Source organism: Streptomyces tamarix (assembly GCF_032423885.1).
GTDB classification, from domain to species: domain Bacteria; phylum Actinomycetota; class Actinomycetes; order Streptomycetales; family Streptomycetaceae; genus Streptomyces; species Streptomyces tamarix.
In genome coordinates, this window is sequence record NZ_JAWCTQ010000041.1 from 1 (window position 1) to 57671 (window position 57671).

The following is a 57671-nucleotide window of genomic DNA, read 5'->3' on the forward strand; positions in this document are numbered from 1 at the left end:
CGCAACCTCATCTGGGCGGTCGATGGCGGGTGGAAGGGCGGGCGGCTGCGCACCCCCATCGCACCATGGCAAACGCGGCGGGTGAGCGCGCGTCATGACGTCGCGGATTGGGCCTTTCGGGGAAGAAACACGTCTCATGGGACTTTGTGAGCGCCCGACAAGCCGCCGCCTGCCGTAGGGCCCCGGCGGGGTGTCGGGGAACTCCGCGCCGGCGGCCCGTACCAGAGGCCGGGGCGCGGCGCGGCGCGGGGGAACGGGCGGAGCCGGGCGCGGGGTGCCGGGGCCGGCGGGAGGATGCCCTTCCCGCCGACCGGCGGGAACCGGGCCGTGGGACCTGCGGCACGGCTCGTCCGCGCGTCGCCCGCCGGTACCGCCGAGGTGCCGCGCGGCTGAGGACGGACCCGCCGGCGGCGGAGCGTCAGCGACCGCGCCGTGACCGGTCGACCGCACGCCACCTCGACACGGCCGCCGCGGCGAGCGTCGCGACCGTCCGGCCGAGGACCGCCCGGGCGCCGGCCGGGAGCGCGTCCCTCACCCGGTCCAGCGCGCTCAGTGGGACACCGGCCAGGGCGTTGCCCGGAGGCCGGCGGGGCACCGCCGGGTGCGGATGGGTCGGGGCGGTGCGGCGGACGGCCTCCCACGCCGTGCCCAGAGCGCGCAGGTGCTTCGGGTCGTGGCGCAGGGCTTCCTGCAACCGCGGCAGGAGCAGGTCCTCCTCGTCCCGGATGTCCTGCCGTATCAGCGCGAAGGCGCGCTCCACGAGCACGTCGCGGCGGGGGTCGGCGGGCCCGGTGCGCTCGATCTCGGCGACCAGGTCGTTGATCTCCTGGTGTTCCTCCTCGACCCGGGCGGTCAGGGCCTCGCCGTCGGGTGCCAGGCGGCGGAGCGCCGGCCACAGCACGGTCTCCTCGGCGAAGGCGTGGCTGAAGGTGAGCTGCACGATGTCCTTCAGCGTCCGCCGGCGCTCCTCCTCCGTTCGGCCGTCGGCCCGGTAGAGGTTCATGAGGCGGTCCAGTTCGGCGTGGTCGCGACGCTGCCGGACCAGGACGCTGCTCCTGCCGCCGAGTTCTTCCACGCTCTGCTGCGTGAGGGAGAGGGGCACCGTTTCTCCTAGTGGTCGATGGGGCGGTCGCCACCGCGGGCCGGCGGTGCGCCGGGAGCGGTCATCCCCGCCCCGGGGCGGGGCGCGGCCGGTCGCCGGCGGTGTTCGGGGGTGCGGAGCCGGCACTGCCGTGGCCGTCGGTCAGGTCGTGGAGCCACGGCACCGGACGGGCGACGCCCGTTCCGAGCAGGGATACTCCGTCGGCCGGGAGCGGGGCCTGCCGCACGGGGCCATGGGCGTGGGTCATGAGCCGACCTCTTTCTCGTGCGGCGGCGGAGCGCCGTCCGGCTCTCACGAGGCCGACTACCCCGCACCGGCCCTCCTAGACGAACAGGACCGAGGTCTTCGGGTGCGTGCAGCGGGGCCTCGACGGTTCGTGTGCGACGACGGACCCCGAAGCCCTCGCGACCGCGCCGTACGTGGGGATCGACGCCTCCCCGGCGGGGACGCGGCGGTGGGGAGGTCCGTCGGGGCCGACCGGTGCCGGGCCGTCGACGCCGTTGGTGGCGCGGGTCCTGCCCGGGTTCGTCTCCGGGATCCGTCGGCCGCGGTTTTCCCGCACCCCCGGACTTCCCCCGCTGCCCGGGCGGCCCGGCCGCGACGAGCGCCTGCGTGCCACGACCACCCCGACCGACGGCCGCCGGCCGCCCCCGCCGGGCGGGGCGGGGCCGACTGGGAACCGATCGGTTCGACCGCGTACCCAGGGAGCGACGGATCCGGGGAAGGCGGGCACTCGGGCGTGTACGGCCCCTCAGGGGTGTGCGGACGCGCGGGTGTGGCGGCGGACGGCGGTCGCGGTGAAGACGCCGGCGAGGGCCGAGGTGATGGCCAGGAGCAGGTAGCCCCAGGTGTAGTCACCGGCGGCCCCGTAGACCGCGCCCATGACGAGCGGGGGGAAGAACCCGCCCAGTCCTCCGGCGGCGCCGACGATGCCGGTGACCGAGCCGATCCGGTCGGCGGCCACGAGGCGGGCGACGAGGGCGAAGACGGCGCCCGACCCCGCGCCGAGGGCGGCGGCCATCCCGAGGAAGGCGAGGGTCCCGAACGGCATCAGGGGGAGGTCGAACGCCGCGAGGAAGGCCAGCGCGGTGATGGCGCCGTACAGCCAGACGAGTACCGGCACCGGATGGACCCGGTCGCAGAGCCATCCGCCGATCGGCCGCGCGGCGACGGCGAGCACGACGAAGCCCGCGGTGCGCAGGGCGGCGTCGGAACGTCCGAGGCCGTAGGCGGTGGTGAGGTACGTGGGCAGGTAGACGCTGAAGGCGACGAAGCCGCCGAAGGTGACGGCGTAGAGGAAGGAGAGCTGCCAGGTGACCGCCATCCGCATGCCGGCCGCCGTGCGCGAGAGGAGCGAGCCGCCCGGGGCGGCTCGCTCCGACCGGTCGCGCAGGAGGAAGTGCGCGGCGACGGCGTAGACGGCCAGGAGGACCGCGACGAGGTCGAAGGGGAAGCTGCGCCCGACGGCGTCGGAGAGCTGCACGGTGGTGAACGCCGAGATGGCGGTGCCGCCGGTGCCGATGCCGAAGACGCCCAGGGCCAGACCGCGCCGCTCGGGCGGGTACCAGGCGTTGACGAACGGCACGCCGATGGCGAAGGTGGTGCCGCCCAGCCCGAGGAAGAAGCCCCCGACGAGGTACCCGGCCAGGGAGTCGGCCAGATGGCCCAGGTAGAGGACCGGGAGGATGGTCAGGGCGACGACGAGGGGGAACATCCGGTGGGCCCCGAGGCGGTCGGTCAGCGCGCCGACCGGGATCCGGCCGAGGGAGCCGACGATCACGGGCACGGCCACGATCAGGGACTGCTGGAACGCGCTGAGGCCGAGGTCCTCGCGCAACGTCGGTCCGAGCGGGCTGAGGAGGGCCCACGCCCAGAAGCCGACCGTGAAGCCGACGGTGGCCAGGGCCAGCATCCGCGACTGCCGCGCGGGAGCGGGGGCGTGGCCTGATTGCGGTACGCCGAGGCGCCTCAAGGCGTTCTCCTTTCCGAGGAGCGGTCGCGCCCCCGCCGTCGTGACCGGGGGTCCGGTCCTTCCCGTGTGCCGGAGGCCGGCGGTGGCGGCGCGCTCGCCGTGGTGGGGGTGGGGCGGACGTGCCCCGGGACCGGACGGCCCCGGGGCGGGGCCGCCCGGTCCCGTCCCTGCCGTACGGGAGGAGCCCGGACCGGCTTGGGGGACACTCCACCGCCATTAGGTCATGAAACCGTAAGAAATCGTCACATACGGGTAGCTTGGGCGGTCGAGTGTCTCTCAAGCCCCTGCCCAGGCGAGGTGACGGAACGTGACAGACGGCAAGGTTCCCCCGGGGGCCGACCGGCCCGGTGGCGGCGTGTCCGACGGCCCGGCCGCCGACGCGCTGTTGCGTGTCGGGCGCTTCTTCACCCGGCGCGACGTCTCCCCCGACGGGCGGACGGTCTTCCTGGAGGGCGGCCGGCAGGGTGACGTGTTCTACCGGGACCGGTGGAGCCACGACAAGGTCGTCCGCTCCACCCACGGAGTGAACTGCACCGGCTCGTGCTCGTGGAAGGTCTACGTCAAGGACGGCATCATCACCTGGGAGAGCCAGCAGACCGACTACCCCTCGGTGGGCCCCGACTCCCCCGAGTACGAGCCGCGGGGCTGCCCCCGGGGCGCCGCGTTCTCCTGGTACACCTACTCGCCCACCCGGGTGCGCTTCCCCTACGCCCGGGGCGTCCTGGTCGAGATGTACCGCGAGGCCAGGGCCCGCCTGGGCGACCCGGTGCTGGCCTGGGCCGACGTGGTGGACGACCCGGAGCGCCGCCGCCGCTACCAGCGGGCCCGCGGCAAGGGCGGCCACGTGCGGGTGACGTGGGACGAGGCGGTCGAGATGGTCGCCGCCGCGCACGTGCACACCATCAGGCGGTGGGGCCCGGACCGCGTCGCGGGCTTCTCCCCGATCCCGGCGATGTCGATGGTGTCGCACGCGATCGGATCGAGGTTCATCGAGCTGATCGGCGGCTGCATGACCTCCTTCTACGACTGGTACGCCGACCTTCCGGTGGCGTCCCCGCAGGTCTTCGGGGACCAGACCGACGTGCCGGAGTCCGGCGACTGGTGGAACGCCGCCTACCTGGTCATGTGGGGCTCCAACGTCCCGGTCACCCGGACGCCCGACGCGCACTGGATGACCGAGGCCCGCTACCGGGGCCAGAAGGTGGTCGTGGTGTCGCCGGACTACGCGGACAACACCAAGTTCGCGGACCTGTGGCTGCACGCCCAGCCGGGCACCGACGGGGCCCTGGCCATGGCCATGGGCCACGTGATCCTCACCGAGTGCTTCGTCGAACGCCAGGTGCCGATGTTCGCCGACTACGTGCGCAGCTACACCGACCTGCCGTTCCTGGTGACGCTGGAGAGCCGTGGCGACGGCTTCGTACCGGGCAAGTTCCTGCGGGCCTCCGACCTCGGCGAGACGACCGAAGGGGCGCAGTGGAAGACGGTGCTCGTCGACGACCGCACGGGGGAGCCCGTCGTCCCGGGCGGCACGCTGGGGGAGCGGTGGACGGAGTCCGGCACGGGGCGCTGGAACCTCGACCTCGGCGGGACGGTCCCGCGGCTGACGCTCATCGGGGAGGGGGCGGACCCCGTCGAGGTCCTCCTCCCGCGGTTCGACACGGCGGACGCGAACGGCGCCGTGCTGCGCCGGGGCGTCCCCGCCCGGCGCGTCGGGGGGCGGCTCGTGACGACGGTCTTCGACCTGATGCTCGCCCAGTACGGGGTGCGGCGCGACGGCCTTCCCGGCGACTGGCCGACCGGCTACGACGACGCGAGCCGGCCCTGCACCCCGGCCTGGCAGGAGCAGCACACCTCGGTTCCGGCCCGGACCGCGATCCGGGTGGCGCGCGAGATGGCCCGCAGCTCCGAGCGGTCCGGCGGCCGCACCATGATCATCATGGGGGCGGGGATCTGCCAGTGGTTCCACGGGGACACGACGTACCGGGCGATCCTCGCGCTGCTCATGCTGACCGGGTCCATGGGACGCAACGGCGGCGGCTGGGCCCACTACGTCGGCCAGGAGAAGTGCCGCCCCCTCACCGGCTGGACCGCGCTGGCCATGGCGACCGACTGGCAGCGCCCGCCCCGGCAGATGATCGGCACGGCGTACTGGTACACCCACACCGACCAGTGGCGGTACGACGGGTACCGCGCCGACGCGCTCACCTCACCGCTGGCCCGCGGCGACCTCGCCGGAATGCACACCGCCGACACCCTCGCGCTGTCGGCCCGGCTCGGCTGGATGCCGTCCTACCCGCAGTTCGACCGGAACCCGCTCGACCTGGCCGACGAGGCCGACGCGGCGGGCGAGGACCCCTCCGCGTACGTCGGCCGCAAACTGGTCTCGGGCGAGCTGGGCTGGGCCTGCGAGGACCCGGACGCCGAGGAGAACTGGCCCCGCTGCCTCACCCTGTGGCGGGCCAACCTGCTCGGCTCCTCGGGCAAGGGGAACGAGTACTTCCTCAAGCACCTCCTCGGCACGCACTCCTCGGTGCGCGCCCAGCAGGCACCGCCGGAGAGCCGCCCCCGCGACGTCGTCTGGCGCGAGGACGCGCCGGAGGGAAAGCTGGACCTGCTGCTGGCCCTGGACTTCCGGATGACCAGCTCCACCCTCCTCGCGGACGTCGTCCTGCCCGCCGCGACCTGGTACGAGAAGCACGACCTGTCCTCGACCGACATGCACCCCTACGTGCACGCGTTCACGCCGGCGATCGACCCGCCCTGGGAGACCCGCTCCGACTTCGCCGCGTTCACGGCCATCGCCCGGCGCTTCAGCGAACTGGCGCGCGTCCACCTCGGCGTGCGCCGCGACGTCGTCGCCACCGCGCTGCAGCACGACACCCCGGGGGAGACCGCCCAGGCGCTGGGCGTCGTCCGCGACTGGCGGGACGGCGCGGCCGATCCGGTCCCCGGGCGGACGATGCCGGCGCTGACCGTGGTGACGCGGGACTACACGGCGGTCGCGGACAAGCTCGTCGCGCTCGGCCCGCTCACCGAGCAGGCGGGCCTGGCGGCCAAAGGACTGGTGCTCCACCCCGACGACGAGGTGGAGCACCTCGGGCGCGTGAACGGGGTGATGCTCGGCGGGGCGGGCGACGGACGGCCCGCCCTGGACACCGACGCCAAGATGGCCGAGGCCGTCCTCGCCCTCTCCGGGACCACCAACGGCCGACTCGCCGTCCAGGGGTTCCGCTCCGTCCAGGAGCGCGTCGGGCGCCCGCTCGCCCACCTCGCCGAGGGCAGCGAGGAGCGGCGGATCACCTTCGCCGACACCCAGGCCCGGCCCGTGCCCGTCCTGACCAGCCCGGAGTGGTCCGGCAGCGAGACCGGCGGCCGGCGCTACGCCGCGTTCACGGTCAACGTCGAGGAGCTCAAGCCCTGGCACACGCTCACCGGGCGCATGCACTTCCTCCTCGACCACGACTGGATCCACGAGTTCGGCGAGACGCTCCCCGTCTACCGGCCGCCGCTGGACATGCACCGGCTGTTCGGGGAACCCAGGATCGGCCCGGACGGCGGCAGGCAGGTCACCGTCCGCTACCTGACCCCGCACTCGAAGTGGTCCATCCACTCCGAGTACCAGGACAACCTGTTCATGCTCTCCCTGTCCCGCGGCGGCCCCACCGTGTGGATGAGCCCGGCCGACGCCGAGGCGATCGGGGTGAGCGACAACGAATGGGTCGAAGCGGTCAACCGCAACGGCGTCATGGTGCTGCGCGCCATCGTCTCGCACCGCATGCCCACCGGCACGGTCTTCGTCTACCACGTGCAGGAACGCGTCGTGAACGTCCCCGTCGCCGAGACCGGCGGGCGGCGCGGCGGCATCCACAACTCCCTGACCCGCATCCTCGTCAAACCCACCCACCTCATCGGCGGGTACGCGCAGTTGTCGTTCGCCTTCAACTACCTCGGCCCCACGGGCAACCAGCGCGACGAGGTCACCGTGATCCGCCGCCGCTCCCAGGAGGTGACGTACTGATGCCGGACGACAAGCCGATCGGACGCTGCATGGCGCAACTGGCCATGGTGATGAACCTCGACAAGTGCATCGGCTGCCACACCTGCTCGGTCACCTGCAAACAGGCGTGGACCAACCGCAGCGGCGTCGAGTACGTCTGGTTCAACAACGTCGAGACCCGGCCCGGACAGGGCTACCCGCGGCGCTACCAGGACCAGGAGCGGTGGCGGGGCGGCTGGGTCCGCACCCGCGGCGGCCGTCTCCGGCTCAAGGCCGGCGGACGGGTGCGCAAGCTGTTCACCCTCTTCGCCAACCCGGTGCTCCCGCACATCCGCGACTACTACGAGCCCTGGACCTACGACTACGAGAACCTCACCACCGCACCGCTCTCCGACGACTTCCCGGTCGCGCAGCCGAAGTCGCTGATCTCCGGCGAGCCGATGCGCGTGGAGTGGAGCGCCAACTGGGACGACAACCTCGGCGGCGGCGCCGAGGTGTGCGACGGCGACCCGATCATCGAACGCATCCGGCGCGAGGCCGAGGAGAAGGTGCGCTTCCAGTACGAGCAGGCGTACATGTTCTACCTGCCGCGCATCTGCGAGCACTGCCTGAACCCCTCGTGCGTCGCCTCCTGCCCCTCGGGGGCGCTGTACAAGCGGTCCGAGGACGGCATCGTCCTCGTCGACCAGGACCGCTGCCGGGGCTGGCGGATGTGCGTGACCGGCTGCCCGTACAAGAAGGTCTACTTCAACCACCGCACCGGCAAGGCCGAGAAGTGCACGTTCTGCTACCCCCGCGTCGAGGTCGGCCTGCCCACCGTGTGCTCCGAGACCTGCGTGGGGCGCCTGCGCTACATCGGGCTGGTCCTCTACGACGCCGACCGGGTCGGCGCCGCCGCCTCCGTCGCCGACGAGAAGGACCTCTACCAGGCGCAGTTGGACGTGCTCCTGGACCCGTCCGACCCGCGGGTGATCGCGGCGGCCCGCCGGGACGGCATCCCCGACGACTGGCTGGACGCCGCGCGCCGCTCCCCGGTCCACGCCCTGATCAAGGACTACCGGGTGGCGCTCCCGCTCCATCCGGAGTTCCGCACGATGCCGATGGTCTGGTACGTGCCGCCCCTCTCCCCGATCGTCGACGCGCTGACCGACACCGGCCACGACGGCGAGGACGTCGACAACCTGTTCGGCGCCGTCGACACGCTGCGGATCCCGATCGAGTACCTCGCCGAACTGTTCACCGCCGGCGACCCCGACCCCGTCCGCCTGGTGCTGCGGCGGCTGTCCGCCATGCGCTCCTACATGCGGGCCGTCAACCTCGGCGACCCGCCCGACGAGCGGGTCGCCGAGGCGGTCGGGATGACCGGGCACGAGCTCACCTCGCTCTACCGGCTGCTCGCCGTCGCCAAGTACCACGACCGCTACGTCATCCCCACCGCCTACGAGGAGCAGGGCCGGCAACTGGAGGAGACCGGTTGCAGCCTCGACTTCGAAGGCGGCCCGGGGATGTACGGCAGCGGCCCCTTCGGGGAGGCGTCGGGTCGGCCCGTGCCCGTGTCCGTCGAGACGTTCCACGCGCTCAAGGAACGCCAGACCACCAGCGGCCTGGCGGACCCGCAGGAGCCGGGCGCCCGCGTCAACCTGCTGAACTGGGACGGCAAGGGCCGCCCCGAGGGCCTCTTCCCGCCCGAGCCCCCGCACCCCGAGGAGAAGCCGTGATCGCCGAGCGCCACGCCGCGGTGGTCTGCCAGGCCGCCGCCGTCCTGCTGCAGTATCCCGACGAAACCGTCCGGGACCGCGTCCCCCTGGTCGCCGACGCCGTGCCGGCGCTGCCTCCCGGAGCGGCACGCTCGGCGCTGACCCGCTTCCTCGACCACTTCGCGGCCGCGCCGCCGCGCGACCTCGCCGAGCACTACGTCGCCACCTTCGACCGGCGCCGCCGCTGCTGCCTCCACCTGACCTGGTGGACCGACGGCGAGACCCGCCGCCGCGGCGGGTCGCTGGCCGCCCTGAAGGACCGCTACCGCCGCCACGGCCTCGAACTCGGCGACGGCGAGCTGCCCGACTACCTGCCGGTCGTCCTCGAGTACGCGGCCACCGGCGACCTGGCCGACGGACTCGCCCTCCTCCAGGAGCACCGCGCCGGTGTCGAGCTGCTCCGGCTGGCCCTGCGGGACGCCGGCTCCCCCTACACCGCGGTGGTCGAGGCCGTGTGCGCCCTGCTGCCCGGCCCTTCCCCGCAGGACCGGGCCGCCGCCCGGCGCCTGGCCCGCACCGGGCCGCCCCAGGAGACCGTCGGCGTGGAGCCCTTCGGCCTGGAACCCTTCGGCTCGGCCCCCGCGGGAGGTGTCCGGCGATGAGCGCCCTCGACACCTTCCTGTGGGGCGTCCTGCCCTACGTCACCCTCGTCGTCCTCGTCGGCGGCACCGTCTGGCGGTACCGGTACGACCAGTTCGGCTGGACCACCCGCTCCTCCGAACTGTACGAGTCCCGGCTGCTGCGCATCGGCAGCCCCCTCTTCCACTTCGGCATCCTCGTCGTCGTCGTCGGCCACGTGATCGGCCTCGTCATCCCCGAGGGCTGGACCACGAACGCGGGCCTCTCCGAGCACGCGTACCACGTGCAGGCCCTCGTCCTCGGCGGCGTCGCCGGCTTCGCCACCCTGGCCGGCGCGGGGATCCTCGTCTACCGCCGACGCGCCACCGGACCCGTGTTCATGGCCACCACGCGCAACGACAAGGCCATGTACGTCGTCCTCGTCGCGGCCTTGGTCGCCGGACTCGCCACCACCCTGCTGGGCACGGGGACGGTCGGCGGGGAGCACAACTACCGCGAGACCGTCTCCCCCTGGTTCCGCTCCGTCTTCCTCCTGCGGCCGAACATCGACTCGATGGCGGCCGCGCCGTTCGCCTTCGAGCTCCACACGCTCATCGGCATGCTGCTCTTCGCCATCTGGCCGTTCACCCGGCTCGTCCACGCCTTCACCGCCCCCCTCGGCTACCTGTTCCGCCCGTACGTCGTCTACCGGTCCCGCTCCACCCCCCTCCCGGCGCGGGGTCCCCGCCGCGCCTGGCAGCGCCCGAACCCGTGACGGGAGCCGGCGGCGGACGACCGGCGTGCGCCCCGGCATGCCGTCCCCGGCCCGGGGGAGGCGGCGCCGGCCACCGCGCCCTGTGACCGCGGCGACGGCGGTCCACCGCACGCGGTCGTGGCCACGGCCCCGGAAGGCACCCGCCACGCGGACCGGCCGGCGGCGTGCCCGGGCGTCCGGGACGGGGCCGGCCGCCGCCCTCGTGGCAGGGCCGGCCGGCCCGGACAGGTACGAGGGCGCGTACGGCAGGTGCCGCACACGTGGATCATCTGTTGTGCGGCGGTGATCCGGCTCTCCGGAAGGATCCGGGTGACGGCGTGCGGCGGGGCGCGGCTCACGGGCGCGAGGGGCCGGGGCGGAGCCCGGCCCCCGACCACGACCGCGGCGAAGTAGGCTGAGGCCCACACGCCGGACCACCGTGCGGTCCGGCGTGCTTCCATGGACGGGAAGACCGGAGTGGACGGGATGAGGGGAGGCACCATGGTGATGGTGCCGGAGACGGCCGCACCGCCCGGGCGGGCGCCGGCGGTGGGACGCCACTCCAGTGTGGTCTTCTCCGACGACCGGCAGTGGGCGGAGCACCTCTGCGCGTTCGTCCGCGGCGGCTTGGACCGGGGCGAGCAGGTGCGGTACTTCGCGGACACGACCGATCCCGAGCGGGTCCTGCGCGCGCTCACCGACGCGGGGATCGACGCGAGGACCGCCGTGACCCGCGGGCAGCTGTGCGTGTCGCTGGCCGCGCAGACGTACCTCGCCGGCACCGGTTTCGACCCGGACGGGATGATCGGCCTGTGGCACGACGCGGTCGAGGAGGCTTCCGCCCGCGGGCATCGGGGGCTGCGGGCGATCGGTGAGATGTCCTGGGCCGCGCGGAACGTGGCCGGTGCCGACCGGCTCCTGGAGTACGAGCTGCGGGTCCACCACGAGGTCTTCGAGCGGTTGCCGCTGACGGCCTGGTGCTTCTACGACCGCCGCCTGCTGCCCGACGCGCACGTGGACGTCCTGGCGGGCGCCCACCTGACGCACCGGGGGGACCCCGTCGCCGAGCCGGCGCTGCACGTGGCCCCGCTGACCGACCGCCCCGGTTTCCTGATGTCCGGATCCGCCGGATACGACACGCGGAGCGTCGTGGCCGCCGCGGCCGCCGCGGTCAGGGGTGCTTCGGCCCCGCGGGTGGAACTGGACTTCACGGCCCTGCGCCACCTGGACGCCGCGTCACTGGCCACCCTGGCCGACGCCGCGGCGGGGCGGCCCGGGGACGCGCCGCTGCGCGTCCGGCAGCCGCCCCCCTCGCTACGACGGCTGCTGGAGCTGTTCCCCGCGCTCGGTTCCGAAATGGAGGTGGTGGGCCGATGACGACCTCCATGCGATCGGCCGGCGAAGAGGGCCGGCAGGACCTCTTCTTCCACCCGGCGCTGTTCTACGGGACCGAGGAGGAGTACCTCGACGGCCTCGGGGCCTTCGTACGGGGCGCGTTGGACGACGGGCAGCCCGTGCTGGTCGCCGTCCCCGGTTGGCGCCTCCCGCTGCTGCGGGACGCGCTCGACGGCGCCCGCGAGCACGTCACGTGGGTGGACATGACCGACGCGGGGCGCAACCCGGGGCGGATCCTGTCGATGCTCCAGGAGTTCGCCGACCGCCAGGACGCGTCCGCTCCGGTGTCGATCGTGGGGGAGCCGATCTGGGTCGGGCGCACGCCGGCGGAGACGTGGGAGGCGACCCGCCACGAGGCGCTGATCAACCTCGCCTTCGAGGGGCGCCGGGCCAGCATCCTGTGCCCCTACGACATCGCGTTGCCCGAGGACGTGCTGGCACAGGCGTACCGGACCCACCCGGTCGTCGGTGCCCCGGGGGCCTACCGCGCCAGCTCCCGTTACGCCGATCCGCACGACGTCTGCCGCGACTGCGACACCCCGCTGCCCGAGCCGGCGGACGCCGTCGTCGTCCCGTTCGGCGAGCAGGACCTGGCGCCCACGCGCGACGAGGCCGACCGCTGGGCGGCGGCCACCGGCCTGTCGCCGGCGCGTCGCACGGACTGGCTCCTCGCCGTCAGCGAGGCGATCAGTAACTCGGTGCGCCACGGCGGTGGCAGCGGGTCCCTGCGCATGTGGAGGGACGCCGGTGAACTCGTCGCGGAGATCAGCGACGGGGGCCGCCTCGCCGATCCCCTCACGGGCCGCCGCCGCCCCGATCCCTACGCGCCGACCGGCGGCCGAGGCGTGTGGATCATGCATCAGCTGTGTGATCTGGTGGAGATCCGCGCGTCGGTACGGGGCCTCGTCCTGCGCCTGCACATGCGGATGGAGTGAGACACGAGGCAGGGGGAGCGGCCCCGCGGTCCCGCACGGGAGAACCGGCCGCGAAGCCGTGACCCCCGCGCCCGTGCGGGACGGAGCCCGGCGCCGTCCGGGCGCGGGGAAGCGCCCCCGGACGGCCGGGGAGGGAAGGCCCCCGGCGCGGCCCGACCCGGGAGCGGCGGTGCCACGCGGCACCGCCGGCTCCGACACCGGCGGGTCTCCGCGGCCCCGCCGGTTGCGGGCGCGTCGTTCCGCGCCCACCCCCTTCCGGCCGGGCGGTGCAGGCGTACGGCGACCGCCCGGGTCGTCTCGCGGGCGAAGGGCGAGAACCCATGCCCGTGGGACGTCCTCCGGGCGCCGGTGGCGAGTCCGCTCGACCGCAATCGGCGCGGCGGCCGGGCAGAGCCCCTCCGGACGGGGAAACCGCCCCGGCCCCGCCGACGTCTCCGCAGGCCCCGGGGCGCCCCTCCGACGGCAGACCGGGGCGCCGCCCCCGGTCCGGACCGGTTCGGTTCCCGGCTACCCCTCCGGGGCGGTTCCGGCCGACTCGGGGAAGTAGCGCGTGAACGCGTCGGGGCTCACCCCCATCGTCTCCCCGAAGGGGGTGGCCAGGTAGTGGATGAGGAGCCCGAGGAACACGGTCAGCAGGACCATGCCCATCACCATCACCAGGTTGCTGATCCCGCGTCCGATTCCGTAGAAGAACAGGATCCAGAACGAGAGGATGGCCCCGACCGCCATCCCGGCCCACAGCAACGGTGACAGCGTCTCCTGCGAGACCGCTTCCCGGCCCCGGCGGGCGTCGTCGAGCACGGCGAGCTGGCCGAGCAGTTCCGCGGCCGTCGCCTGCTGGGGAGGGGGAGCGTCGGCCGGGGCCGCGGCCGCCGCGCGCAGTTGCCGCACCAGCGACCAGCCGGGCTCGCCCGGCTGCTCGTGCTGCTGCATCCGCGGCCATTCGTACTGGACCACATGGGCGGCGTAACGCTCGGCCAGGGCGTCGATCCGCGCGGCCCGGGAAGCCGGCATGCCTTCGGAGAGGACCGTCATCTGGTGCAGGGCGCCCGCCTCGGTGGAGGTGTGGCCCTCGGCCGCGCTCCTCATCTCCCAGACGTTGACCAGGGACAGGCCGAGGAGCAGCGCGTACAGCAGGGCGATCATCATCGACATGTACTCGGCGGCGTCCCCGCCCTCCTCGTCCCCGTCGGCGGCGCGGTGGAAGCGGCGCCAGACGAGGATCGCCGCCGCGGCGAGCAGCGCGACCAGCAGACCGAGGGCCAGTGCCTCGAAGGCGTGGCTCATGACGACTCCTCGCACGGGTGGCGGAACGGCCGCGTGGTCACAGCCGGCGTCCCGCCAGCACGATCAGCACCACCGCGGGCAGAAGCAGGAGCAGCAGGGACATGAGGGGGCTGAGCGTTCTGTCCCGCCGGGGCGCCTCGTCCGCCCGCGGGGGCAGGTACGCGCTCGTGGGACTCTCGGAGGGGCGGGGTTCGACGCGCTTTCCGGGGGGCGGGGTGGTACCGGCGGCCGAGGGGGTGCGCGGGTCCCGACGCTCCAGCTCCCCGGGAGGGACGAGCCCGGCGGGGGGCGGAAGCGCCAGGGCGGCGTCGTCCGACGAACCCGGCGCGGGAGCCGCGCCGGCGGCGCCCGGTGCGGGTGCCGGTGTCGGGCCCGGCGCGGCCTCGGGAGCGGTCTCGGAGGTGGCCTCCGGGGCGGCTTCGGCAGTGGCCTCGGGGGTGGCCTCCGGGACGGCTTCGGGAGTGGCCTCGGGGAGGGTCTCAGGGGTGGTGCCGGGGACGGCTTCGGGGGCGGCCTCGACGGCGGCGCCGGGAGGGATCCCGGGGACGGCCGCGGCGGTACCGGGAGCGGTCGCGGGGGCCTCGGGGGCGGCTGCGGTGCCGGGGGCGGCTGTGGCGGCGGCCCCGGGTGCGGCCTCGGCGGCGGTGCCGGGCACGGCCCCGGGTGCGGCCTCGGTGGCGGTGCCGGGCACGGCCCCGGGTGCGGCCTCGGTGGCGGTGCCGGGCACGGCCCCGGGTGCGGCCTCGGTGGCGGTGCCGGGCATGGCCCCGGGAACAGCCGCCGCCGCCCCCGGCACCGCAGGCACCGCGGGCGCGGGCGGCGCGGCGCTCGGGCCGGCGGGTGCCGTGAGAAGCGGTGCCGCGCCGGCCACCAGGGGCGGAGCCGCGACGAGCCCGCCGGTCGAGCCGAGAGTGGACAGGAAGTCGCTGCCCCGCACTTCGGGCGTGCTGGGGTAGACACCCGGCTGGAGACCGGCCACGGTCGCGGTGCAGACGACGGCGGCACCCGGGGCCAGGGCCTGCGGTGGGGCCGGCTGGCCGTCGCAGACGACCGGGGACTGCCCCAGGGCCTGGTCGGTGAGCTGTACGTCGTAGACCGTGCTGTTGCCCTGGTTGGTGATCGTGTACTGGACCACCGGGAGGGGCTCCGCGGCGGTGTTGACGGCGACGTCGAGCGCCAGGGCGCCGGCCACGCCCTGGTATCCCGCGTCCGCGGAGGCGAGGGTCTCCATGCCGAGCGAGGGGATCTCCCCCCGCGCGACCACCGTGGCCGTCTGCACCCCGGGCGCGGCGCTCACCCGCGACACGCAGGTGACGGTGGTCAGCCCCCGCATGGCGAAGCCCTGGCCCTCCGGGCAGTGCAGGGCGGCCTCCGGGACGGCGGGGTCGGTGACCGTGACCCGGTGCAGGTCGGCACCCGAACGGTTGGTCAGCCGGTACTCCTTGACGACCACGTCCCCGACCCGGACCCCGGTGCGCTCCGCCTCCCGCCCCGGCCGCGTGTTGACGGTCACGGAGAGGTCGAGCGCCCGGGGCCCCACTCCGTCGGCGACGGCCCGCGAGGTCCAGGAGGCCGGCGACCAACCGCCCACCGGGGCCACCAGGAGCAGCGCTCCGACGGTGAGCAGCAGGGTTCTCGTGCGGGTGGAGGCACTGACCGCCATCCGAGGTCTCCTTTCCGGCCCCGGGCGCCCCGGTGGCGATCAGCGTCAGCCGCCGGCCGGGAACGGGAAAGCCGGGCGCCCGGCGATTGGGCCGATCGGGCGGCGAGTGCACGAGGACGGCCGATCCCGGCCCGCCGGACCCGCCCGGCGGGAGGAATCCGACACGGACGGCCCACCGCAGCCGACACGCGGTTGAGGCAGCCGGCCTAAGCCAGAACCGCCGCGCGGCCCGGAATCGCCAGGCGCCGCGCGACCCGCGGGTGAAGCGGCCCGGAGGATCGGCGGCCGTCTCCGCCCGGGCGCCGACACTGTGCACAGGACCGGTGGCCATCAGCCCAGGAGCACACCGGCATCACGGGAGGCGGTCGTCATGGCAAGCGGCACTGTTCTGCTGGCACTGCGGGAGATCCCCTCGGGCGGAGGCGTCGGCACCGAGCAACTGCGCCGCATCGGCAAAGAGCTGGAGGAGCAGGGGCTGGAGCCCCGGTGGGCCGCCAGCACCGAGGACGTCCGGGCCACCTTGCACACGGAGGCGGGGCTCGCCGCGGCCGTGGTCGCCTGGGACCTACCGGGCGCCGCCGGTGACGGCCAGGGCGGCGCCGAGGTCCTGCGCCAGCTCCAGCGGCGCTACAAGCGGCTGCCGGTCTTCCTGCTCATGGAGGACGGGTCCGAGCGCGACCTCGAACACCTGCCGCTGTGGGTCTCCGAGGCGGTCGTCGGCTACATCTGGCCGCTGGAGGACACCGCCCCGTTCATCGCCGGCCGTGTCGTGGCGGCCGCCCACACCTACCACCAGAACCTCCTGCCGCCGTTCTTCAAGGCGCTGCGCCGCTTCGACGACGCGCACGAGTACTCCTGGCACACCCCCGCGCACTCCGGTGGCGTCGCCTTCCTCAAGTCCGCGCCGGGCCGGGCCTTCTTCGAATACTTCGGCGAGCGCCTCTTCCGCAGCGACCTGTCCATCTCGGTGGGCGCGCTGGGGTCCCTCTTCGAACACAACGGCCCGATCGGCGACGCCGAGCGCAACGCCGCCCGCGTGTTCGGCTCCGACCGCACGTACTTCGTCCTGCACGGCGACTCCACCGCCGACCGCATGGTGGGGCACTACAGCGTCACCTCCGACGAGATCGCGCTGGTCGACCGCAACTGCCACAAGTCCGTACTGCACGGGCTGGTCCTCTCCGGCGCCCGCCCCGTCTACCTGGTGCCGACCCGCAACGGCTACGGACTGGCCGGTCCCCTGCCGCCGAACGAGATCGCCGCGGACGCCGTGGCCGCCCGGGTCGCGGCGAACCCGCTGGCGGCCGGAGCGGCCTCCCGGCAGGCCCAGTACGCGGTGCTGACCAACTCGACGTACGACGGACTGTGCTACGACACCATCGCGACGGCACACGCCCTCGCCCCGAGCACGCCGCGGCTGCACTTCGACGAGGCGTGGTTCGCCTACGCCCGGTTCCACCCCCTGTACGCCGGGCGCTTCGGGATGGCCGTGGGTCCGGACACCTTCGCCGGCGCCGACCGGCCCACCGTCTTCTCCACGCAGTCCACGCACAAGCTGCTCGCCGCGCTGTCGCAGACGGCGATGGTCCACGTCAAGTCCTCGCCCCGCGCCCCCGTCGAGCACGAGCGCTTCAACGAGGCGTTCATGATGCACGGCACCACCTCGCCCCTCTACCCGGCGATCGCCTCCCTCGACGTGGCGACCGCCATGATGGACGGACCGCAGGGGCAGTGGCTGATCGACGAGGCGGTGACCGAGGCCGTCCGCTTCCGCCAGGCCGTCGTGCGGACCGGCCGGCGGATCGCCGACGCGGGGGACCGTCCCGGATGGTTCTTCGGGGTCTGGCAGCCCGACGCCGTCACCGACCCGGCCACCGGCGAGCGCGTCCCCTTCGCCGACGCCCCCACCGAACTGCTGCGCGGCGAGCCCGCCTGCTGGCTGCTGGAGCCCGGCGCGGACTGGCACGGCTTCCGCGACCTCAGCGAGGGCTACTGCATGCTGGACCCCATCAAGGTCACCCTGACCTGCCCGGGGGTGACGGCCACCGGCGAGACGTCGCCCTGGGGCATCCCGGCGCGGGTCCTGACGTCGTACCTGGCCGACCGGGGCATCGTCGTGGAGAAGACCGACAGCTACACGACGCTGGTCCTCTTCTCCATGGGGATCACCAAGGGCAAGTGGGGCACCCTGATGGACGCCCTGATGGACTTCAAGGCCCTGTACGACACGGACGCGCCCCTGGAGGAGGTGCTGCCCGCCCTCGTCGAGCAGTTCCCGCTGCGGTACGGCGGGACCACCCTGCGCGGCCTGTGCCAGGAGATGCACGAGCACCTCACCCACGCCGAGCTGATCGGCGCCCTCGACACGGCGTTCCAGCGGCTGCCCGAGCCCGTGGAACCGCCCCAGCGCTGCTACCAGCGGCTCATCCGGGGCGGTACCGAACGCCTCCGGCTCGGGGAGGCCGCCGGGCGCGTCGCCGCCGCCATGGTCACGGTGACCCCGCCGGGCATCCCGGTGCTGATGCCCGGCGAGTCCGTCGGGGCCCCGGACGGCCCGCTCCTGCGGTACCTGCGCGCCCTGGAGGCGTTCGACCGGGCGTTCCCCGGGTTCCACAGCGAGGCCCACGGCGTCACCATGGACCCGGAGAACGGGGACTACCTGATCGAGTGCGTCAGGCTCCCACAGGGCTGACGAGCGGCCGGCCGCCTCGTGCCGGGAGGCGCCCCGCCGGCCCCCGGCCGTGCGGGGCGCCCGGTGCGCGCGCCTCCGCCCCGGTCGTCACACCGCCCGGCCGCCCCGCACGTCCCCCGCGTCCCTCGCGTGCTTCGTGCCCAGGGAGACCAGGTAGCGCCCGTCGTCCTCCGGCAGGTTGCGGTGGACGACGTCGGACAGGGAGCGGGTCCGCCGCAGGATCTCCATCCCCTCGGGGGAGAAGGTGGCCGGGGTGAAGAGCCTCGGTGACAGCAGGGGGTTGGTGAGGGCTTCGGAGAACGAGTCGATGCCGATGATCCGCCCCAGCAGATTGCCGAAGAGGCTGCCGTGCCTCCTGTCCTCGGCGAAGATGCCGACGTACAGGTCCAGTTCGTCCACATCGGTGTACAGGTCGTACAGCGCCTCGCGCACGACCGGGTCGCCGGAGACCTGGCGCAGGTCCGTGACGCGCGGGAAACCGAAGTGCTCCCGGTAGTCGTTGTAGGACGCCACCTGCAGCTCACGGCTGACCTCCAGGCTGCGGGTCTCGGTGGGCAGCAGCAGGGGGTCGGTGTTGAACAGCCCCATCCGCCCGGCCGGCTGGCGGGAGAGGTCGTCGAAGAGGGGCCCCATGCCCCGGTCCTCCAGGAGGCGGCCGTTGGCCAGGGTGTGGAGGAGGGGGACGTCCTCGCCGTCGATCCGGTAGCTGGAGGGAATGAGGCTGTGCCACCGGTAGACCAGGCTGAACTCGATGGTCGACCAGTTCTCCCGGTGCCAGCTCGCCCTGACGGTGCGCGTCGGGTCGAGGATGAACCGGAAGTGGTAGGGGGTCAGGTGGTTGATGTACTCCTCCAGCACCAGCCGGATCGTCATCACCACCAGGATGTTGCGGGTGGTCTGGAAGACCCGCTCGTCGTCCCACGTCGGGTGCGCCCGGGTCAGCAGCCCGGCGATCCGGTTGTGCTCGCGCAGGAACAGCACGTTCACCAGCATCGGGCCGATGTGGGCGTGCGCGCGGTCGCCGCCCGTCGCGAACACGGTGTCGCGCAGCGGCTCGGGCACGTCCTCCCAGCGCACCGGCTTCAGGGCGTCGAACTGGGCCTTGATCTGCCCGTTCTCGCACAGGAGCGGCGGGAACTCGCCGCCGTTGACGACGCGGCTCTTCAGCCGTCCGCCGTCGAACTCCCGCAGGCACGAGGTCACCTCCTCGTCCGCCCCGTACAACTGCACCAGGTCGATGGTGTGCGGGGAGTCCGTGCGCCGCGGGTCGCCGCCCCGGCCGTGGCCGCGCAGGAACCCGTCGGTGAACCACTGGGCGAAGGCGGGCAGGAGCGCGGTCGAGCGGTGGCAGGTCTCCCCGGCGCCTTCGCGGCGGAAGAGCTCGGCCGCCCGCTCCGGCGCGGGGCGCCCCGGATGCGGGGCGGTGTCCGGAGGGAGGTGCCGGCCCACGTAGGACCGGTCCGTGAGCGAGGGCCACGAGGTGTAGGGCGCCATCGTGCTCAGCGGGTTGGGGCGGGGAGGCGCCTTGAGGATGGCCAGGTCGGTCAGGACCGCGTTCGTCCTGCGGTGCAGCCACCGGTTGCGCTGGACCGCCCGCCACAACGGCTCGTAGTGGGTGAGCACGTGCGCCTCGACGCGGTTGCGCAGCCCGTCCCGGGACGGGTCCCGACCGTCGCCGGTCGGCGCGTCCGCCTTGCGGGAGGTGGTGGTCATCTGGGCCCTGCTCTCTGGTCGGCACCCCGTGCGAGGTCGTGCGCTTCGGACGTCTCACCCCCCGGTGGGGAAGGGGCGGGAAGGGTCAGGAAGGGGCCGCGCCCCCCGTGGCCACGGTGTAGTGCTGGGGGTACGGGGTGCCCGCGTAGTCCATCGCGCCGTCGGCCCCGGGCAGGGGCCTGACGCCGGGGCGCAGCAGTACCCGGTGCACCATCTCCGGGACGATCGCCCGGGCCGGGTACCTGCCCACGCAGTCGTGCGCCCCGTGCCCGAGCACCATGTTGTGCACCGGTGTGCGGTCCGGACGGAAGGCGTACGGCTCCTCGACCACCGTCTCGTCGAACATCGCCGACGCCATGCACGCGTGGACGACCGTGCCCGCCGCCAGGCGCGTCTCCCGCGGCGTGCCCGCGGCCAGGACGTGGCCGCGCACGCACAGCCTCGGTGTCGACGGCACGAAGGGGTGGAAGCGCAGCGCCTCCCAGACGTGGGCGTCGAAGGACGCGGGGTCGGGCCCGGACGCCAGCCGCTCCGCCTCGGCCAGCGCGTCGGGGCGCGCCGCCAGCTCCTTCAGCGCCGTCGCCGCGCACTGGGTGGCGTTCTGCTGGTAGCCGATGAGGTAGCCGACGAGCTGGTGGTTGATCCGCTCGTCGTCCATCTCCGCCCCCGGGGGGAGGACGGTCCGCAGCATCCGGTCGAGGACGTCCTTCGGCGGCCCGCCGTCCGCCCCGGTCCCGGGCGCGGCGGCACGGCGCCGTTCGATGACGGCGGCGACGAGGTCGTGCAGCTCCTTGCCCGCCGCCACCCCCGACGCGTGCACCTCGGGGTCCCTGTCGGGGTTGACGAAGACGGCCCACTGCACCCGGCGGGAGAGCCGGTGGAGGGTCCTCTCGTCCACACCGGTGAAGCCGAGGTACTCGACGGCGACGCGAGCGGCGACCGGGGCCGCGTACTCCTGGATGTAGTCGAACGTCGTACGGCCCTGGCCGTGCGCCTCCGCCACCGCCCGGTCGAGCGCGTCGTCGGCGAGTCGGGCGGTGAGCCGGCGGACCGGGCCGAAGTCCTCCGCCGGCAGCATCAACTGTGCGTGGCCCCGGTCGTGCCAGTGGACGTCGGCGCCGTCACGGGCCAGCATGAACGGCCCGTGCAGGGCCTCCTCCAGCGTCGGCCCGTACACGCCCACGGTGAACACGTCCGGGGTGGACAGCACCTCGACCACGTCCGGCATGCGGGTGACGAAGACGCCGACCGGGGTGGCGAACACCGGGCGGGCGGCGCGCAACTCCCGGAAGAGGGCCGGCCCGTCGCCCTTCATGCGCTGCCGGAGCAGCGCGACACGCCGTGCCGCGTCGCTCTCCGGAATGGCGTCGTACGCCGCGAGGAAGTCCATGGGCCCACCCAGACGTGGCAGGGCGGCACGGAAGGCCGCCGACGGGATCCCTCCCATTACGGCACACCGGTCCTCCTCGCGCACCCCGGTCACGCTGGCCGCGTGAACGGCCTGCTCCTTCCAGAGACACGGCCGCGCGCCGCCGCCCTCCCGCGCGGCCGACCGCCCAGCATGGGGGCCGGGGACCGGCCCCGGCAGCGACAGGAAGGCCAGACAGCATGTTCCGACAAGGCGAACCGCCCCCCGTCCTCCCGGCGCGCGGGGCCCCCACGCCGGAGGAGCGGGCCGGGGCGCGGGCTTCGGACCGGGGCGGACGCGCCGGGGGAGCACGGTGACGGCCACGGCCGGCGGAGGGACGGGCGCCTTGCCCGCCGGACCCCCGGCCGTCACCGTCCCGGTCACCGGCGCGGAGTACACCGGCTACCTGGTGGGGATCGTCGTCCTGCCCTTCGTCGTCCTCGCCGCCGCCCTCCCCGCCGCGTGGGAATGGGGGGCGGGCCCCCTCGACATCGCGCTCGGACTGGGCATGTACGCGATCTCGATCGCGGGCATCTCGACCGGCTACCACCGTCACTTCACCCACCTGTCCTTCAAGGCGAAACAGCCCTTGCGCGTCGCCCTGGCGCTGGCCGGCGGCATGGCCATGGAAGGCCCGGTCTCCCTGTGGGTCGCGGAGCACCGCCGCCACCACCAGTTCTCCGACCGGGAGGGCGACCCGCACTCGCCGTGGGCCTTCGGTACCGGGCGCCGGGCCCTCCTCAGGGGGCTCTGGCACGCGCAGGTCGGCTGGTTCGCACGACGGCGGCGCGCGAACATCGCCCGCTACGCCCCGGACATCCTCAACGACCCCGTCATCAGCCGCCTGGACCGCTGGTACGGGCTCACCCTGACCGTCTCGCTCGCCCTGCCGCCCCTCGTCGGAGGGCTGTGGACCATGTCCTGGCACGGGGCCGCCACCGCGTTCTTCTGGGGGAGCCTCGTCCGCTACGCCGTCGTCCACCACGTCACCTGGTCGGTCAACTCCGTCGCCCACGCCTTCGGCCCGCAGCACTACGCGAGCCGGGACCAGTCGCGTGACGTGCGCTGGGTGGCCCTGCTCACCTTCGGCGAGGGCTGGCACAACCTGCACCACGCGGACCCGACCAGCGCCCGGCACGGTGCTCTGCGGGGCCAGTTCGATGCCACCGCGGCACTCATCCGGCTCTTCGAACGCCTCGGGTGGGCCCATGACGTCCGCTGGCCGGACCGGAGCCGGCTCGCCGCACGACGCCGCGTACCGGCCGACCCGGACGGCGGCTGCCGCGCCGCCGGCGGTGCCCGGTCCCGCGGTGGTCGCACGACGGAGTGAATGACGTGGCCGGCCGGTGTGTCGCGGTGATCCGGTGGCACCGCGACAGGCGGGCGGGGTGATAAGCAAGGACCGTCCGATCACCCGCCTGCACGAGCGCCGGCCGTCCCCGCGCGCCGACGCCCCGAGGACCCCGTGCAGACCAGCGGTGGCCACCGACCCCGTCTTCCCGCCCGCCGGAGGTGTCCCGTTGGACCCGAGCAACCGCGACGCCGCCGTCACCGGCATCGGACTCCTGTCCCCGGCGGGGGTCTGCGCCGACGAGACGTGGAAGGTCATGCTCCGCGGCGAGTCGACGGCGCGACCCGACCCCGTCCTCGAAGGGCTGCGGACCGACTTCTCCTGCGCGGTCCCCGACTACCCCGTCCGTGCGCTGCTCGGCCACGCGGTGACGCGCCGCCTCGACCCGTACGCCCAGATGGCGGTGGTCGCCGCGCGCCAGGCGGTGGGCGACGCCGGCCTGGACCCGGGGGAGTGGCGCAGCGAACGCGTCGCGGTCGTGCTCGGCGTGGGCAGCAACAGCCTGCACACGTACGAGGAGCCCTTCCGGCTCCTGCGCGATAACCGCAGCGACCGCGTCTCCCCCCTCCAGATCACGCGCAGCGTACCCAGCATGGCCGCCGCGGAGGTGGCACTCGACCTGGGCGCGCACGGCGTGAACTTCACCACCAGCAGCGCCTGCGCCTCCGGGGCCACCGCCCTGGGGGTGGCGCTGGACCTCCTGCGGAGCGGCCGCTGCGACGTCGTCCTCGCCGGCGGGAGCGAGTCCGCCCGCAGCCGGATGACGGCCGCGTGCTTCATCCAGATGCGGGCCATGTCGTCGCGCCGCGGCGACCCCGCCACCGCCTCCCGGCCCTTCGACACCGAACGGGACGGGTTCGTCCCCGGCGAGGGAGCGGCCGTCCTGGTGCTCGAACGGGCCGAGGACGCGCACCGGCGCGGCGCCGACGTCCACGGCTACCTGGCGGGGTACGGGGCGAGCGCCGACGCCCACCATCCGGCGGCCCCCCACCCGGAGGGCCGGGGCGCGCGGACGGCGGTGCTGGCCGCGCTCGACGACGCCGGCTGCGCCCCCGGGGACGTCGACCACGTCAACGCGCACGCCACCTCCACGCCGCTCAACGACGTCACCGAGGCGCGGCTGCTGCGCCGCCTCTTCGCGCACGACCCGCCGGTCACCGCCAACAAGAGCGTCATCGGCCACGCGCTGGGAGCCGCGGGCGCGATCGAGGCGGCCCTGACCGCGCTGACCCTGCGGCACGGCGTGATCCCCCCGACGGCCAACCTGCGGCGCCAGGAAGCGGGCGCGGAACTGGACGTCGTCACGGGCCGGCCCCGGACGGCCCGCATGCGGACCGCCCTCAGCACGTCGTTCGGGTTCGGAGGGCAGAACACCGCGCTCGTCTTCCGCGCCCCCTGACCCGCGGGCGGGGCGCCCCGACGGCCGACCACCGGGGCGCGCCCCACCGGCGGCGTCAGGCCGCGCGGCCGTCCCCCGCCGGACCGCCGTCGGCGCCGCCTCCCGCGCGTCGCGCGTGCCTGCCGAGGCTGGACGCGGCGGCACGGAGGTCGTCGGCGGCCGTCCGGCAGGAGTCCGCCTGTCGGCGGAGGGTCGGCACGCACCAGCCGGGCACGTGGGGCCGGTCCGCCAGTCGGGCCGCCTGGGCCAGGAGCTGTCCCGCGACCCGGGCCAGCGCCTCCGCCTCGGCGCGAAGCCCCTCCTCTTGCGAGCGCGACTGCCCGTCGCGCACGGCGTCCGTGGTCATGCGGCCTCCTCGGTCATACGGCCTCCTCGGTTTCCTCGGGTCGGGGGCGCCCCGCGGAACCGGGCGGGGCGGAGGCACTCCGCCCCGCCACCGGCTCCGTGGCGCCCGCGTCAACGGGGCAGTGGGGACCCGGCGCCGCGGCGGGCCTGGTACGCGGACGCGCTGAGCACGAACAGCGGCCTCGCGCCGTCCAGGCCCAGCGACCGCAGCTGCCGCACGAGCGGGGGTTCCTCGCCGGTCTCCCCGGTGGCGCACCGGAGGCGCGCCTCCGGTGCCGGGTGGAACCGCTGCCGTCCCGCGCTGTGCACCAGGGTGCGCAGCGTCGTGCCGGCCGACCGCCCGTAGAGCACCGAATCCGTGTGCGGAGCCGGCACCGACGGCCCGAGGCCGCCGCTGAAGTCGAGCAGGGGCCGCTCCGCCCCTCCCGCAGCGGTGTCGCCGGGTCCGGTCAGGACGGCGTGGAGCCGGTTTCGCGTCAGCCGCACGTCCAGGTGGGCCGTCCGGGCCGGATGGCCCCACAGCTCCCTGCCGGCCTCCTCGGCCTCCGGGGTGGTCACGGCCAGCGCGGTGACCTGGCGGCCGACGCGGCGGGTGTCCGCCCGGCGCAGCAGATCACGCACGACGTCGTACCCGCGGGGCCGCCACAGGTCGTTCACGAGCACGGCGAGACCCAACTCGTTGTAGGGGCCCAGGCTGACGCAGCGGTGTTCGTACGCGGAGAGCGCGACCAGGACACGCCGCCCGAACCGGGTGGGGACCATCCAGGAGGCGGGGGACAGGAGCTCGGCCGCCGCGGACGGGGCGACGGCGAAGAACGCGACGACCGCCGTCGAGTCGTAGTACCGCACGGGCACTTCGACCGGCCCCGCCGAGGTGGCCACCGGGGTGACCGGCACCGCCATCAGGGGGTAGCCCTGCGGGGGGTTGGCGCGGTCCTTCAACTGGTACACCTGCGACCGCACCACCTCCCCCCGGTAGGGGGTCAGCGCCTCGTCGATGTCCCGCCGCGCGTCGGGCAGGTCGTTCTCCAGGTTGTCGATGTACTTCCCCAGCGAGTGGCACAGCGGGAACTCGTGGCTCGGATCGGTGTAGTCGACCTCGTACCAGTCCTCGTGCGGGGTGAACACCGTGCCCGATCCCGCGCCCCTGCCGTCCAGCGTGGGTACGAGGTCGTGCTGGTTGGTGACGGTCGCCACCCAGGTGCGGGGGTCGGCCGGCCTCTTGTTGTCGACGGGGGACCCCACGGTCACCGCGTGCGTCACGCGGAAGCGCCGGCAGAACCCGCTGTTCTGCACCAGGTTCATCAGGGCGATGCCGCCCTCGCTGTGGCCGATCACGGCCAGCTCGGCGCCGTCGGGCACTCCGTACTCCTCGATGGCCAGCAGGATGCCGCGGGTGTAGGGGGACTCCGGGTCGAACAGGTTGCTCCACGCGCCGATGAAGTCCTGGGGGGAGTCGTTGCGGGGCCTGCCGGGCGCCATGCCGGGGGCCTGGAGGACGTGCCGTACCTTGCCGTCCGGGCCGCGCACGTCCTGGATCAGGATGCGGCCCTCGCACCCGAGCAGGGCGATGTTGCGCAGGAAGCCCATGAGCGAACCCCGCTCCGCGAGCGACCGGGCGTCGTCCTCCTCCAGGGTGACCGGGACGGCGGAGCCCTCACCGGAGTCGAGGGCCGAGAGGTGCCGCGACGAGATGCCGAGCCAGGGGTCGGCGTGCAGCGCCTCGCCGGTGGCGATCTGCCACCCGACCTCGTCGTTGAGCGGGTTCTCGTCGAGCAGCGCCCGGATGGCCGACAGCTCGGCCAGCAGGGGCGCCAGCGTCGACAGGGCGCGCTCGGCCCCCCGGTCCCTGAGCACCGCCCGCAGGGCCCGCAGCGCTTCCACGTCGCGGTCCTCGGCCACGGCGTCCATCAGGCGCCGCATGCCCGGGTCCCGCTCCAGCTCGGGATGTTCCAGCAGGACCGCCGCGACCCGCAGCCGCAGCGACGTCACGGCGACCCGGTTCGCCAGGCTCTCCCGTCCGCAGACCTCACCGACCTGCCCCATCCTCTTCAGGGGCCCGCCCCGCGCCCGCAACGCGAACCCCAGGCCGGAACCGCGGGTCAGGGCGCGCACCAGGGCCCGGTACGCGGCCGCCCCGGTACCCGGGTGCCGCACGCTGGACCGTGCCAGCCACGGCGAGGCGAGCACGGCGCTCGCACGGGTGGAGGCGCCCATGACCGTCTGCGCGGCGCGCGAGACCTCCAGGGCCGCTTCGCGCAGCGACCGCGCGACCTCGGCCCGGTCGGGCTCGTCCCGGTGCGCGGCACCGGGAGGGTGCTGGGATGCCATGGCGGCCTCGCAGAACGGAAGCGGGCCGACCGGTTCAGCCCTCCTGGGACGATGGTCGGAGCCCCGGCCCGTCCGCGCATCCGGGAAGGCCGGTGCCCGGGGCGCGGAGCGCGGGGGCGGCTCGGGCGCCGCACCACCCGGCACCGTGGGCGGCGGTGGGCCGCGGGCCGGTGGTGCTCCGGCAAAACCCCGGTACGGGCGGGGGCCGGCCTCCGCGCGGCCGGTCGCGGACCGGACGGCGTGCGGACGCGGCCGGCGGGGAGGAACCGGATCCCGGGCCGATCCTCCGTCCGCGGTACGCGACGGCCGCGCCCCACCGGCGGCGAGGGCGGTGCCCGGTAGGTCGTCCGGTGCGTCCGGAGCGCCGCGGGACGGTGCCCGTGCTCAGCGGACCGCCACGACGATCACCTGGTCCCCTTCCGCGAACCGTACCGGTCGCCGCTTGTCCGGGTTGATCCGTACGCCGTAGTCCGGGGCCGTCGACAACTGGTGGTGCAGCCGGTAGCCGATGGCGCACTCGTACTGGCGGCGGGCGGACTCGACGACGGTGGCGAAGGTGACCTCGCGACCGGGCCGGACGTAGTTCACGGCGGGCTTCAGGTAGATTTCGCTCCCCTCGGCGGCGAACAGCTCCGTGAAGAGGTCGGCGAGGTGCCGGTTCTCGGAGATCTGCGTCATGAGCAGGCTGATGAGCCGCCCGCTGACGATGAAGTCGGCGCCTTCCCGGACCGGGGCCAGCGGTCGGTTCCGGTCGTCGGACATCTCGGTGATGACGGCGATCTCCCGTCCGGTGGACTCCTCGATGGCCCGCAGGTGCAGCAGTGTGAGCAGCGTGCGGTCGTCGGGGTCCGGGCCCTTCCCCGCCGCGCCCCGGCCCGGGAGGTCCGCGCCCGTGGGCGCGGCCGGGTGGCCCCCGTCACCGATGACGATCACGCTGTCGTACGAGGGCACGTCCAGATCGGCCAGGGTGCGCGGCTCGGTGATGTCGCCACTGTGGAAGGTCACGCTCAGGTGGCGTGTCGTGCCGTCGGCGGTGTACGCGTCCCGCACCGCCGCCTCGGTGCCGAGCGCCACGACGTCCAGGGTGGAGCGGGGGGCCACGTACTGGTCGAGCTGTTCCACGATGAGCGGGGCGCGCCGGTTCCAGCCCAGGAGCAGCAGGTGCTCGGCGGCCGGTACCGGGACGGCGGCACCGACGATCGCGTCCTCGTCCACGGGCAGGGGCGCGTCCGTGCGGACGGCCGTGTCGTCGTCCCGCGTGATGACCAGGAGCTGGTCGTCGGCGTCGATCCTGGTGTCGGAGGGCGGGTTGAGGGCGATGGCGCCGTCGGCGGAGAGGACACCGACCACCGAGGAGGTGGCGAACGACAGGAGCGTCTCGCCGAAGGTCCGGCCGGCGAAGTCGGAGGCGGAGCAGGTGTAGAACTCGTCCCCCTCGAAGTCCAGCAGCTCCTGGTACACGAGGGAGAGCCCCGGCTGGCGGGACGTCTGCACCAGGAGCCGGGCGATGACGTCGTCGATGTTCAGGACGCAGCCGCCGGGCCCGGCGGCCAGCGTGGCCGCCAGGTGGTGCCGGGCGTCACGGACCGCGGCGATCACCGCGGTGTCACCGCCGACCCGGGGAACGGCCGCGTTGACGGCCAGGAGCGTCTTCACCACCTGGAGGTCGCCGCCTTCGTCGCGGGGCGGCAGCACGAGGACGGCTTTGGCGGTGTGCGGACTGACCCTGGCGAGGACGGCGGGGACGGTGACGGAGCCGGTGCGGCAGATGACCCGGGTGGAGCGGTTCCTGCCGACGTTCGCGGCGATCTCGCTCTCCATCTCCACCTTGTCCTTGGCGGCGAGGACGGCGACGGCGGACCGGCGCTGGTTGGCGTTGGCCACCACCAGCTCCGAGATCACGGGGAAGACCTGGTCGGACCAGCCGAGCAGCACGGTGTGGCCCTTCTCCAGAACCGTGGAGTGGCCGAGCCGGAGCGCCATGATCCGGCGGTTGATACCGGTGGTGATGAGACTGACGAGCGTCGACACGAAGAGCAGCGCCACGAGCGCGAGCAGCACCGACAGCAGCACGTAGGTGGGGGAGCCGACCTCGCCCCCGACCTCGAGGGTCTCCCCCACGCGGTGCCAGACCTCCGAGATCCGGGCGGACAGGGTCTTCGGCGCGTCCTGGTCCGTCCACACGAGCGCGATGCTCGCGGGGACCACGACGGCCAGGCACATGAGGACGAGCCAGCCGATGAGGACGGGAGTGCCGCGCGCGATCAGGTTGTCGAAGTGGTAGCGCGCACGCAACCGGGCGGAAGACGCGTGTCGTGCCATGCGAAGCCCCCGAAGAACATGAGACACCGTGCCGGACGATGACGAACCGTTACTCGACTGGGGCTTCACGCTAACGCGCCGTGCACGCGATCCTTCGGACCGCCACCCTCCTTCCCGGGTCGAACGGGCGCCCGCCCCGGCGCGCCGTCCGCGTCCGCGCGCCCGTCCCGCCCCTTCGTCCGTATGGGGGAGTTGGGTTGCTTTCGCCGCAGCGGCTCCCCGATTCTCATTCGTGTCCGAAAATGAGTCATGGAGGGGTGGGGAGCATGGTGGACGCCGTCGTGGTGATCGACTGCGGTTCGGAGCAGGTCAAAGCGGGCCTGGCCGGTCAGGACGCGCCGCAGGTGGTGTTCCCCTCGCAGGTCGGCCGCCGCAGGGCGCCGGGGACGTCGGACGGCGTCGTCGTGGTGGGGGAGCAGGCCCGCGCCATGGCGGCGGGGACGGGCCAGGTCTCCCAGCCGCTCCTGGACGGCAAGGTGGTGCACTGGGACGACTACATCAAGCTGTACCGGCACGCCCTGCTCCCCTGGCCGGACGCCGCCGCCTCGGGCGGGGTGCTGATGGTGCAGCACCGCGACCGCATCTCCGAGCAGGGCAGGTGCCGGATCGTGGTGGCCCGGCAGCAGGGGGCGGCGCGCGTCGCGGTGGTCGACGCCGCCGTCGCCGCGGCGGCAGCCGTGGGCCGGACCACCGCGCTGGTGGTGGACATCGGCGCGGCGGGGACCCGGGTCAGCGCCGTCCACCGGGGACGGCCGGTCGGACCGGTCGCCCGCAGCGCGATCGGCGGCAGGGACATCACCAACCACCTGTTGCACAGGCTGACCCAGCGCGGCTACACCTTCACCGGCAGGGCGGAGCGCGGCCTCGTCCAGGTCATCAAGGAACGCCTGTGCTTCGTCGCCCTCGACTACGACGACGCCCGGAAGCGGGCCGAGGACACCTCGGCGATCGAGGAGACCTGCGAACTGCCGGACGGGAGGGTCGCCTCCGTCGGCGTCGAGCGTTTCGCCTGCCCCGACCGTCTCTTCCGGCCCGAGGACTGGGGCCTGGAGGTGCCGGGACTGCCCGCGATGGTCCAGCAGGTGGTCGACGCCGCCGACAGCGGCATCCGCGCCGACCTGTTCGCGGGCGTCGTGCTGACCGGTGGCACCGCCCTGCTGCCGGGGCTCTCGGAGCGGCTCGCGAAGGAGCTCCGCGCCCTCAGCCGGGGCGCACCGGTGGAGGTCGTCACACCGACCGAACCCGGCCACCGGGCCTGGAGCGGCGCGTCGATCCTGGCCGCCGCCGGTGCCGTCCCCTGGAACCTCTGACCGGACGGCCGGGGGCCCGGGAGACCGGCCCGGCCCTCGCGGCCGGCGGGCCGGTCAGACGCGGTCGGCCGCGATCAGGAGGTACTGGAAGGAGCCGTCCTTGTACGCGTTGATGAACGCCTCTTCGATGCCGGTGACCAGGGAGGAGGTGGCGCGCAGCTCCCAGTAGGGCAGGGTCGCGGCGGTCAGGTCGACGACGGCCTGCGGTACGAGGCGGTTGTCGGCCATGGCGCGCAGGTATTCCCGGCGGGAGTGGATGTTGCACTCGAAGTGCGCGTTGATCTGGGAGACCCACTTCGAGGGCTGGCCGTAACGCGGGTTCCAGCAGCCGGTGATGGTCACGTAGCGGCCGCCGACCGCGAGGATGCGGGAGTGCTCGGCGAAGAGGTCGTGCAGGTCGACGTACATGCTCGACTCGTTGTTCCACGAGGCCGCGGTCCGCCCCGTCTCGAAGGGCGTGGCGAGCATGTTGCACACGCGGGCGCGGACACGGTCCGCGATGCCGAGTTCGTGGGCGCGCCGGTTGGCGAAGTCGGCCTGCTTGGCCGACAGGGTGACCCCCTCGACCCTGCACCCGAACCGCTGGTGGGCCATGACCATGGAACCGCCCCGGCCGCAGCCGGCGTCCACGAGCGTGTCGTCGCGCCCGACGGGGCCGAGGTGGTCCAGGAGGACTTCGGCCTGCGTCGACTCCAGGCGGTGGAGTTCGGCGATCAGCTTCTTCTCGTACTCGCTGTCGCCCGCGTCCCCGAGGGCGGCGTGGTCGACGTCGCCGATGCCGTAGTGGTGGTGGTAGAGCCCGTCGACGTCGCCGAGACGCAGGTTCACGGGCCTGGCCTCCTGGTCCCAGTAACGGGCGATGTCACCCTGGTAGGGCGACGCCGGGGCGGGGACGAACGCGGAGGCGCCGGGGCCGTCGGTGAGTTCGATGCCGGTCACAGATAAGTCCTTCTTACCAGAAGTCGGGCAGGCTGTATCGATACGTGTTGGTCTGGTGCCAGTAGTGGTTGCCGTCGACCCACGCGGCCACGCCCCGCAGGAAGCGCAGCACGCTCGGGGCGGGGCAGGCGGCGGCCAAGGCGGCGGCCTCGGCTTCGAAGTCGTGCATGAGGTCGTTGTGGACCTCGACGGCCTTCAGGTAGGCGTCCCGCTCGGAGCGGCCCTCGCGTTCGGCGATCACCACGGGCAGGTTCAGGTGCCGGCCCGGGCTGCTGAGTTCCTTGGTGTACGAGTACAGGTCGTTGACGATGGTGGCCGCGTTCCCGGCGAGCGCGATGACCCGCTGCACGGCGGGCTGGGCGTGCAGGTCCGGCGGCAGTTCGTAGCCGCCGACGGTGTCGGTGATGGTGGGGCAGGGGCGGAAGTTGTTGAACTGGCGCATCGCCAGGTACTCCCACACCTCGGGGACGTGGTCCGTCTCGGCCCAGGCGGCCTCGGCGAGGTACCCCAGGTGCAGACGAGCCATGTCGTGCCGGAACCGGTCGGCCTGGGAGGGGGTGGCCCGCTGGAGGAAGTACTCCATGGCGGAGCGGTAGGCGCGCCGGGGGGCGTCCGACCGGAGCGACTCCACCCAGCCCGGCTCGTACTCCTTCGTCGTGTGCAGCGGGTCGAGGGCCGTGTGCGCCAGCAGGAGGCGGCTGCCGAGGCCGACGGGTGAGCCGCCGTGGTCCTCGCAGTAGCAGTCGTCGACCGCGTTCTCGGCGACCATCAGCCGCGTGGCGATCATCAGGTGGTCGACGGTGGGCGCGTCCGGGTGGCAGGCGACCATGTACCGGCCGACGCAGAAGCCGTCGAACTGGTCCTCCCACTCCGGGGGGCACGCCTGGACCTCGTCGACCGCCCACGCCTTGATCCTGCGGTCGACCTCCGCCACCCGCGCCGGATCGGGTTCCGGCACCGGGTGGTGGTAGAGGCCCGGGACCGGCCTGCCCTCCGCCGGCGCCGCGGGTGCCGGGGGCTCCTCGCGCCGGACCGGGTGCAGGCTCGCCGTGCCCAGACCGCTGGGGCCGCGCAGGATCCGTTCCAGGGCGGGAGCCGGTCGCCCCACCGCGGCAGGTTCCTGGGGTGCGCGCCGGGGGACCGGGCCGCCACCGGAGCCGTCGCCGGGGGCGGGCGCGGCGGCGGGGCCGCCGATGCGGGCGGGGACGTGGGTGCGGGTGAGGACGTGGGTCCCGAAGGGGGCCGCGGCGGTGGGCAGGCCCGACTGTAGAGGGGAAGGCCCGGGGTCGGGCATCCGTGGCTCCTTGGTGAGGTGGGTGGGCTGTCCCGGCTCCCGGGCGCGCTCGCCCGGCCCGGGAGGTCCGGGCCGTCTGTCCGTCTGTCCGTCGGACGGGCCCTCCCTAGTCGCGCTTGCGGGCGATCAGCACGTTCTCCAGCACGCCGAGCGCGTCGGGCACCAGGATGGCGGCGGAGTAGTAGGTGCTGACCAGGTACGAGATGATCGCCTGCTCGTTGATGCCCATGAAGCGCACCGACAGGCCCGGCTCGTACTCCTCCGGCAGGCCGGTCTGGCGCAGGCCGATGACGCCCTGGTCGTCCTCGCCGGTTCGCATGGCGAGGATCGAGCTGGTGTTCTCCTTGCTGATGGGGATCTTGTTGCAGGGCAGGATCGGGACCCCGCGCCAGGCCGGGACGTGCTGCCCGCCGACGTCCACGTGGTTCGGGTAGAGCCCGCGGGCGTTGAGCTCGCGCCCGATCGCCGCGATCGTCCTGGGGTGGGCGAGGAAGAACTTGGTGCTGCGGCGGCGGGAGAGCAGCTCGTCGAGGTCGTCCGGGGTGGGCGGGCCGGAGTGGGGCTGGATCCGCTGCTTGAAGGCGGCGTTGTGGAGCAGGCCGAACTCCCGGTTGTTGATCAGCTCGTGCTCCTGGCGCTCGCGCAGCGCCTCGATGGTGAGCCTGAGCTGCTCCTCGGTCTGGTTCATCGGCCCGTTGTAGAGGTCGGCGACCCTCGTGTGGACCCGCAGGACGGTCTGCGCGACGGAGAGTTCGTACTCGCGCGGGTGGAGTTCGTAGTCGACGAAGGCGCCCGGCAGCTCGACTTCGCCGGTGTGGCCGGCCGACATCGCGATCTCGGCCTCGCCGTGGGTGTTCTGGCGTTGGAGGGAAAGCGAACTGAACTGCTGGATGTGGGCCTGCAGGCTCGGCGACGCGGACATCACGGCGGCGAAGTCGGCGCGGGAGAGGGTGAGCAGGGTGCCGGGGGTCTCGGCGGTGGCGGTGTAGTCCCACGTGGCGTCGGCGTCCAGGAGGGCGTTCTCACCGAACCGGTCGCCGTCGGCGAGGACGGCGACGGTGACCTCGTCACCGTACTTGCCGACGGAGGTCTGGTGGATCCGGCCGTGGGCGATCAGGTGGATCCGGTCGGAGGGGGTGCCGCGCTCGACCAGCACCTCCCCGGTCCGGAAGTCGCGCTGGACGCACCGGTCGGCGATCGCGGTCAGCACCTCCAGGTCCTCGAAGCCCCGCAGCAGGGCCAGCTCGCCGAGCTCGTAGGGGATCACGCGGACGTCGGCACCGTCTTGGATGAACTCGATGTTCCCGTCGCCGACGGCGTAGCTCAGTCGGCGGTTCACCCGGTAGGTGCCGCCCTTGGTCTCCACCCAGGGGAGCATCCGCAGCAGCCAGCGGGAGGTGATCTCCTGCATCTGCGGGGCGGACTTGGTCGTGGTGGCGAGGTTGCGGGCAGCCGCGGTGCTCAGGCTGGACCGCCGGTGCGGCTCCAGCTCTGCTTCCGGGAGGGTCTCAACGGCCATCGGGCGGGCTCTCCTTCACGAGGAAGATGATTGGCATATATATGCGCCAATCAGTGAAATAGGAGAAAAGGAAATGGGTATCTGGAAACCCATCCAGATACCCGAGGAAGATAACACCCAAAATGCCCGATTTATCCAATCCCGTGTGGGATACGGCCTCGATGCGGTCGTCGTCCTTCGCGGAGCCGGGGTCGACCCGGGGGCGGGGACGGCGGTCCGGCCCGCCCGGACGGCGGCGGGGGCGGCGGGTTCCGATGCGGCGGCGCGGCCCACCGGGGGCCGCCGGGGCGGGTTCCGGCGCGTGCCCACGGCGTGTCCGGCCGGCCGTGAGGCGGCGCCGTCCGCCTCGCCCGCGGGGCCGCTCCCTCGGCGCACGAGCTGCTGGGGCCGCCCGTTCCGCGCCCCTCTCCCCGCGGGCGGACGGCCCGCTCGGGGTGCCGCCGCCCTTCGTCAGCCGCACGCGGCGGTGCGGAACTGCTCCAGCGTTCCGGTCCTGTGGCCGTACTTGTCCGTGCCCTCGCGGTCACCGGTCCAGTAGCGGATCTGGCCGGGCTTGAGCTCGGCCAGTTGGGCGCGGGTGAAGTCCACGCCGGTGGTCGCCCATGAATCGTCGTTCGTCCAGCCGTGCACGTGGTAGGTGACGCTCTTGTTCCGCTTGGGCCGCCGCGGCGACCCGTGCGGCTCGGCCCCGTCCAAGGCGTCGAGCGCCCACGCGGCGATCCCGGTGACCGGCTCATCGGGTTCCCAGTGGGCGATGCTCCGCGGTTCCTCGGTGCCCTCGCCGTCGATGGAGAGGGTGGCGCCGTCGATGTGGTCGTGGCACAGGACGAACACCGCGATCGGGCGCCCGCTCTCGGAGACGGACACGCCGGTCCTCCCCGCGCTCGGCACCGTGCATCCCATCAGCGCCCCCAGACCGAGGGCGATGGCCACGGCTCGCCTCACCCGTCTCACCCGTGTCATCCGCGTCTCCCTGATCCGCTTTCCGTGACCGCGTGCTAGGAGGCGCGCCCGCCCGCACATGTGGAGGTGCACCCGGCGTCCGCACGGGGGATGCGGTGATGCGGACGCCGGGCGTGCGGGAGGCGGCTCGTCAGTCGCCCGTGTTCGTCGCCCAGAGCGGGCGGTTGGACTGGTCGTAGACGACGACGTTGCCGTCGTCCTGGACCGCGAGGACGTGGCCGCGGTTCCACGTGTTGGAGTGCCAGACGGCCTTGCCGTTCACGTCGTACAGGACGAAGTTGCCGTCCTGCTGGAAGATCGCGCAGTTCCCCTTGGGCCAGGCGCCGGGGGCCTGCCACGCGGCGCGGCCGTCCTTGTACAGGACGAAGTTGCCGTCCTGTTGGACGCGGAGGACTGCCCGGCCGTTGCCGGACGTCAGCGACTGATTCCTGCAGAACTGGGTGCCTTTGCCGAAGCGGGCGTCGGCGAGGACTCCGGCCGGGCCCGCCTCCTGTGCCGTCCGCGCCTGCTGGGCGGGGACGGACGGGGTGGCGGCGGCACCGGCCGTCGCCACGCCCGTCATGAGCATGGCCGCCGCTGCCGCGAGAGAAATCCGGCTGAACCTCTTCGTCACTGGAAGACCTCCCTGGAGGTGAGGGCATCCCGGGGCGGGATGCGCACCGCGAGGTTTTCCAGGGGCGCGGAGAGTAATCCAGGAATTCAGCAAAGGGGTGTTCTTCGGGCCAGGTCGGAGAGTGGGTGAAGAAATGTTCCGCCTGTTGGCGGGACTCTCCCGTGCCGGACGGCGAAGCGCTGAATGGTCGACCGGATTCGACTGCTGGAGATTATCGTCTCCGTTTTTCTTTTGATGGAAATATTTTATTGCCGCGCAGGTCGGGGCCCGGCCGTTCCGTCCCCGGCGAACGTTCCGCCCGTCCCGGACGCGCGGGCACCCGGCGCCGCCCCGGGACTCCTCAGGGCTGGAGCCGGGAGACGCGCCAGCCACCTCGGTGCCGCTCGTACCGGAGGCGCAGGTGGAGCCGGTCCGGCCGCGCGCACCAGAACTCCACCTCCCGGGGCCGCAACCGGTAGCCGACGAAGCGGTCCGGACGTTCGAGGGCGGCGCCGGACGCGCCGAGGCGTTCGGCCTCGGCACGCAGCGCCGACGGATCGGTGAGCGGCTCACTCTGCCGGGACGCCGCCGACATGGCGTGCAGGGGGACCGCCCGGGCGTGCCAGAGGGCGTCCGCCTCGGTCTCGCCGACCCGCACCGCCGGTCCGCCCAGGCTGATCTGCTGGCCCGTCTCCCGCCAGTAGAGCAGCCCCGATGCCCAGCCGGTCTCGGTGATCTCCCGGCTCTTGCGACTGGTGCCGTGGGTGGTGAACAGGACGCCGCGGGCGTCGACCGCCGTGAACGCCACGGTACGGGTGGACGGCCGCCCCCGCCCGTCGGCGGTGGCCAGCGCGAGCGCCCGCGGTTCGCGGACACCCAGCTCGACGGCGCGGGCCAGCCACCGCTGGACCAGACCCATGGGTTCGGGCGGGGGGTCCTCGTACTCCGGGAAGCCGATGTCGGCCCTCGCGGTGAGGCTTTCGAACCTGCTCGTGTCCATGCGTGCCCTCCTCGGGACGGGGACTGCCGGGCTCAGACGTGGAGGACGCCGCGCCCCACGGTGACTCCGTGGCCGCCGACGTGGACGGCGTGGACGCGCCCCCCGTCGGCCTCGGCCCTGGCGAGCATCAGCGAGGGGCGGCCCATCTCGACGCCCTGGAGGATCTCCAGGTGCTGCCCGTACGCGGCCAGGCCGTGCCGGGCGAGGTGGATGGCGAGCGGTCCGGCCGCCGAACCGGTCGCCGCGTCCTCCACCACGCCGTACGCCGGCGAGAACATCCGGGTGCGCCAGCGCGTGCCCCCTCCGGCGAAGCAGTTCGCGGCCATGTCGGGAAACGCGGACAGGGCACGGTGGTCCGGACGCAGCGCCGAGAGCGCGGCCACGCTCTCCAGGCCCACGAAGACGTGCCGCGGCCCGTTGCGGTACACCTCCACCGGTACCGTGGAGGCGGCCACGCCGAGCGCGGCCAGCAGCTCCTCCGCGTGCTCGTACGGCTCCCAGACGGGGTGCGGCTGGCGCATGCGGACCACCACCGCGCCGCCGTCGTCGTCGAGTTCCACGGGGATGACGCCCATCGCCGTCTCCAGCCGGAGCCGGTCCCTCTTCAGGGTCTCGCCGAGCGCGACGGCGGTGCCGAGCAGCGGGTGGCCGGCGAACGGGAGCTCGTTCACCGGGGTGAAGATCCGGACGCGCGCGTCACCGCCCTGTTCGGCGGGCAGCACGAAGGTCGTCTCGGACAGGTTCATCTCCCGCGCGATGCGCTGCATCAGCCCGGCCGTCAGGTCCGAGGCGTCGAGGAACACGGCGACGGGGTTGCCGTACAGCGGCCTTCGGGAGAAGGCGTCCACCAGCATGTAGTCGAGCATCGGCGAGGCTCCTGAAGGGACGGGGGCGACGGTTTCCCGCGGTCGGCGCGGCGCCGGGCCCGTGCGGGAGGGAGCGGGGCGTGCGCTTCGGCCTCACGGGCCGAGCACTCCCCGCAGGGCGTCGGCGAGCAGCCGGGGCCCGTCGACGGTGAGCACCGATTCGGCGTGGAACTGGAAGGAGGCGAAGCGCGGGCCGCGCAGCGCGTCCACCTCCCCGGTGGCCGGGTCCCGGCTGACCCGCACCCGCCCCACCTCGGGCACGTCGCGGTGGTCGGTGGGGCTGACGGCGGCGAAGGCGTTGTAGTAACCGACCCGTTCGCGCCGGCCGAAGAGGTCGATGGCGCGCTGCACGCCCTGGTGGGGCTCGGTCCGCCGCACCAGGGCGAAGCCGAGCCTGCGGCTGAGCACCTGGTGGCTCAGGCAGACGGCCAGGAAGGGGACGCGGTCGCCCAGCAGCCTCGCCAGGGTCGCGTCCAGCGCCGCGATCTTCGGGTGGGTGACGGCGCGGGGGTCGCCGGGGCCGGGCCCCATGACGACCAGGTCGAACCCGTCGAGGGCGCACGCCTGGTCGTAGCGCAGGACCTCGGCGGCGAGCCCCAGCGCTTCGAGCTGCTGCACGATCATCGCGGTGAAGGAGTCCTCGGCGTCGACCACCAGGGCCTTCCGCCCCTCCAGTTCGGGCACGGCCGGTGGGCGGGCGGCCGGGGACGCCAGCCAGAAGTCGGCGATGCCGCTGTTGCGGCCGCGCAGGGCGTCCCGTACCGCGGGGTGGTCCGCGAAGCGGGGGGCGGCCGGCGCCGGGGCCGCGTCGGGCTCCGCGCCCAGGGCGTCGAGCAGTGCGGCGGCCTTGGCCCGGGTCTCGGCCGCTTCCGACACCGGGGACGAATGGCGCACCAGGGTCGCCCCGACGGCGAGCGCCATGCGTCCGTCCGGCGCGATGTCGGCGGTGCGGATCAGGATGGCCGAGTCCATCGACCGGCTGCCCGACGGCTCGCGGCTGATCAGCGCGGCGACTCCGCTGTAGTACCCGCGCCCCTGCGGCTCGTGGCGCGCGATGACCCGGGCCGCGCTCTCCACCGGGCTGCCCGTGACGGTCGGCGCGAACTGCGTGTCGCGCAGGATCTCCCGTACGTCCCGGTGGGTGCGGCCCTCGATGAAGTACTCGGTGTGGGCGAGCCGCGCCATCTCCTTGAGGGCGGGACCGGTGACCCGGCCGCCGTCCTCGCAGATCCGGGACATCGTCTTCAGCTCCTCGTCGAGGACCATGTACAGCTCGTCGGTCTCCTTGCGGTCCTTCAGGAACGCGGTGAGGCCCTCCAGGGTCGGTCCGCCGGGCGGGTAGCGGTAGGTGCCGCTGATGGGGTTCATCACGGCCCGGCCCTCCCGTACCGAGATGTGGCGTTCGGGGGTGGCTCCGACGAACGTCCGGCCGTTCACGTGGATGACGAACGTCCAGTAGGCGCTGGGCTCCAGCGCGACCAGCCGCCGGAAGACGGCCAGCGCGGTGTGCACCGGATCGCCGCCGACGTCGGCCCGCAGCACGCGCTTGAGGACGAAGTTGGCGCCCTCGCCGGTGCCGATCTCGTCGGCCACGACGCGCCGCACCAGGTCGGCGTACTCCTCGTCGGACAGGTCGAAGCCGTGGACGGACAGGGCGATCGGCGTGTCGGGCAGTCCGGGCAGGACGTCCGCCAGCGGCAGCGCGGCCTGCTCCGTGACGGTCAGGGCGATCAGGGGCGCCCCGTCGTCCGGAGCGGCGAAGCCCCGCTCGGCGAGCTGCCGGTAGGGCACGAGGACCAGCGCCTCGTGCGTCGTGGCGGCCCGCGGGCCGGTCGGCTCCGGCAACGGCAGCCGGGCCAGCGAGGCGGGGTGCGAGACCTCGCCGAGCAGTAGGTCGACCGTGCCCGCGGTGCCGCTCTCCGGCCGGTGCAGCAGCGCGAAGGCGGACGGTGCGGGGCCGGCCAGCAGCCGGTCGAGCAGACCGGGCCCGGTCTGCCGGCCCCGTGCGTCCGTGGTGCCGCGCCCCGGGGGTGGGGAGCTCATCCGAACACCTCCGAGCTGAGGGTCACCATCCCGCACCGCTGGGCCACGTACTCCAGCGCGAGACGGTGCTGCCCGGGCGAGAAGTCGGCGACGGCGTCGGCGGCCAGGAACACCTGGATGTCGTGGCTGAACGCGTCGATCGCCGTGGCCAGCACACCGATGTGGGCGTACACCCCGCACAGCACGAGCTGGTCGCGGCCCGCGGCCCGCAGCCGCTGCAGCAGGTCGGAGCGGAAGAAGGCGCTGTAGCGCCACTTGGTCAGCCGCCAGTCGCCCTCGGCCGGGGCCAGCTCCGGCACGACCTCCCGGTCCTCGGGAGCGGTGCGCATGCCCGGACCCCAGAAGTCCCGGAGCAGCCCGCGCTCCTGCGGTGTCATACCGCCGGGCTGCGCCGTGTAGGCGACCGGCACTCCGAGGCCCGCGGCCCGCTTGCGCAGCAGCGCGGCGTTGTGGACGAGCTGGGAGCGGAGCGCGTCGGGCACCGGACGCAGGAAGAAGCGCTGCATGTCGTGGACGACCAGGGCCGCGCGGTCGGGGTCCGGTGTCCAGTCGGCCACATTGGCCGGCAGGTCGTCCGCCGTCGGCATGGCGTACGGGACGATGACGGGTAAGCCGATCACCATTCGAGTCCTTTCGGAGAGGGTCGGAACGAGGACCGGGAGGGAAGGGGCCGTGCCGCCGCCCGGGCCCGGGGGCGCCCGGCGTCCCGGCGGCCCGCCCGGCGATCCGTCCGACCCGTACGGCGGGTCCCCGACGACCGCGGGCACACCGGCGAGCGGGCGCCGCGGCCGTGCCGCACACCGTCCGCGGCGGGTGACGGGGGAGAGGCGCCGGGGGCGCCCCGCGCCGGCCGTACCGCGTCGGCGTCCTCCCACGGGGGCCCGCCCGGGGAGCCGGCGGCGCGCGGCCGGCCTCCGCCGCGGTACGCACGCCCTCCCCCCTCGGGTGGGGGCGGTGATCGGCGGCCGGCCGGCGCGCGTCAGGTCGGGATGCCGTCCCGGCGGATGACGGGGACCTCGATGTCCAACGCCCGGAACTGCTGGCAGGGGTTCATGAACTCGCGCTGCTCCTTGATCTTGCCGTTCTCGAACAGGAACGAGTGCAGGAAGTGGTTGCGGTAGTGCCCGGGCGGATAGCCGGGGAACAGGATCTGGCCCTCGCCGTCGCACTCCACCCAGAACCGGTTGGGATCCTGGGTGTCGAAGATCTCGACGTTGATCCAGGCCCAGTCCGGGAAGCACTTCAGCGACCAGACGGCGTGCTCGCCGAGCCGGTCCCGGCCGCGGATGGCGATGGGCTCGCCGGTCTCCGTGGTCCACAGGCCGCCGACGCCGTCCTCGGTGAACAACAGGTGGCGCTCCAGGCGGTCTGGGCCACGGGTGTTCATGTACTGGGCGACGACGGCGCGGTTGTGCTCGCGTACCTCGTTCTCGTCGGACATCGCGGGTCTCGCTTTCCCTTGCTGTGAGAGGGGACGGGTGTCGGTGGGAACGTGCACGGGGAGCGTGTCGGACGGATCCCGCGGCGGGACGGCCGGGCGGGCCCGGCCGGTCCTGGCGACCTCGCTTCCCGCTCCTGACCGGACGGCCCGGGAGCGGCTCCCCGATTGTGGCGGGCGCGCCCCCGCCGCTCCAGGCGAGTATCGGCCGTGGCCCTTGGGCGGGGCTGGTCGGCCGGTTGGCGTCGGCTTGGCGGCCCGGTGCCGTGCCGGGGAGGCGGGTCAGGACGGGATCCAGTCCCGATTGATGCGCGGTGTCCCGATGCCGAGGGAGCGCATGTGCTCGATCGGGTTGGTGTACTCGCGGCTGGAGACGATCCTCCCGTCGCTCAGCGTGAAGCCGAGGACGAAGTGGTTGCGGTAGTGGCCTTCGGGATAGCCGGGGAAGCGGATCGTTCCCTCGCCGTCGCACTCGACCCAGATGGCGTCCGGGTCCTGCGTCTCGTAGAGGCGTACGTCCGTCCACCGCCAGTCGGGCAGCACCTCCAGGGAGAGCTCGCCGTGCCGCTTCAGCTTCTCCCGGCCCCTGACGACGATGGGTCGGCCGATGTCGGTGTAGAACAGCGACGCGGTGCCGTCCTCGGTGTAGAGGGTGTACCGGCGCGACCGGGCCTCCGCACCGGTCTCCAAGTACCGCTCCACGGCCCGCCGGTTGCGGGCGCGCAGGTCGTGGTCGCCGGTGAACGCCTGCGCGACGGTGCCGGGCCGGGTGGACGAGGGCGGGGTCATGGCGTCTCCTGGTGGTTCGGTGGCGGGACGGGGCCGCTGGCACGGGGCGTGGAGGGCCGGCCGTACGGCGCCGCGGCGCGGGGCGGCCGGGCGGCGGGCCGCGCGGAACCGGGGGAGGGCCGCCGCGGCGCGACCCGGTGGTCGAGCGGGTACGCGGACGAGCGCACCGGGAGGGCCGCCGCGGCGCGGAGCGGCCGGTGGACGGAGCCCGTCGACGTGGTCCGCAGGCGGGCCCCGACCGGGAGGGGCGCCGGGGCACCCACCGGCCGCGTGCGAACCGGTCGCTGGAGGACACCCCCGGAGACCCGCGCCGCACCGGCCCGCCTCCGGCCGGAACCCGCCGTGCGCGGCTCTACGGCCGCCCGGGCGGCGTCAGGGAAGGGCGGGCGTTGAGCTCGGCGACGTCGCTCTCGGCCTTCTGGCGGTACATCTCGGTGATGAGGGCGAGCTGGCTGCGGTCCAACGCGCCGATCCCGCCGGCGCGTTCCATCGCGCGGCCCGCGAGGACGACGGCCGCGGTCGCGTCCAGGCGGGCGCGCTCGTAGGCGGCGAGCCCCGCCGGCGTGTCGCCGTCGGCCCGCGCCAGCTCGTGGGCGAGGACCCGGGCGTCGAGCACGGCCTGGGACGCGCCGTTGGCCCCGGCGGGGTACATGGGGTGGGCGGCGTCACCGAGCAGCGTGACCCGGCCGCGGCCCCAGGCGGGGAGTGGATCGCGGTCGACCATCGGGTACTCCAGGACCCGGTCGCTGCGCTCCAGCAGCTCGCGGACGTCGAGCCAGCCCATCGACCAGCCGTCGTAGTGGGACAGCACGTCCTTCAGCCGCCCCGCGCGGTGGTCGTCGACCGTGTTCACCACGCCGTCCTCCGGGAGGGGGCCCGGCTCGGCGACGCGCACCAGACAGACCCAGTTGACCCGGTCCCGGCCGATCGGGTACGCCACCAGCGAGGCGGTGCCGTCGCCCGCGATCACCACGGAACGGCCGGTCAGGAACGGCGGGAACCCTTCCGTCACCCCGCGCCACATCCGCTGGCCCGACCAGCACAGCGGCCCCTCGTCCGGGTGGAGCCGGGCGCGGACCGTCGAGTGCAGCCCGTCCGCGCCGATCAGCGCGGCGGCCTCGAACGTCTCGACGGCACCGGTCGCGCGGTCCGTCACGCGGACGCGGACGGCGTCGGGCCCCTCCGTGAAGTCCAGCAGCCGTACGCCGGTGCGCACCGCATCGGGGCCGAGCCGCTCACGGACGCGTTCGAGGAGCATCAGCTGCAACTCGCCGCGGTGGATGGAGTACTGCGGCCAACGGTAGCCCTGGGCCAGGCCGCGCGGCTCGGTGAAGAGCCGGTTGCCGGAGCCGTCGCAGAACACGTGCTCGGCCGTGGCCACACCGAGGGCGGCGAGGTCGGCGCCGAGGCCGAGTTCGGTCAGCTCGCGGACTCCGTGGGTGAGGAGGTTCATCCCGACGCCGAGCGGCTGGATGCGGCGGGCGCTCTCCACCACGACCGCGTCGATGCCCGCGGCGTGCAGGCTCAGCGCGGCCGTGAGCCCGCCGATCCCGCCGCCGACGACGAGGACCGGGGTCATCGCCCGCCCCCCTCGGCCGCGCGGATCGACGGCCGCGCGGCGGCGCGTGCTCGGATCTCGGTCATACTCTGCTCCTTGTCCTCACTGGTGGGTCCCGCGGGTCGCTCGCTCGTCGGTCTGCCTTCGCGCCTTCAGGCCGCGCGACGCATGCGGACGGGCGCGTCGGACGCCTTTTGGTAGTACGACGCGAGCTTGTAGTACTCCTCGTCGGACGACACCGCGCCGGCGTAGACGAGCACGCGCTCGCCGGTGTACGCGTACGGCGCGCTTCCGGCGAACTTCCCGATCCGCGGTTCGATCCGGGCGGGAAGTTCCGTCGGATCCGAGGACCGCGCGGAGAAACAGATCCGCTCGACCTTCGAAGAATCCCAACCGAAAGTGGGATACATGGCGAACGACGTCCGGATGAACTCCAGTATCTGCTCGCTCGGTTCCGGCAGCCCGAGCTCGCGGAGCATCGGCAGGACGGCCTTCGGCTCGACGCATTCAGCGGGGAGACCGCTGAAGTACACGTTCCACGTCCTGTTCGCGTAGTCGATCGCGATCGCCGACACTCTGCCGTCCAGGCCGTAGTTGGCGAAAGAACGGGCGTGTTCGGCCAGGCCGCGCGGCATGGACGGGATGTCGGCAAGGCTGGACAGCTCCTGCGGGGCGTCCAGGGGGAAGCCCGCGTAGGACTTCTTGAAGCCGCCGACGACCCCGTAGTCAACGCCGTAGGTCTCGATGGGGCATCGCGCCCGGAGGTCCGAGAACAGGGTGGTGATGGGGTGGTCCACCTCGTCGACGAGACCGTGCGACACGGCGACGGCATGGGGGTCACCGACCTCCCGGGGCACTGAGAAGTCGAATTGGAAGTCTCCCTCGTGGTGCTTTCCGGTCGCCATGCTGAAAACGATGTGGGAGTTCGCGAGCACGTCCCCGTACGCGGTCAGGGCCGGCCGGATCCTGTCGCGCGAGCAGGTCACATCCAGCAGTCGAGCGGTTTCCTCGACGGCCGAAAGTATTTCCTCCGTCTTGGCGGCTTCGAGCATTTTTCCTCCAGGGTCGACCTCGGTGCTTGCCGGAAAATCTCATCCCGTGGTTCGTCGTCGTGTCCTCTTCTGCCGTCCTGCTGCGGTGAAGCCGGTGCCGAGGAATCCACTCGGATCGCGCCAGGATCGTCACACCGCCCGCTTGCTGCCCGCTTAGCGCCAACTTGGCGGCTGCTTGAGGCGTTCGGCACCGGCGCCGGGACAACCGGTGCGAGCAGCACGGCGCGGGGCCTGAGAACCACGCCCGGCCGGGGTGAGGGCCCCGCCGCGCCCCTCGCGGGCACGGGCTGCGGAAGACGGGCCGCCAAGCCGGCGCCAACCAGCCGTACGGTCCCCGTCGGCGCGCGTGGCCGGCGCCGAAGCCGTGCCCCGTACACGTACGCCGGCGCCTCTCGGCCGCCGGTGCGGCGCGGGGTGCGTTTCCACCGCCGATGTCGTGACTTCCGGCGCCCGGGTTTCTCGCCGGTGTCGCACTTCCGGTGCCCGGGTCCCTCTCGACTGCGAACGCGTCCTCGACGGAAGGACCTCCGACGCCCCCCGGACCAGGCCGGTGGGCAGCCGTGCCCGAAGGCGGTCCGCGGGACGCGCGGCGGACGCGTCAGTCCAGTACGGGGGCCTGGCGCAGGATCTCGCTCTCCAGGTGCTGGAGGGCCGGGCTGGGGTCGATTCCCAGTTCCTCCGCCATCCGCTTCTGATGGGTCCGCAGCACCGCCAACGCGTCGGCCTGCCGCCCGGCCCGGTACAGGGCCAGGCTCAGCAGCTCACAACCGTATTCGCGCAACGGGTGGGCCTGTGTGAAAGCCGCCAGCTCGGACACCGCCACCTCATAGGCACCCACCGCCAACAGCGACGCGCAGCGCCCCTCGATCACCGACAGACGCAACTCCTCCAGCCGCACCACCTCCGGCGCCACGCGCGTGGCATCGGCCACCTCCTCGTAGGCCCGCCCGCGCCACAGCGCCAGCCCCGCCTCGAACTCGCGCAGCGCCCGCTGCGGATCACGCCGATCCAGCGCCTGCCACCCGGCCGTCGCGTGCTCACCGAAGTGGTGGGCGTCGACCTCGACGACGCGGCTGTCCAGCAGATAGCCCCGGCCGCGCGTGCGCAGCACCGTCGCCGGCTTCCGAGGCGCCCGGTCGGGTTCCAGCGCCCGCCGCAGATTGGCTATGTACGCGTGCAGCGAGGTGATCGCCGATCGCGGCGGTTGCCCGCCCCACAACTCCTCCAGCATCACATCGACCGACACCGGTTGCCCGACCTGGCTGACCAGCAGGGCGAGTGCCGCGCGCTGCTTCGGCGCTCCCAGATCCACCCGCCGGCCGGCGACAGCCGCCTCCAGCGGGCCCAGCACCCGGAACTCGATCCCGGTCGGCGGCGCGTCCGGGGCCTTCGGAGCCTCCGGGGCCGGTGCCTCGGCCCATCCGGCACGGCCCGGCGGAGTGCGACGTGAAGTCGTGGCGACGTGCGCGCTGTGCCGGTCGCCGGCCGTTTCGAAACCGGCGTCGGGAAGCGGGAACTTCACGTCGAGGCCGAGGGCCTTCGCGGCGTACATCTTCAGTGTCGCGTTCGCCCGCCGGAGTTCGCACACTTCGCGCTCGAGTTCGGCGATGCGCCGCGCGTCCCCGGCGCCGCCCCCCGACCATTGCCCAAGAACGATCTGCATCCGGCGTCCCCCGCCGGCCCCGGGGGCGACGGTCAGCGTGCGGCCGTCGGTTTCCTCGTTCTCCATCTCTGAACTCCTCTGCATTTCACTCCTTTGGAAGGGGGTGAAGGTCAAGTCGATGCCGAGCCGGTGGCAAGAGGAAGGCGCGGCCTTGGAAGGGCGTACGCGCTGTGCGGGCGACAGGGCGTCCCCGCACCGGGGCGGACTCCGGGCGTGCCGATTCCGGGTAGTCCTTCGGTGAGCGTCCGGAACGTGTCCTCGTGGCGGAAAGGCCCTGAGATTCTCCAGGAGGGCGCATGCGGGAAAGCCGCAGTCCCCGTTGGCGCCTCGCGTGTCGCGGGACACGGGGATGCGGGATCGGTATGCCGTTCAGCCCGTCGAGAAGAGGCTGAAGCAACCTGGATTTGCGGAGTGAAAGCGTAACCGCATCCGTGTGCCGGAACCTAAGGAACAGTATTCGGAAGCACCGAGCACGCTCTTTCGAGCCTCCGGTCGATGGCAGGGGGAATCGATGTGATCGCCCGCGTGCCGTGCACCGGATTCTTGTTGCTCTCGTACACGCGTGTCTCACCCCGAGGACGATGTGCTGATCACCTCACGGGCGTTGTGCTCGTCGTATCACCGATCCGAAGACGGCGACGCCGACGTCGCGCTGGGGCGCAACGCCTCCTCCCCGCTCCGGAAACCGGGGGACGGGTTTCCCGCACCACGCGTGACACCGGCTTCCATGAACCCGTGGGGGAGCGGATCGCGTTTTCCGTTCCCGCTCCTGCTCCCGCTCCGGCGCGGCGGACCGCGGATGTCCGAGGTCTTCCCCGCGGCCTCGGGCCGCGGTCGCCGCATCTGCTGAAGGGGGGAAGACCGGCCCGCCCGGGGGTGGCCGGCCCGCCCGGGCCGGAGGTGTCCACGGTGACCAGGCCGCCACCATGCGAAGTCGCCCGGAAAGCGGGTCGGTCGACAGAAAAGAGGCGGACCCGTGGGCGACAATTCTACATATATACTCTTCGCTGACTGTTCGTCAAGTCCTTGTCGTCAGCCGCATGACCGACCATCGAGACGGCGTGGCGGAGGGCCGGTCCCACTGCCGCACGTTTCAGGCAGCGGGACCGGGAGGTGCGGTACCGAGGACCGTCACCGCGGCGCGGAGCAGTCCTCGTCCTGGTTCAGCCGGTCGAGGACGGCGGCGACGTCACCGGGGTGGTAATAGACACGGCCGGCCTGGGTGTAACGGCGCCATCGATACAGATGGGCGTAGCGGTACACGGAGCCTTTGGAGACCCGCAGCAGGCCGGCGATGTCATCTGCCGACAGACCGGCCAGCGCCGGTTCCCGCCTCATGTGCCCGCTCCTCGACTGCGCGTCCGGCGGGCGAGCCCGTTTTGCCGAGTGACCGGCCGGGTGTGGCCGGGGCAGGACACGAAGGCCGTACGAACGGCCAACCGCCCATCGGTGGCGGCGGGGTTCACCGCGTCGGCGGCGGCGACTTTTCCGGGAGCCTCCCGTATCACGCGCACTCCCACCGGACCCGAGTCTCTGCTGCGGTTCGAGTGCAGGGCGGGAAGGTGGAAAAGATCCTTCTCCGGACGGTCGAGGCAGGGCGTGTGCAAGAACCGCTTCCGGTCGGCTATGCCCGCATTACCTCTTTCGCTTTCGCTTCGTCCATTTCGGCGCAGTGCAACCTGGCATGTTCGATGCCTTGTCACCGTTCCCCCTTTGGCGTGTCTCCACGCCTCCCCCGTAGGCGGACCCGTTCCAGGGAGAGGTTCACCGAGTGGGACAGCACCCGTCAAGGGGGCTCCTCCGGTTGGCCGCGGCGAGGCCGTTCCGGTTTGCTGGTGTGATCGCATCCCGTGGCGCACTCCGCGCCCGGGTCCCCATCCCCTGTCAACACCACGAGTTCGGTGGGAATGGCGAGTTCAACCGGATTACCTGTCACCGGGGCTGAAGTCGTGCTCCCGGGTGGCACGTTCGGCGTGGTCTTCTTCAGTCTCGGCCACCGCGTGTGGCGCCCTGCCGGGAGTGGATTCCGCAAACGCCGCCGGTCCACTGGGAAGGGCCTCCGCCGCCGTCGCCGCGACGTCGGACGGTGGCCGTTCCCGGACGGGACGCCACTGTTCAACCATGCCGCCGACGAGATTGAACACTGGCGCCGGCGTCCACGTCCCGCGCCTGAAGCCGGACCGGTAGCGGCGGCTCGCCGCCCTCACCCGCTCCGGCGGCGAGGAGCGGTACGCCCGCGCCCTGGTCCTGGCCTCGCCCCCGAGGGCCAGGCGCTGGGAGACGGCCGCAGTTGCCGGCCCCGACGACCCCCGACAGCCACGGGAGATGGCCCTCGTTCTGGTGGCCGGCGATTTCCATGCCGCCTGCCGACCGGCGCACCGGTTCGAAAACGTGTGCCTTTCGTGGGGTGCCCTGCCAGACTGGCACGGCTTCAGTCCATCCAGTACCGGAACGGGGAGTACAACGACCATGCGTGTGAAGAGCGTTGCAGCGGTGATAGGCGGAACGTTCACCCTCGTCGCCCTGGCCACCGGCGTCGCCCAGGCGGGACAACACCAGACGCACGGCCACCCGGTAGTCGGGGAAACGGTGGCAGGAGGCCCGTACAAGCCGACGGAGGAAACGGTGACCGGAGGCCCGTACATGATCACCGGCGATGCGCTCAACAACCCCAGCCCGCTGGGCTGACCGTCCGGTGCCCCCCCCGCCCGCTTCCGTCGACCGGGGCGGGCGCGCCGGCCGGCCCGGTCCCTTCCGGGACTTCGAGCCGGCGGACCGGGCCGCCGGTGACGGCACCCCGGGAGCCCTCGACCCGCCGGGCACCGAGCCGGACCCCGACATACCCGGCCTGGCGGACCTGGCCCCCCTCTACCCGGACGAGGTGATCTCGCTGACCGAGGCCGTCATGGGGGACGAGTCCCGCACCGTGGCCCGCCGCCTCCAGGAATCCGGAGTCCACGTCACCACCCACTTCTACCGGGGTACGCACAGTCCGCAGGGTGGCGGGTGCGCAGCAGGAGCGCGGCGATGTCGTCGGTGTGCCGGCCGGTGGGCAGGGCACGTCGGACGAGGTTGTCGATGAGGCGGTCCAGGGGCTGGTCGCAGGCGTCCGCGAGGTGCCGGGCGAGCGTGGTGACGGCCCGTGCGATGTCGGTGCCGGGGGTCTCGACGAGACCGTCGGTGTAGAGCGCGAGAGTGGTCCCCGGCGGCAGCGGCAGCGTGGTGATGGGGAAGGGCGCGTCCACCCCGATGCCCAGCAGGGGGCCGGGTTCGGCGTCGACCACACGGCCGCGGGGGTGGTCGCGCGGGTGGTGCAGGATCGCCGGCAGGTGTCCGGCGCTGGCCAGGCGGATGCTCCCGCGTGCGAGGTCGAGATGGGCGTAGAGGCAGGAGACGAACAGTTCGGAGTCGAAGTCGGCCAGGACGCGGTTGGTGCGGCTGAGGACCTCGGCCGGGTCCGCGCCGGTGGTCGCATGGGCGTGGAGGGCCGTGCGCACCTGCCCCATGAGGGCGGCGGCGGTGGCGTTGTGGCCTTGTACGTCACCGATGATCGCGGCAGCGGTGGTGTCGGTGAGGCGGATGAGGTCGTAGAAGTCGCCTCCGATCTCCATTCCGTGCGTCGCGGGGAGATAGCGTGCGGCGACGTCCAGCCCGTCGAAGCGGGGGAGGACGTGCGGCAGCAGCGCCTGTTGCAGATCGTGCGCGAGGTCGTGTTTGGCGTCGTAGAGGCGGGCGCGGTCCAGGGCCTGGGCGATGAGGCCGGCGAGCGAGGTGAGGGCGGCGCGGTCGCCGGCGGTGAAGGCGTGCGGGTGGTCGTAGGACAGGATCAGGCAGCCGACCGGTCGGCCTCGGGTGACCAGGGGGAGGAGCGCCCAGGCTTCCTCCACGCCGAGCGGGGCCGCCGGCGGCTGCGCCCGCGCCATCTCGACGGGGTCGGTGAAGAACTCCGGGACGCCGGTGGCCAGGGCGTGACCGGCGGGCGTGAGACCGGTGTCCAGGGGGAGGCCGTCGAGGCGCTCGACGACTCTGGCGTGGTAGCCGCGGTGCCCGGTGCCCTTGAGGCGGCCGGCGTCCGCCGCGGAGAGGAACACGCCCTGGGCTCCGAAGGCCGGCATGACCTGGTCGGTGACCAGGTCGATGACGTCCCGTACGCTCACGGTCTCGGTCAGCGCGGCGGCGAGGTGCAGCAACTGGTGGATCCGGCCCGCGGCACCCTGCCGGGTCTCGGGTCCGGCCGCGGCCGGCGGCGGTGCGAGAGCCCGGGTGCCGGTGGGCCGCGGCGGCTGTCCGCCCCCGCCGCTCGGGGTGATCAGGACGCTGATGCCGCTGTCGTCGGGATAGAGCCGGAAGTCGAGCCACCGGTCGGGCGGACGCAGAACGGTGTAGGCGACCGGTTCGCGGCTGAGTACGGCGGTGCGGTACTGGTCCTCGACGTCGGGGTCGTCCAGCCAGGGCAGCGACCTCCACGGCAGGGTCCCCAGGAGCCGGCCGGTGGCGCGGCCCAGGAGATCGGCGGCGGCCGTGTTGACGTACGTGACGCGGCCTTCCAGGTCCAGCGCCACGGTGCCGACGGGCAGGCGCTCGACGAGGTCCGCGGCGGCGAGCGCCGACTGCTCCAGGCCCACGTCCGTACGGTCGAGGTGGAGGAAACGCGGTTCCTCCGGGACGGCCGGCTGCCGGGCGCCTTCGTCCAGCAGACGGCCGATGCGCCGTGCGCTGGAGACGAGGTGGCCGCGCTCCCGGCGGGTCAGCGCCGCGGGGCGGGTGGCCGGCCACAGCAGCAGCAGAGCACCCCAGCACTGCCGGACGCCGTCGAGCGGCGCGACCGCCATGGCGAACCGGTAGGGCAGGGCCGCCGCGGTGCGCGGGTACATCCGGGCCATGTCGTCCTGTCCGCCCACCCACACCAGGCGGTCCTCGCGCACGGCGTCGGAAACCGGGCCGACGGTCGCCAGCGGCACCCGCCGCCACGGCGCGGCGACCACCGGCGACACACCGCACATCACCACCAGGTGCAGCACCGGCTCGTCACCGGACAGCACGTACACGCCCCCGGCGGAGGCACCGGTACGGCGTACGACCGCGGCGAGGGCCCCGTCCGGGCGGGCGGCGCCCCGGGGCCGTTCCACGTTTCCGGTCAGTGGTCCCACCTCACAGGCCGGTTCAGCGACGATCCGGGGAACGGCTGTGCGGGACCGTGCTCGGCTCCAGCGGAGGCTGCGGCCGGCGGTACGGCGGCCTCCTGTGCGCCGGGGTGCTGCGGGCGACTCCCCACACGATCACCAAAAACCGTCCGGCCGCCGACGATCGCACCCCGCCGACGGCTTGGGCCGGGCGACGGCAGCGTCCCACCTCATGCGCTCCATACAACCCCATAGGGGAACAATGTGCCCGATGTGATGTTCCGCCTCCCCACCGGCGCGCGGGACCTCCGCCGCGTCTTCGCCGAGCCCCGCCGCCGGCTGCCCGCGGGGCTTCAGCGACCGGTGGGCGGGAGCGGCACCCCGGCCAGTGGCGCGGCCCGGGTGGTGTCGTGCGCGGTGGGCCCCAGCCATTCGCACAGGAGGATGGTGGCGTCGTCCTGGAGGCGGCCGTCGTGGTGGTCGAGGTGCGCGCGCATGAGGCGGCGCAGGGTCTCGGGGACGGACAGGCCGTCGGCGTGGTGGCGGACGAGGAAGTCGGTGAAGCGGGCGAGTCCGAATTCCTGACCACCGGAGGTGCGGGCTTCGGTGATCCCGTCGGTGTAGAAGACGACGTGGTCGCCGGGTTCGAGTTGTTCCCGACACAGCTTGGTGGGCAGGCCGAGGCCGGTTCCCATGGGGTGCGAGGGATCGCAGCGCAACTGGGTGACCCAGCGTCCGCCGCGGATGACGACCGGTGGATGGTGACCACGGTTCACCCAGGTCAGCACCCCGGTGGAGGTGTCGAGATCGGCCAGGATGCCGGTGGCGTAGCGGGTGGGGCCGAATTGTTCGACGAGGACCCTCTCGACGGCCTCGCCGAGGTCGGCGAGGCCCGTGCCCTGTCGGCGGTGGTTGCGACAGGCGCCCACGGCGAGGTTGGCGGTCAGGCCGGCCGCGGTGTCGTGCCCCATGGCGTCGAAGATCGACAGGTGGAGGACGTCACCGGCGGTGGCGTAGTCGAAGGCGTCACCGCTCACCTGGTAGGCCGGTTCCATCACCGCGCCGATGACCACACGGCCGTCGGCGTAGGTGCGCGGCGGCATGAGCTGCCACTGCATCTCCGCCGCCACGTTCATCGGCTTGACACGGATCAGGCGGGCGTAGGAGTCGCTCGTGTCCCGGCTGCCGACCACGAGCATCGCCACCAGCGACGCCAGGGAGAGGATGTCCTCGCGCGTCTGCTCGTCGTCCCCTTCGGACGTCATGTGCAGGACGCCGAGCCGTTCGGTGCCGTCCAGCAGCGGCACCCACCACCGGTGGACGCCGTCTTCTGCGCCGGAGGCGGGCAGGATCTGGCCGTACTGGTACGCCCGTCCCGCCACGGTCCCCTCGATGGGCAGCTCCGCCTCGTGCCCGGAGGGCGTCTGCCCGGCGTCGAGGCCGTGCCCGGTCAGCAGGCGCACCACGTCGCGCTGGAGGTCGCCCAGGTAGATCAGCACCTCGCCGAAGCCGGCCGCCGCCGCGTGCTCGGACACCTGCGAGGGCACGAGCTCGAAACGCGTCAGATGGCTCGCGGTCAGAAGATCCGTGAGCATCCGCCGAACCCTTTGGTCGCGATCCGCCACGGCGGTCCCATCTCCGTCAGCCCCGGCGGGAACCGGTCGGTCCCTGTTCCCAGTGTGCTCCTCGCCCGCCGAATCCTCGCGGCGCCCGCCCGCCGCCGCGCCTTCCGCGCGGAGGGAGCGGCGTCCGAGCGGACCGCCCCGGCCGGCTTCCCGCGTCCGACGGGCCGGGGCTTCGGCCGGACAGCCGGGTGGACCGTCGGTACGACGCGGGGGCGGCCTCCGTGCCGCGCCCCGGCGGCGGGGATCAGCGGCCCGGGTCCTCCTCGCGCCGGGGAGGTTCGGGCTCGGGCGGCCTGGGAGGCCGGGAGCCGAGGATCTCGGCGGTGACGTCGGCCAGGGTCCGCCCCGTACGAAAGGCGCGGGCGCGCACGAGCGCCAGGGCGTCCTCGACGCCCAGCCCCCTGTGCGAGGCCACCATGCCGATGGCGCGGTGGGTGTCGAACCAGTGGGCGCGGACCTGCTCCGCGGGCTCCCAGGCCGGGGCCTCCTTCCCGGAGAACAGCCGCGTGCGGACCGGCAGGAGAGCGGTCGCGACGGCGTCGGCCACCTCCAGCCCCTGCTCCACCGCGTCCTCGGGCAGGGCGTCGCGCCGGAGGTACAGCAGGTCCATGCTGCCGAGCACGTAGTCGCCGAAGTACACCGGGAAGGCGTACACGGCCCGCACCTGCGGCAGCTTCTCCCGCATGCTCGCCCCGAACAGGGGCCACGGCGTGGGCGTGTGTTCCAGGTCGTTCACGACCACCGGCTCGCCGTCGGCCGCGGCGCTGACGCAGGGGCCCTCCACCACGGTGAACTGGATCTCCTCCAGCAGCAGCGCCGTGGAGTCCGAGGCGGCGAGCAGTTGGCGGGCCGGCGTGTCGGTCAGCAGCGAGAGCGTCGCCCCGTCGGCCCCGAGCCCCTCGCACACCGCGGCGCACAGGCGTCGCGGAAGCTCCTCCGGCGGGGCGTCCGCGGCGGCCTTCGCGACCAGGCGTGCCGGGGACCTGTCGTCGGCCGTCATCCGCTGCTCCGGGAGGTGGTGGCCGCTCCCGTGCACCCGCCGGGACATGCTCGGCGGGCACACGGGAGCGGCACGGTGTGGTGATCGACTGCCATGTGCCGCGCATACCCCCGGGACCCGGGACGAGTCGCCTCCCCGGCGGCCGGAGAGCACGGTTTCTTCTGTGACGGAAGGGGCACAGGGTGCGCATGTGTGCTTATCGCCCTCCCCTTGCCGACCGCACCGCCGCCCTGCTGCTGGAGGGGTACGCCTGGCTCCCGGACCGGATGCGCCGCGCCGCGGGCCCCGTCGTCCGCGCCCGTGTGGCGGGCCGGCACGCGGTGGCCCTCCGGGGGCCGGACGCCGTGCGGTTCTTCTACGACGAGCGGCACGTACGCCGCCACGAGGCCGTCCCCGAACCGGTGCGCAGCACCCTCTTCGGCCACGGGGCCGTCCACACGCTGGACGGCGAGGCGCATCGCGTCCGCAAGGCGATGTTCCTCTCCCTCCTCACCCCTGCGGCCCGCGTCGCCGGCCTCGTCGAGGACGTCACCGCGGCCTGGGACGAGGCCGTCGCGTCGTGGAGCGGACGACCGGACGTGGTCCTGTTCGACGAGGCGGCACGCGTGCTCACCACCGGGGTGTGCCGCTGGGCCGGCGTCCCGCTGGAGCCCTCCCGGGCGCAGGCCGTCTCCCGGGACCTGGTGGCGATGGTCGACGGCTTCGCCACGCCGGGACCCCGCCACTGGCGTGCCCGCAGGGCGCGCCGCCGGTGCGAGACGTGGCTGTCGGAACTGGTGGACGAGGTGCGCGCCGGCTCCTTCGGCGCCCCGCGGGACTCCGTCCTCGCCACGGTGGCGCACCACCGCGACGCCGACGGCCGCCGCTTGGACGCCCGTACGGCCGCGGTGGAACTGCTCAACGTCCTCCGGCCGACCGTCGCGGTCGCGTGGTTCGTCGCGTTCGCCGGGCACGCCCTGCACCGCTGGCCCGAGAACCGCAAGCGGCTCCGCGCCGGCGACCCGGCGCACGCCACGGCCTTCGCCCACGAGGTGCGCCGCTTCTACCCCTTCGCCCCCTTCACCGGTGGGCGGGCAGCCGCCGACCTGTCCTGGAAGGGGCGGCGCGTCCCCGCCGGCGGACTCGTGCTGCTCGACCTGTACGGCCAGAACCACGACGCCGGGTTGTGGGAAGCCCCGTACTCCTTCCGGCCCGAACGATTCCTCGAGAAGCCGCCGGGGCGCGACGAGTTGGTGCCCCAGGGCGGCGGCGACCCCGCCACCGGCCACCGGTGCCCCGGCGAAGCCGTCACCGTCGCGCTGCTGGAAGCCCTCTCCCTACGACTCGCCCGGCTGGAGTACGACGTGCCGCCGCAGGACCTCACCATCCCCCTGCGGCGCATCCCGACCCGGCCCCGCAGCGGCTTCCGCATCACCCAGGTGCGCCCCGCCACGGCATGACGACATGACGGCACGAGGCGCACTGCCCGGCACCTCGCGCCACGGGCACGGCCTTTGCCCGATCAGCCGGTCGAACGGGGCTGGGCCGGGTTCTCCGGAGTACCGTGCGACGGCGGATTCATCGGGGGCCCCGTCGTCTCGGGGGACACGGGCGACCCGCCCCGGGCCGCGGGCGCCTGCTCGGGCGCGTACGCCCGGGGCGAACCGCCGGACGGCTCCGCGCCCTCCTCCAGCTCGCGCAGCCGGGCGCGCATCGCCTCGACGACGGGCAGCCGGTTTCCGTGCGCCTCCTCGTAGGCGAGCACAGTGAGCAGCTCGTCCCGGGTCAGCGTGCGGATGCGGTGCTGCACGCCGCCGAGCGGAAGGTGGTCGTAGTCCGGCAGCGGCAGCTCGTCATGGCCCACCGCGGGCGTGTTCGAGTGCGACTCGTCGGTCATCGGTGCTCCCCTTTCCACGGTTCTCACGGTTCTCACGGGTTTCACGGAGCGGTGCCGGAGCGGCGGCGACACCCCCGGCACCGCGGTACGTGCCGCCGTCCTCGGACAGGCGCACCGGCCGCGGGGCGCCCCGGTCGCGCTGCCGCAGCGGCACGGCCCCCCGACGACTACCCATACCCGACGGATCGACACGGAGCGGACGTTCCGTGGTGGGGACCCGCCATGCGGGCCGCGCCGACCACGGGCCGCGCCGACCACGGGCCGAGCGCGTACCGCGGCGGTGGCCCGAACATCAGGGGGCGGTCAGACGAACACCCTCGGGAGGGGCGCACTTCCGTCACCGCGCCGCACACCGTCCACCCCTCAGGTCGGGGCCCTCACCGGGGCACAACAGCCGCCCGAGACCGGACAGCCGGACCCTGCCGGGTGCCGGGCCGCGGTCCCGCGCAGGGGCGCGTTCCACGGGTCCACCCGCCCCGGGCCGCTCTCCGGTCACAGTCCGCCCCTTCGGTCACAGCCCGCCCCTCCGGTCACAGCCCGCCCCTCCGGTCACAGCCCGCCCCTCCGGTCACAGTCCGTCCTCCGGTCACAGTCCCCCTCCGGCCACGGACCGCCGCCGCGGCGCTCACCGCGCCGGAAGGGAGCAGAGCCGCACCCGGTGGGACGGTCCCGGGCGGCGACCGCTGCGACCCCGCCGACCAGCGGGCCCTCCTCCCGTCCGAAGACCCGGCCGTGGCCGCCGCCGCCGGGACGGGACGGTCGGCGCGGGGCCGCTCCGATCCGGCCCTTCCGTCCCGGCCTCCTCCTCGCACGAGTTGCCGATCCGACCGGGCAGCCGCACGATGGCCACAAGGAGAAGCGAACGGCGACACTCCGTGAGGCAGGACCACACGGCACGTCCGAGGGCGACGTACTCTTGATCGACCCGCTCGCAGTTTCCGGCCCCGCTCGCCCTCTTTCGCGATCACGGGGAGGCCGGAGAGGTCTGGGAGGCCGGCCATGGTGTACTTCGTGAACTCCCCCGAACGCTTGGTGCCCGACGCGCTCGCCGGATTCGCCCGTGTGCACGCGGACCTCGTGCTCCACGACGAGGCGGGCGGTTTCCTCCACGCGCGGTACCCGGCTCCCAACCGCCGGGTGGGGATCGTCTCGGGCGGCGGATCCGGACACGAGCCGCTGCACCTCGGCTTCATCGGCACGGGCATGCTGGACGCCGTCTGCCCGGGCCGGCTGATGGCCTCGCCGCACAACCGCCAGGTGCTCGAAGCCTCCCGCGCGGTGGCGCGCGCCGAGGGCGTGCTCCACCTGGTCAAGAACTACACGGGCGACCGCATCAATTTCGGCATCGCCGCCGAACGGCTCGCCCACGAGGGCATCGCCTGCGCACGGGTCCTGATCGACGACGACCTGGCGTCGGACTCGGACGAGTCCGACGCGGGCCGCCGGGGCACCGGGGCCACCGTCCTGGTGGAGAAAGTGCTCGGCGCCGCCGCCGACACCGGGCTGGGACTGCGCGAACTGGCCGAGCTCGGCGCCGAACTGGTCGGTCGCTGCCGCAGTCTCGCGGTCGCCTCGGCCGCGCACACGTCGCCGGCCACCGGCCGCCCCGCCTTCGACGTCGCTGACGGGGAGCTGGAGTACGGCGTCGGCATCCACGGCGAACGGGCCAGCCGCACGGTGTCCCGGCCGCCGCTGGACGAGTTGGTCACGGAGATGACGGAGGCGCTGCTGGCGTCGCTCGGGCCGGCCCCGGGCGAGTCGGTCATCGCTCTGGTCAACGGACTCGGCGGGGTGACCCGCCTCGAGCTGTACGGGGTGGCGCGGGAGCTCGCGTCGCGGCTGGACCGGCACAAGCTGGTGCTCGAACGCATCCTGGTCGGGGACTTCGTCACCGCGCTGGACATGCGCGGTTTCACGCTCACCCTCATGAGGGCGGACACCGAGACGGTCAAGTGGTTCGACGCGCCGGCACACACGCCCGCGTGGCCCCGTTGACCAGAGGGCGGCAGGAGGTGGTGCAGATGCTGGACCGCTACG

43 protein-coding genes (1 of these 43 running past the window's edge) are annotated in these 57671 nt (G+C 73.6%); 14 read left to right on the forward strand and 29 right to left on the reverse strand.

Features of this window, described 5'->3' with window-relative positions; all coding sequences use genetic code 11:
• Window positions 1–418: 418 nt before the first annotated feature.
• The 3 genes from RND61_RS25555 to RND61_RS25565 all read right to left on the reverse strand — a co-directional run bounded on the left by RND61_RS25555 (window position 419) and on the right by RND61_RS25565 (window position 3014).
• A complete protein-coding gene (locus RND61_RS25555) occupies window positions 419–1102 on the reverse strand; it encodes a hemerythrin domain-containing protein (RefSeq protein WP_315880448.1) in 684 nt (227 codons plus the stop codon).
• A gap of 61 nt (window positions 1103–1163) precedes the next feature.
• Entirely contained in the window at window positions 1164–1349 is a 186-nt protein-coding gene (locus tag RND61_RS25560; RefSeq protein WP_315880449.1) for a hypothetical protein, read from the reverse strand.
• A gap of 504 nt (window positions 1350–1853) precedes the next feature.
• Window positions 1854–3014, reverse strand: coding sequence for an MFS transporter (locus RND61_RS25565; RefSeq protein WP_315880496.1), 1161 nt, complete (start codon window positions 3012–3014; stop codon window positions 1854–1856).
• A gap of 367 nt (window positions 3015–3381) precedes the next feature.
• Here RND61_RS25565 and RND61_RS25570 point away from each other — a divergent pair, with 367 nt between their 5' ends.
• The 6 genes from RND61_RS25570 (at window position 3382) to RND61_RS25595 (ending at window position 12473) form a co-directional block, all read left to right on the forward strand.
• On the forward strand, window positions 3382–7095 hold the full coding sequence (locus tag RND61_RS25570; RefSeq protein WP_391654129.1) for a nitrate reductase subunit alpha: 3714 nt from the start codon (window positions 3382–3384) through the stop codon (window positions 7093–7095).
• The gene (gene narH, locus RND61_RS25575) at window positions 7095–8792 is read left to right on the forward strand and encodes a nitrate reductase subunit beta (protein WP_315880450.1); all 1698 of its coding nucleotides are present in this window, start codon (window positions 7095–7097) and stop codon (window positions 8790–8792) included. Before RND61_RS25570 ends, narH begins: the two co-directional genes overlap by 1 nt.
• A complete protein-coding gene (narJ, locus tag RND61_RS25580) occupies window positions 8789–9433 on the forward strand; it encodes a nitrate reductase molybdenum cofactor assembly chaperone (RefSeq protein ID WP_315880451.1) in 645 nt (214 codons plus the stop codon). The genes narH and narJ overlap by 4 nt, the downstream gene beginning before the upstream one ends.
• Window positions 9430–10164 carry a respiratory nitrate reductase subunit gamma gene (gene narI / locus RND61_RS25585; protein ID WP_315880452.1) on the forward strand — a complete coding sequence of 245 codons (735 nt, stop codon included), beginning with the start codon at window positions 9430–9432 and terminating at the stop codon, window positions 10162–10164. Before narJ ends, narI begins: the two co-directional genes overlap by 4 nt.
• Window positions 10165–10644: 480 nt before the next feature.
• Window positions 10645–11520: an MEDS domain-containing protein gene (locus tag RND61_RS25590; protein ID WP_315880453.1), complete on the forward strand. Its 876-nt coding sequence runs from the start codon at window positions 10645–10647 to the stop codon at window positions 11518–11520.
• Window positions 11517–12473, forward strand: coding sequence for a sensor histidine kinase (locus tag RND61_RS25595; protein ID WP_315880454.1), 957 nt, complete (start codon window positions 11517–11519; stop codon window positions 12471–12473). Before RND61_RS25590 ends, RND61_RS25595 begins: the two co-directional genes overlap by 4 nt.
• 507 nt (window positions 12474–12980) lie before the next feature.
• Here RND61_RS25595 and RND61_RS25600 read toward each other — a convergent pair.
• Both RND61_RS25600 and RND61_RS25605 read right to left on the reverse strand, forming a co-directional pair.
• Entirely contained in the window at window positions 12981–13760 is a 780-nt protein-coding gene (locus RND61_RS25600; protein WP_315880455.1) for a bestrophin-like domain, read from the reverse strand.
• 37 nt (window positions 13761–13797) lie between these two features.
• Window positions 13798–15423 carry a DUF7507 domain-containing protein gene (locus RND61_RS25605; RefSeq protein ID WP_315880456.1) on the reverse strand — a complete coding sequence of 542 codons (1626 nt, stop codon included), beginning with the start codon at window positions 15421–15423 and terminating at the stop codon, window positions 13798–13800.
• A gap of 370 nt (window positions 15424–15793) precedes the next feature.
• On the opposite strand from RND61_RS25605, the gene RND61_RS25610 reads away from it, so the two are divergent.
• Entirely contained in the window at window positions 15794–18115 is a 2322-nt protein-coding gene (locus RND61_RS25610; protein ID WP_315880457.1) for an Orn/Lys/Arg family decarboxylase, read from the forward strand.
• A gap of 87 nt (window positions 18116–18202) precedes the next feature.
• Here the strand turns inward: RND61_RS25610 and RND61_RS25615 are convergent, their stop codons facing one another.
• The gene (locus tag RND61_RS25615) at window positions 18203–19828 is read right to left on the reverse strand and encodes a peroxidase family protein (RefSeq protein ID WP_315880458.1); all 1626 of its coding nucleotides are present in this window, start codon (window positions 19826–19828) and stop codon (window positions 18203–18205) included.
• A gap of 85 nt (window positions 19829–19913) precedes the next feature.
• Window positions 19914–21218 (reverse strand): cytochrome P450, encoded by a 1305-nt coding sequence (locus RND61_RS25620; protein WP_315880459.1) that lies wholly within the window; start codon window positions 21216–21218, stop codon window positions 19914–19916.
• Between the two features lie 364 nt (window positions 21219–21582).
• Between RND61_RS25620 and RND61_RS25625 the strand changes: the two genes are divergently transcribed.
• Window positions 21583–22566 (forward strand): acyl-CoA desaturase, encoded by a 984-nt coding sequence (locus RND61_RS25625; protein WP_315880460.1) that lies wholly within the window; start codon window positions 21583–21585, stop codon window positions 22564–22566.
• 190 nt (window positions 22567–22756) lie between these two features.
• A complete protein-coding gene (locus tag RND61_RS25630; RefSeq protein ID WP_315880461.1) occupies window positions 22757–23986 on the forward strand; it encodes a beta-ketoacyl-[acyl-carrier-protein] synthase family protein in 1230 nt (409 codons plus the stop codon).
• A 55-nt stretch (window positions 23987–24041) separates the two neighbouring features.
• Here RND61_RS25630 and RND61_RS25635 read toward each other — a convergent pair whose 3' ends face one another.
• The 3 genes from RND61_RS25635 to RND61_RS25645 all read right to left on the reverse strand — a co-directional run bounded on the left by RND61_RS25635 (window position 24042) and on the right by RND61_RS25645 (window position 28984).
• The gene (locus RND61_RS25635) at window positions 24042–24332 is read right to left on the reverse strand and encodes a hypothetical protein (protein ID WP_315880462.1); all 291 of its coding nucleotides are present in this window, start codon (window positions 24330–24332) and stop codon (window positions 24042–24044) included.
• A gap of 110 nt (window positions 24333–24442) precedes the next feature.
• On the reverse strand, window positions 24443–26662 hold the full coding sequence (locus RND61_RS25640; protein WP_315880463.1) for an acetoacetate decarboxylase family protein: 2220 nt from the start codon (window positions 26660–26662) through the stop codon (window positions 24443–24445).
• A gap of 384 nt (window positions 26663–27046) precedes the next feature.
• Window positions 27047–28984 carry a CASTOR/POLLUX-related putative ion channel gene (locus tag RND61_RS25645; RefSeq protein WP_315880464.1) on the reverse strand — a complete coding sequence of 646 codons (1938 nt, stop codon included), beginning with the start codon at window positions 28982–28984 and terminating at the stop codon, window positions 27047–27049.
• Window positions 28985–29250: 266 nt separating this feature from the next.
• Here RND61_RS25645 and RND61_RS25650 point away from each other — a divergent pair, with 266 nt between their 5' ends.
• A complete protein-coding gene (locus RND61_RS25650) occupies window positions 29251–30294 on the forward strand; it encodes an actin family protein (RefSeq protein ID WP_315880465.1) in 1044 nt (347 codons plus the stop codon).
• Window positions 30295–30348: 54 nt separating this feature from the next.
• On the opposite strand, the gene RND61_RS25655 is transcribed toward RND61_RS25650, so the two are convergent.
• The 15 genes from RND61_RS25655 to RND61_RS25725 form a co-directional block, all read right to left on the reverse strand.
• Window positions 30349–31233, reverse strand: coding sequence for a geranyl diphosphate 2-C-methyltransferase (locus RND61_RS25655; protein WP_315880466.1), 885 nt, complete (start codon window positions 31231–31233; stop codon window positions 30349–30351).
• 13 nt (window positions 31234–31246) lie between these two features.
• Window positions 31247–32527 carry a family 2 encapsulin nanocompartment cargo protein terpene cyclase gene (locus RND61_RS25660; protein ID WP_315880467.1) on the reverse strand — a complete coding sequence of 427 codons (1281 nt, stop codon included), beginning with the start codon at window positions 32525–32527 and terminating at the stop codon, window positions 31247–31249.
• 106 nt (window positions 32528–32633) lie between these two features.
• Entirely contained in the window at window positions 32634–34046 is a 1413-nt protein-coding gene (locus RND61_RS25665) for a family 2B encapsulin nanocompartment shell protein (RefSeq protein WP_315880468.1), read from the reverse strand.
• 450 nt (window positions 34047–34496) lie between these two features.
• Window positions 34497–35009, reverse strand: coding sequence for a hypothetical protein (locus RND61_RS25670; protein ID WP_315880469.1), 513 nt, complete (start codon window positions 35007–35009; stop codon window positions 34497–34499).
• 130 nt (window positions 35010–35139) lie between these two features.
• Window positions 35140–35622 (reverse strand): hypothetical protein, encoded by a 483-nt coding sequence (locus RND61_RS25675; RefSeq protein WP_315880470.1) that lies wholly within the window; start codon window positions 35620–35622, stop codon window positions 35140–35142.
• Window positions 35623–35962: 340 nt separating this feature from the next.
• Entirely contained in the window at window positions 35963–36601 is a 639-nt protein-coding gene (gene phzG / locus RND61_RS25680; protein ID WP_315880471.1) for a phenazine biosynthesis FMN-dependent oxidase PhzG, read from the reverse strand.
• 32 nt (window positions 36602–36633) lie between these two features.
• Entirely contained in the window at window positions 36634–37467 is an 834-nt protein-coding gene (locus tag RND61_RS25685) for a PhzF family phenazine biosynthesis protein (RefSeq protein WP_315880472.1), read from the reverse strand.
• A 93-nt stretch (window positions 37468–37560) separates the two neighbouring features.
• Window positions 37561–39510: an anthranilate synthase family protein gene (locus tag RND61_RS25690; RefSeq protein WP_315880473.1), complete on the reverse strand. Its 1950-nt coding sequence runs from the start codon at window positions 39508–39510 to the stop codon at window positions 37561–37563.
• Window positions 39507–40130 (reverse strand): isochorismatase family protein, encoded by a 624-nt coding sequence (locus tag RND61_RS25695; protein WP_315880498.1) that lies wholly within the window; start codon window positions 40128–40130, stop codon window positions 39507–39509. The genes RND61_RS25690 and RND61_RS25695 overlap by 4 nt, the downstream gene beginning before the upstream one ends.
• 359 nt (window positions 40131–40489) lie before the next feature.
• Window positions 40490–40951 carry a PhzA/PhzB family protein gene (locus RND61_RS25700; RefSeq protein ID WP_315880474.1) on the reverse strand — a complete coding sequence of 154 codons (462 nt, stop codon included), beginning with the start codon at window positions 40949–40951 and terminating at the stop codon, window positions 40490–40492.
• Window positions 40952–41230: 279 nt separating this feature from the next.
• The gene (locus RND61_RS25705) at window positions 41231–41737 is read right to left on the reverse strand and encodes a PhzA/PhzB family protein (RefSeq protein WP_315880475.1); all 507 of its coding nucleotides are present in this window, start codon (window positions 41735–41737) and stop codon (window positions 41231–41233) included.
• A gap of 352 nt (window positions 41738–42089) precedes the next feature.
• A complete protein-coding gene (locus RND61_RS25710; RefSeq protein ID WP_315880476.1) occupies window positions 42090–43316 on the reverse strand; it encodes an FAD-dependent monooxygenase in 1227 nt (408 codons plus the stop codon).
• A 131-nt stretch (window positions 43317–43447) separates the two neighbouring features.
• Window positions 43448–44347 carry an aromatic prenyltransferase gene (locus tag RND61_RS25715; protein ID WP_315880477.1) on the reverse strand — a complete coding sequence of 300 codons (900 nt, stop codon included), beginning with the start codon at window positions 44345–44347 and terminating at the stop codon, window positions 43448–43450.
• A 598-nt stretch (window positions 44348–44945) separates the two neighbouring features.
• Window positions 44946–46076, reverse strand: a complete 1131-nt coding sequence (locus tag RND61_RS25720; protein ID WP_315880478.1) for an AfsR/SARP family transcriptional regulator — start codon at window positions 46074–46076, stop codon at window positions 44946–44948.
• 1065 nt (window positions 46077–47141) lie between these two features.
• Window positions 47142–47348: a hypothetical protein gene (locus RND61_RS25725; RefSeq protein WP_315880479.1), complete on the reverse strand. Its 207-nt coding sequence runs from the start codon at window positions 47346–47348 to the stop codon at window positions 47142–47144.
• A gap of 987 nt (window positions 47349–48335) precedes the next feature.
• Here RND61_RS25725 and RND61_RS25730 point away from each other — a divergent pair.
• Complete coding sequence (locus RND61_RS25730) at window positions 48336–48698, forward strand: hypothetical protein (protein WP_315880480.1); 363 nt, start codon at window positions 48336–48338, stop codon at window positions 48696–48698.
• A gap of 272 nt (window positions 48699–48970) precedes the next feature.
• Here the strand turns inward: RND61_RS25730 and RND61_RS25735 are convergent, their stop codons facing one another.
• From RND61_RS25735 to RND61_RS25745, 3 genes are all read right to left on the reverse strand, one after another.
• Window positions 48971–51139 (reverse strand): SpoIIE family protein phosphatase, encoded by a 2169-nt coding sequence (locus RND61_RS25735; protein WP_315880481.1) that lies wholly within the window; start codon window positions 51137–51139, stop codon window positions 48971–48973.
• A gap of 347 nt (window positions 51140–51486) precedes the next feature.
• Window positions 51487–52728: a PP2C family protein-serine/threonine phosphatase gene (locus RND61_RS25740; RefSeq protein ID WP_315880482.1), complete on the reverse strand. Its 1242-nt coding sequence runs from the start codon at window positions 52726–52728 to the stop codon at window positions 51487–51489.
• A 274-nt stretch (window positions 52729–53002) separates the two neighbouring features.
• Complete coding sequence (locus tag RND61_RS25745) at window positions 53003–53758, reverse strand: GAF and ANTAR domain-containing protein (RefSeq protein WP_315880483.1); 756 nt, start codon at window positions 53756–53758, stop codon at window positions 53003–53005.
• A 188-nt stretch (window positions 53759–53946) separates the two neighbouring features.
• On the opposite strand from RND61_RS25745, the gene RND61_RS25750 reads away from it, so the two are divergent.
• Entirely contained in the window at window positions 53947–55197 is a 1251-nt protein-coding gene (locus tag RND61_RS25750) for a cytochrome P450 (protein ID WP_315880484.1), read from the forward strand.
• 62 nt (window positions 55198–55259) lie between these two features.
• Here the strand turns inward: RND61_RS25750 and RND61_RS25755 are convergent, their stop codons facing one another.
• On the reverse strand, window positions 55260–55634 hold the full coding sequence (locus tag RND61_RS25755; protein WP_315880485.1) for a hypothetical protein: 375 nt from the start codon (window positions 55632–55634) through the stop codon (window positions 55260–55262).
• A gap of 999 nt (window positions 55635–56633) precedes the next feature.
• On the opposite strand from RND61_RS25755, the gene RND61_RS25760 reads away from it, so the two are divergent.
• Both RND61_RS25760 and RND61_RS25765 read left to right on the forward strand, forming a co-directional pair.
• A complete protein-coding gene (locus tag RND61_RS25760; protein ID WP_315880486.1) occupies window positions 56634–57629 on the forward strand; it encodes a dihydroxyacetone kinase subunit DhaK in 996 nt (331 codons plus the stop codon).
• A 26-nt stretch (window positions 57630–57655) separates the two neighbouring features.
• Window positions 57656–57671, forward strand: partial view of a DAK2 domain-containing protein gene (locus RND61_RS25765; RefSeq protein WP_391654147.1) — the 5' end (the start) only. It continues 707 nt past the right edge of the window; the window shows 16 of its 723 coding nt (coding positions 1–16); it begins with the start codon at window positions 57656–57658; its stop codon lies beyond the right edge, outside the window.

Bases quoted from the DNA above. Each gene is read 5' to 3' on its own strand.
- RND61_RS25605 (WP_315880456.1), bottom strand. From the start codon at position 15,423: ATGGCGGTCAGTGCCTCCACCCGCACGAGAACCCTGCTGCTCACCGTC.
- RND61_RS25660 (WP_315880467.1), bottom strand. From the start codon at position 32,527: ATGCCCGACCCCGGGCCTTCCCCTCTACAGTCGGGCCTGCCCACCGCC.
- RND61_RS25740 (WP_315880482.1), bottom strand. From the start codon at position 52,728: ATGCTCACGGATCTTCTGACCGCGAGCCATCTGACGCGTTTCGAGCTC.
- RND61_RS25590 (WP_315880453.1), top strand. From the start codon at position 10,645: ATGGTGATGGTGCCGGAGACGGCCGCACCGCCCGGGCGGGCGCCGGCG.
- RND61_RS25610 (WP_315880457.1), top strand. From the start codon at position 15,794: ATGGCAAGCGGCACTGTTCTGCTGGCACTGCGGGAGATCCCCTCGGGC.
- RND61_RS25745 (WP_315880483.1), bottom strand. From the start codon at position 53,758: ATGACGGCCGACGACAGGTCCCCGGCACGCCTGGTCGCGAAGGCCGCC.
- RND61_RS25690 (WP_315880473.1), bottom strand. From the start codon at position 39,510: ATGAGCTCCCCACCCCCGGGGCGCGGCACCACGGACGCACGGGGCCGG.
- RND61_RS25685 (WP_315880472.1), bottom strand. From the start codon at position 37,467: ATGCTCGACTACATGCTGGTGGACGCCTTCTCCCGAAGGCCGCTGTAC.
- RND61_RS25665 (WP_315880468.1), bottom strand. From the start codon at position 34,046: ATGGCCGTTGAGACCCTCCCGGAAGCAGAGCTGGAGCCGCACCGGCGG.
- RND61_RS25565 (WP_315880496.1), bottom strand. From the start codon at position 3,014: ATGCTGGCCCTGGCCACCGTCGGCTTCACGGTCGGCTTCTGGGCGTGG.
- RND61_RS25720 (WP_315880478.1), bottom strand. From the start codon at position 46,076: ATGGAGAACGAGGAAACCGACGGCCGCACGCTGACCGTCGCCCCCGGG.
- RND61_RS25645 (WP_315880464.1), bottom strand. From the start codon at position 28,984: ATGGCACGACACGCGTCTTCCGCCCGGTTGCGTGCGCGCTACCACTTC.
- RND61_RS25615 (WP_315880458.1), bottom strand. From the start codon at position 19,828: ATGACCACCACCTCCCGCAAGGCGGACGCGCCGACCGGCGACGGTCGG.
- narI (WP_315880452.1), top strand. From the start codon at position 9,430: ATGAGCGCCCTCGACACCTTCCTGTGGGGCGTCCTGCCCTACGTCACC.
- RND61_RS25715 (WP_315880477.1), bottom strand. From the start codon at position 44,347: ATGCTCGAAGCCGCCAAGACGGAGGAAATACTTTCGGCCGTCGAGGAA.
- RND61_RS25560 (WP_315880449.1), bottom strand. From the start codon at position 1,349: ATGACCCACGCCCATGGCCCCGTGCGGCAGGCCCCGCTCCCGGCCGAC.
- RND61_RS25700 (WP_315880474.1), bottom strand. From the start codon at position 40,951: ATGTCCGACGAGAACGAGGTACGCGAGCACAACCGCGCCGTCGTCGCC.
- narH (WP_315880450.1), top strand. From the start codon at position 7,095: ATGCCGGACGACAAGCCGATCGGACGCTGCATGGCGCAACTGGCCATG.
- RND61_RS25600 (WP_315880455.1), bottom strand. From the start codon at position 13,760: ATGAGCCACGCCTTCGAGGCACTGGCCCTCGGTCTGCTGGTCGCGCTG.
- RND61_RS25760 (WP_315880486.1), top strand. From the start codon at position 56,634: ATGGTGTACTTCGTGAACTCCCCCGAACGCTTGGTGCCCGACGCGCTC.
- RND61_RS25595 (WP_315880454.1), top strand. From the start codon at position 11,517: ATGACGACCTCCATGCGATCGGCCGGCGAAGAGGGCCGGCAGGACCTC.
- RND61_RS25670 (WP_315880469.1), bottom strand. From the start codon at position 35,009: ATGACACGGGTGAGACGGGTGAGGCGAGCCGTGGCCATCGCCCTCGGT.
- RND61_RS25710 (WP_315880476.1), bottom strand. From the start codon at position 43,316: ATGACCCCGGTCCTCGTCGTCGGCGGCGGGATCGGCGGGCTCACGGCC.
- RND61_RS25650 (WP_315880465.1), top strand. From the start codon at position 29,251: ATGGTGGACGCCGTCGTGGTGATCGACTGCGGTTCGGAGCAGGTCAAA.
- RND61_RS25620 (WP_315880459.1), bottom strand. From the start codon at position 21,218: ATGGACTTCCTCGCGGCGTACGACGCCATTCCGGAGAGCGACGCGGCA.
- phzG (WP_315880471.1), bottom strand. From the start codon at position 36,601: ATGGACACGAGCAGGTTCGAAAGCCTCACCGCGAGGGCCGACATCGGC.
- RND61_RS25640 (WP_315880463.1), bottom strand. From the start codon at position 26,662: ATGGCATCCCAGCACCCTCCCGGTGCCGCGCACCGGGACGAGCCCGAC.
- RND61_RS25750 (WP_315880484.1), top strand. From the start codon at position 53,947: ATGTGTGCTTATCGCCCTCCCCTTGCCGACCGCACCGCCGCCCTGCTG.
- RND61_RS25730 (WP_315880480.1), top strand. From the start codon at position 48,336: ATGGCCCTCGTTCTGGTGGCCGGCGATTTCCATGCCGCCTGCCGACCG.
- RND61_RS25705 (WP_315880475.1), bottom strand. From the start codon at position 41,737: ATGACCCCGCCCTCGTCCACCCGGCCCGGCACCGTCGCGCAGGCGTTC.
- RND61_RS25635 (WP_315880462.1), bottom strand. From the start codon at position 24,332: ATGACCACGGACGCCGTGCGCGACGGGCAGTCGCGCTCGCAAGAGGAG.
- RND61_RS25725 (WP_315880479.1), bottom strand. From the start codon at position 47,348: ATGAGGCGGGAACCGGCGCTGGCCGGTCTGTCGGCAGATGACATCGCC.
- RND61_RS25755 (WP_315880485.1), bottom strand. From the start codon at position 55,634: ATGACCGACGAGTCGCACTCGAACACGCCCGCGGTGGGCCATGACGAG.